Source organism: Commensalibacter sp. A3DC, from assembly GCF_047307945.1.
GTDB classification, from domain to species: Bacteria; Pseudomonadota; Alphaproteobacteria; order Acetobacterales; family Acetobacteraceae; genus Commensalibacter; species Commensalibacter melissae.
The window spans coordinates 1-46,500 of record NZ_JAXOQA010000006.1 but is presented as its reverse complement, the minus strand read 5'-3'; the positions used below and the strand labels follow the sequence as shown (position 1 = coordinate 46,500).

33 protein-coding genes and 2 pseudogenes are annotated in these 46,500 nt (G+C 37.4%); 16 read left to right on the top strand and 19 right to left on the bottom strand.

Going from position 1 to position 46,500, the window contains the following annotated elements:
- From U0839_RS01510 to secA, 9 genes and pseudogenes are all read right to left on the bottom strand, one after another.
- Positions 1–258 (bottom strand): annotated as a pseudogene (locus U0839_RS01510) (energy transducer TonB); the annotation flags it as partial.
- Between the two features lie 25 nt (positions 259–283).
- The gene (tolR, locus tag U0839_RS01505; protein ID WP_110438801.1) at positions 284–739 is read right to left on the bottom strand and encodes a protein TolR; all 456 of its coding nucleotides are present in this window, start codon (positions 737–739) and stop codon (positions 284–286) included.
- Positions 740–744: 5 nt separating this feature from the next.
- A complete protein-coding gene (gene tolQ / locus U0839_RS01500) occupies positions 745–1,470 on the bottom strand; it encodes a protein TolQ (protein ID WP_110439004.1) in 726 nt (241 codons plus the stop codon).
- 152 nt (positions 1,471–1,622) lie between these two features.
- Positions 1,623–2,087: a YbgC/FadM family acyl-CoA thioesterase gene (locus U0839_RS01495; protein WP_196424688.1), complete on the bottom strand. Its 465-nt coding sequence runs from the start codon at positions 2,085–2,087 to the stop codon at positions 1,623–1,625.
- A gap of 5 nt (positions 2,088–2,092) precedes the next feature.
- Entirely contained in the window at positions 2,093–3,151 is a 1,059-nt protein-coding gene (gene ruvB / locus U0839_RS01490; RefSeq protein ID WP_155565239.1) for a Holliday junction branch migration DNA helicase RuvB, read from the bottom strand.
- Positions 3,148–3,774, bottom strand: coding sequence for a Holliday junction branch migration protein RuvA (gene ruvA, locus U0839_RS01485; protein WP_155567929.1), 627 nt, complete (start codon positions 3,772–3,774; stop codon positions 3,148–3,150). Before ruvA ends, ruvB begins: the two co-directional genes overlap by 4 nt.
- A complete protein-coding gene (gene ruvC / locus U0839_RS01480) occupies positions 3,771–4,277 on the bottom strand; it encodes a crossover junction endodeoxyribonuclease RuvC (RefSeq protein ID WP_198193336.1) in 507 nt (168 codons plus the stop codon). Before ruvC ends, ruvA begins: the two co-directional genes overlap by 4 nt.
- A gap of 5 nt (positions 4,278–4,282) precedes the next feature.
- A complete protein-coding gene (locus tag U0839_RS01475; RefSeq protein WP_155565237.1) occupies positions 4,283–5,032 on the bottom strand; it encodes a YebC/PmpR family DNA-binding transcriptional regulator in 750 nt (249 codons plus the stop codon).
- Between the two features lie 63 nt (positions 5,033–5,095).
- On the bottom strand, positions 5,096–7,738 hold the full coding sequence (gene secA / locus U0839_RS01470; RefSeq protein WP_155565236.1) for a preprotein translocase subunit SecA: 2,643 nt from the start codon (positions 7,736–7,738) through the stop codon (positions 5,096–5,098).
- 286 nt (positions 7,739–8,024) lie between these two features.
- On the opposite strand from secA, the gene U0839_RS01465 reads away from it, so the two are divergent.
- The 3 genes from U0839_RS01465 to rlmN all read left to right on the top strand — a co-directional run bounded on the left by U0839_RS01465 (position 8,025) and on the right by rlmN (position 11,703).
- Positions 8,025–8,975, top strand: a complete 951-nt coding sequence (locus U0839_RS01465) for a peptidylprolyl isomerase (RefSeq protein ID WP_155565235.1) — start codon at positions 8,025–8,027, stop codon at positions 8,973–8,975.
- A gap of 251 nt (positions 8,976–9,226) precedes the next feature.
- Complete coding sequence (gene argJ, locus U0839_RS01460; RefSeq protein WP_413549927.1) at positions 9,227–10,462, top strand: bifunctional glutamate N-acetyltransferase/amino-acid acetyltransferase ArgJ; 1,236 nt, start codon at positions 9,227–9,229, stop codon at positions 10,460–10,462.
- A 35-nt stretch (positions 10,463–10,497) separates the two neighbouring features.
- Positions 10,498–11,703, top strand: a complete 1,206-nt coding sequence (gene rlmN, locus U0839_RS01455) for a 23S rRNA (adenine(2503)-C(2))-methyltransferase RlmN (RefSeq protein WP_155565233.1) — start codon at positions 10,498–10,500, stop codon at positions 11,701–11,703.
- Between the two features lie 285 nt (positions 11,704–11,988).
- On the opposite strand, the pseudogene U0839_RS01450 reads toward rlmN, so the two are convergent.
- From U0839_RS01450 to U0839_RS01440, 3 genes and pseudogenes are all read right to left on the bottom strand, one after another.
- Positions 11,989–12,477 (bottom strand): annotated as a pseudogene (locus U0839_RS01450) (aldo/keto reductase).
- Positions 12,465–12,824: an aldo/keto reductase gene (locus U0839_RS01445; protein ID WP_255487941.1), complete on the bottom strand. Its 360-nt coding sequence runs from the start codon at positions 12,822–12,824 to the stop codon at positions 12,465–12,467. Before U0839_RS01445 ends, U0839_RS01450 begins: the two are co-directional and overlap by 13 nt.
- Positions 12,825–12,901: 77 nt before the next feature.
- Positions 12,902–13,927: an aldo/keto reductase gene (locus U0839_RS01440; RefSeq protein ID WP_413549925.1), complete on the bottom strand. Its 1,026-nt coding sequence runs from the start codon at positions 13,925–13,927 to the stop codon at positions 12,902–12,904.
- Between the two features lie 187 nt (positions 13,928–14,114).
- Here U0839_RS01440 and U0839_RS01435 point away from each other — a divergent pair, with 187 nt between their 5' ends.
- A complete protein-coding gene (locus U0839_RS01435) occupies positions 14,115–15,026 on the top strand; it encodes an AraC family transcriptional regulator (RefSeq protein ID WP_413549924.1) in 912 nt (303 codons plus the stop codon).
- A 112-nt stretch (positions 15,027–15,138) separates the two neighbouring features.
- On the top strand, positions 15,139–15,858 hold the full coding sequence (locus tag U0839_RS01430; RefSeq protein ID WP_413549923.1) for a GNAT family N-acetyltransferase: 720 nt from the start codon (positions 15,139–15,141) through the stop codon (positions 15,856–15,858).
- A gap of 94 nt (positions 15,859–15,952) precedes the next feature.
- Here the strand turns inward: U0839_RS01430 and U0839_RS01425 are convergent, their stop codons facing one another.
- Entirely contained in the window at positions 15,953–18,598 is a 2,646-nt protein-coding gene (locus U0839_RS01425; protein ID WP_413549922.1) for a DEAD/DEAH box helicase family protein, read from the bottom strand.
- A gap of 10 nt (positions 18,599–18,608) precedes the next feature.
- Positions 18,609–20,537, bottom strand: a complete 1,929-nt coding sequence (locus U0839_RS01420; protein WP_413549921.1) for a site-specific DNA-methyltransferase — start codon at positions 20,535–20,537, stop codon at positions 18,609–18,611.
- 407 nt (positions 20,538–20,944) lie between these two features.
- On the opposite strand from U0839_RS01420, the gene U0839_RS01415 reads away from it, so the two are divergent.
- The 3 genes from U0839_RS01415 (at position 20,945) to dld (ending at position 24,444) form a co-directional block, all read left to right on the top strand.
- Entirely contained in the window at positions 20,945–21,826 is an 882-nt protein-coding gene (locus tag U0839_RS01415; protein ID WP_413549920.1) for a bestrophin family protein, read from the top strand.
- Between the two features lie 94 nt (positions 21,827–21,920).
- Positions 21,921–22,508 carry a CarD family transcriptional regulator gene (locus U0839_RS01410; protein ID WP_122123352.1) on the top strand — a complete coding sequence of 196 codons (588 nt, stop codon included), beginning with the start codon at positions 21,921–21,923 and terminating at the stop codon, positions 22,506–22,508.
- Positions 22,509–22,713: 205 nt separating this feature from the next.
- A complete protein-coding gene (gene dld, locus U0839_RS01405; RefSeq protein WP_413549918.1) occupies positions 22,714–24,444 on the top strand; it encodes a D-lactate dehydrogenase in 1,731 nt (576 codons plus the stop codon).
- A gap of 146 nt (positions 24,445–24,590) precedes the next feature.
- Here the strand turns inward: dld and U0839_RS01400 are convergent, their stop codons facing one another.
- A complete protein-coding gene (locus tag U0839_RS01400) occupies positions 24,591–28,871 on the bottom strand; it encodes a translocation/assembly module TamB domain-containing protein (protein ID WP_155565224.1) in 4,281 nt (1,426 codons plus the stop codon).
- Positions 28,871–30,781 (bottom strand): autotransporter assembly complex protein TamA, encoded by a 1,911-nt coding sequence (locus tag U0839_RS01395; RefSeq protein ID WP_413549916.1) that lies wholly within the window; start codon positions 30,779–30,781, stop codon positions 28,871–28,873. The genes U0839_RS01400 and U0839_RS01395 overlap by 1 nt, the downstream gene beginning before the upstream one ends.
- 587 nt (positions 30,782–31,368) lie before the next feature.
- On the opposite strand from U0839_RS01395, the gene U0839_RS01390 reads away from it, so the two are divergent.
- The 5 genes from U0839_RS01390 to U0839_RS01370 all read left to right on the top strand — a co-directional run bounded on the left by U0839_RS01390 (position 31,369) and on the right by U0839_RS01370 (position 36,402).
- Positions 31,369–32,148, top strand: coding sequence for a lysophospholipid acyltransferase family protein (locus tag U0839_RS01390; protein WP_196424224.1), 780 nt, complete (start codon positions 31,369–31,371; stop codon positions 32,146–32,148).
- A 275-nt stretch (positions 32,149–32,423) separates the two neighbouring features.
- Entirely contained in the window at positions 32,424–33,806 is a 1,383-nt protein-coding gene (gene miaB / locus U0839_RS01385; RefSeq protein ID WP_155565221.1) for a tRNA (N6-isopentenyl adenosine(37)-C2)-methylthiotransferase MiaB, read from the top strand.
- A gap of 126 nt (positions 33,807–33,932) precedes the next feature.
- Positions 33,933–34,904, top strand: a complete 972-nt coding sequence (locus tag U0839_RS01380) for a PhoH family protein (protein WP_413549931.1) — start codon at positions 33,933–33,935, stop codon at positions 34,902–34,904.
- 14 nt (positions 34,905–34,918) lie between these two features.
- Positions 34,919–35,416 carry an rRNA maturation RNase YbeY gene (gene ybeY, locus U0839_RS01375; RefSeq protein WP_155565220.1) on the top strand — a complete coding sequence of 166 codons (498 nt, stop codon included), beginning with the start codon at positions 34,919–34,921 and terminating at the stop codon, positions 35,414–35,416.
- A gap of 2 nt (positions 35,417–35,418) precedes the next feature.
- The gene (locus U0839_RS01370; protein WP_413549913.1) at positions 35,419–36,402 is read left to right on the top strand and encodes a hemolysin family protein; all 984 of its coding nucleotides are present in this window, start codon (positions 35,419–35,421) and stop codon (positions 36,400–36,402) included.
- 30 nt (positions 36,403–36,432) lie between these two features.
- On the opposite strand, the gene U0839_RS01365 is transcribed toward U0839_RS01370, so the two are convergent.
- The gene (locus U0839_RS01365) at positions 36,433–37,392 is read right to left on the bottom strand and encodes a carbohydrate kinase family protein (RefSeq protein ID WP_413549912.1); all 960 of its coding nucleotides are present in this window, start codon (positions 37,390–37,392) and stop codon (positions 36,433–36,435) included.
- A 260-nt stretch (positions 37,393–37,652) separates the two neighbouring features.
- Between U0839_RS01365 and U0839_RS01360 the strand changes: the two genes are divergently transcribed.
- The 3 genes from U0839_RS01360 (at position 37,653) to U0839_RS01350 (ending at position 43,379) form a co-directional block, all read left to right on the top strand.
- On the top strand, positions 37,653–37,997 hold the full coding sequence (locus U0839_RS01360) for a DMT family protein (protein ID WP_155565218.1): 345 nt from the start codon (positions 37,653–37,655) through the stop codon (positions 37,995–37,997).
- Between the two features lie 153 nt (positions 37,998–38,150).
- Entirely contained in the window at positions 38,151–38,783 is a 633-nt protein-coding gene (locus U0839_RS01355) for a thioredoxin domain-containing protein (protein ID WP_122123344.1), read from the top strand.
- Positions 38,784–38,804: 21 nt separating this feature from the next.
- The gene (locus U0839_RS01350; RefSeq protein ID WP_413549910.1) at positions 38,805–43,379 is read left to right on the top strand and encodes an AAA family ATPase; all 4,575 of its coding nucleotides are present in this window, start codon (positions 38,805–38,807) and stop codon (positions 43,377–43,379) included.
- A gap of 4 nt (positions 43,380–43,383) precedes the next feature.
- Here U0839_RS01350 and U0839_RS01345 read toward each other — a convergent pair whose 3' ends face one another.
- Positions 43,384–44,886, bottom strand: coding sequence for an OprO/OprP family phosphate-selective porin (locus tag U0839_RS01345; RefSeq protein ID WP_155565216.1), 1,503 nt, complete (start codon positions 44,884–44,886; stop codon positions 43,384–43,386).
- A 180-nt stretch (positions 44,887–45,066) separates the two neighbouring features.
- Positions 45,067–46,461 (bottom strand): OprO/OprP family phosphate-selective porin, encoded by a 1,395-nt coding sequence (locus U0839_RS01340; RefSeq protein ID WP_413549908.1) that lies wholly within the window; start codon positions 46,459–46,461, stop codon positions 45,067–45,069.
- Positions 46,462–46,500: the final 39 nt, after the last annotated feature.

Sequence of the window (46,500 nt, the reverse complement as noted above, 5' to 3'; positions counted from 1 at the left end):
TGGCGCAGGTGGAGCATCCAGTTTTTCCAATGCAGGCGCATTCGGGTTCGGGGAATCTTGCTCCGATTTAGCGGGAACTTCTTGTCCTGCATTATCGCTTGTAAATTCAACCTCTACCGGTTTTTCTTCAGGGGGTGGGGGTGGAGGCGCAAAATGAAATAACCATGATAATAGAATCGCCAGAACGATAACCCCAAAATGCGTTCCGATTGATGCCAAAAAAGAGCATCTGAAAATTTTTCTCTCAGAACGGTACATGCCCAGCAAAATACATAATCCTCAATTATGGCGTTTTTGAAGAAGGGTTGGATGTTGTATCAGGCATTTGTGCAAGTAACGCGACATGCGTAAATCCTCCAGCTGTAACACGTCCCATCACTTCCATGACCCTGCCGTAATTGATATGCTGATCTCCCTTAACAAAGATACGATGTTCAGAATCATTCTGAGACATGACTTTCAACTGCTCCACCAATTGATTCATATCTACAACATTGTCTCCCAAATAAACGGATCCATCTTCCCTGACTGTAACAGTAATCGGTTTGGTATCTGCATTTACCGGTTTCGCGGCAGTTTTTGGTAAATCAACATTGATTCCGCTTGTCATCATAGGGGCCGCAACCATGAAAATAATTAACAGAACCAACATGACATCAACCATCGGCGTAACGTTAATATCTGCCTGTGGACGTCTGCCACGCCCCCGTCTGTTTCGACCCTCTAAAGAAAATCCCATTGATTTTATTCCTGATTTTCTTTTGCTTCAGATTGACGAGAAAGAATCGCACTAAATTCAGCCGCAAAACCTTCAAGTCTTTCAGCAAATAAATTAAGCTTGTTATTAACAAAATTATAGGCCACTACAGCGGGAATGGCTGTCAACAAACCCAGTGCCGTCGCGAATAATGCCTCTGAAATACCGGGGGCAACCACTGCCAGACTTGTGTTATTGGATTGTGCGATGGAAGCAAAAGCATGCATGATACCCCACACGGTTCCAAACAATCCGATAAAAGGCGCCACCGGCCCTACTGTTGCCAAAAAGGTCACCCATCTTTCCAGGCGTTCCATTTCACGGGTAATAGTGATTGACATGGCACGATCAATTCGCTGTTTGACTCCCTCACTGCTCATCTCAATTCCATTAATTCTTGCTGATCGTCGCCATTCACCCATACCCGCACTAAACACTGCAGCCATGGGATGGGTTGGTTTCACCCCAATATTTTCATATAATTCATCAAGACTCCCACCTGACCAGAATAAATCCTCGAATTCATCTGCCTGACGTTTAACCTTGCGGAGGGTAAAATATTTATCAAAAATTACAGCCCATACCCAAATACTGGCACAAACTAGGCCGATCATAACAAGTTTAACTACTAGCGCCGCATGAACAAAGAGCGCCCAAGGGGACAAACTGGCCGATGGTGTGGCCAGATTTGCTGCATTAATTGATGGATCCAAAAATGCCTCCTGCACAATTAGTCTCACTCAATTTAATTTTATATATAACTTGAGACTATTTATTATTTTCCAATATCCATTTGATATATTTTTTTTCCAATAAAAACAATCTTGTTTTGATAATGAGTAAAAATTTATTCGAACTGGTTTGCCTATATCATGGCAGCAAAAATTCTTTTCCAATCCGCTGGAAAAGGAGCTGGCATATAGGTTTCCTTCTTCAGACAAACCAGCTGAATTTTTAATTCAGTCACAATTTCTTCATTACGGAAAAAAACTTGTGATAACCAACAACTTGCCCCCAAAGTTGTGATTATATTTGTTTTTACAATAACCAGTTCATCAATATACAAGGGTTTTCGAAATTTAATCTCGGCTTCCCTTACAACCAAAACCAAGCCGAAATCCTTGTACAAATCACTGATTGTTCCACCCAACCGTCGTATACTTTCTGTCCGAGCGCGATCTGCAATTCCGAAATAACGGGCATGATAGACGATACCTGCCGCATCAACATCTTCATAACAAACCCTGAACCGGTAAGTTTTGACTTCCTCTTTCACCAAAGCAGGATTACATATACCTTTGTCAAATGAATTACTAGGGATGATCTCCATAATTTTCATTCCTCCACCACATCGTTATCCAGCAAATCAAATTGTGCATTTAATAATGCTGGGGGTTTCAGATGAAGATGTTGCCAGCCTCTCTCTCCCAATACACGGCCACGACTTGTACGAAGAACCAACCCTTCCTGGATCAGGAAAGGTTCAATAACATCTTCAAGAGTATCCCTTGATTCTGCCAAGGCCGCAGCTAACGTTTCAACACCGACCGGCCCACCCTGATGAAATTCAGCAATACGCAATAAATAGCGACGATCCATTGCATCCAACCCAAGCTGATCAACCTCCAATCTTGATAAGGCTGCATCAGCAATCTCGCGATCAACCGCTTTTTCACTCTTATGCTTGACAAATGCAAAATCACGAACACGACGTAATAACCTGCCCGCTATTCTGGGCGTCCCACGAGATCTTCTGGCAATTTCCGCAGCCCCATCTTCAGTCAATTCAAATCCTAGCTTACAGGCCCCTCTTTCAACAATCAATTTGAGTTCATCTGTTGTATAAAATATCAACCGTAACGGAATGCCAAATCGATCCCGCAAAGGTGTGGCAAGCAAACCTGACCGTGTTGTTGCTGCGACAAGCGTAAAAGGGGGCAAATCTATACGAACCGATCGAGCCGCGGGCCCTTCCCCGATTATTAAATCAAGCTGGAAATCCTCCATTGCCGGATAAAGAATTTCTTCAATTGAAGGATGCAATCGATGAATTTCATCGATAAATAATACATCCCTTGGTTGTAAATTGGTTAAAATTGCCGCCAAATCACCAGCCCTTTGAATTACAGGGCCAGATGTTGCACGAAAACCAACCCCCAACTCCCTGGAAACAATCTGCGCCAAGGTTGTTTTTCCCAGCCCTGGTGGTCCATGTAACAAAACATGATCCAACGCCTCATCTCGCTGTCTTGCCGCCTCTATAAAAATTGAAAGGTTTTCTCGTGATGATTTTTGTCCAATGAATTCAGCCAAAGATTGAGGTCTTAACGCGACCTCCACAGTGTCTTCCTGACGTTTCGTTGCATCTATGGGACGATTTATTTCAGACTTCATCGGGCCAACTCACGTAAAGCTTCTCGAATAATATGATCAAGTTGAAGGGGTTGATTTTTCTCTTTCAAACCTTTAATCACTCGCCCGACGATTGGTTGGGATTCCATTCGACGAAATCCAAGTCCCTCCAGGGCCAGCAACACATCTGCAACAATATTAGTCTCATTATTTTCGGTTATCTGACCTGAAATTGTAATTGAATTAATCACATCTGAACCAGAAGCCACTTTACCATTCAGTTCAGTTAAGATGCGCGTAGCCAATCTTGCCCCTACGCCTGAAGCCCGCATTAAACTTGCCTTGTCAGCTGTCATAATGGCCGAAGTCAATTCATCCGGCGTAAGAACGGATTGAATCGCCAGCGCCATACGAACCCCAACACCTTGTACCGTTGTTAGCAGCCTGAACCATTCCTGTTCCTTTCCATCAGCAAATCCATAAAGTAATATGGCATCCTCTCTGACGATGGTTTCAATCAATACACGGGCAATTTCTGGAGGACGAGGCAATTTTGATAAGGTCCGGCTTGAAACATAGACCACATATCCCACCCCATTCACGTCAATGAGACAACGATCCCTGTCATTTTGGTCAATCAAAAGCCCAGTCAATTGTCCTATCATGCCATTATTGTTCCTTTATTAACACGAATTTGACTTATCCGATGATGGGCATGACAAATCGCTATCGCCAAAGCGTCAGCTGCATCAGCTCTTGGAATTTTGGCTCCCGGCAATAAACGCTGAATCATAACAGATACCTGATCTTTGGTCGCCGCTCCCGTTCCAACCACGGCACGCTTAACTGTTTTAGCACCATATTCATTAACATTAATATATTTTTGCGCGGGCACTAATAATGCCACCCCCCTAGCATATCCCAACTTCAAGGTGGCAGAGCCATTCCGGTTGACATAGGTTTCTTCAACCGCAACCTCTTCAGGTTGATAAAGACCAATCAGTTTTTCCAAACCTGATGCTAATACACAGAGACGTTGAGGAACAAAATGATCACTATTCGTAGACAGGACACCACTTGCCACATAGGTAAGACGGTTGTCACGTGCATCAATTATCCCCCATCCGGTAAACCGTAAACCGGGATCTATCCCAAGAATTCTAACCACAACTCTTAAGCCGATAGCCGTTCAGCAATCTCGTCCGAAAGGTCAAAATTGGCAAAAACATTCTGAACATCATCATGATCTTCCAGAACTTCAATTAATTTTAGCAAGGTGCGAGCATTATCTTCATCTAATGCAACTGTATTGGATGGACGCCATTCAATTTTTGCACTTTCAGGATCTTTAAACCGGGCTTCCAATGCGTCACGGACTGCAAAGAAATTTTCCATCGCACATGTTATTTCATAAACATCATCATTTTCTTCAACATTTTCCGCTTCTGCCTCAATAGCCGCCTCAAATATTGAATCAAAATTTGCAACCGTTTTGGGATAGGTAATAACACCCATACGTTCAAACATGAATGCGACAGAATTCATTTCCCCCAAGGATCCGCCATATTTATTGAATGCGGCCCTAACATCCGAAGCTGTACGATTACGATTATCTGTCAATGCCTCAACGATAATGGCAACTCCGGATGGACCATATCCTTCATAGCGCACTTCTTGATAATTATCTCCATCTGCGCCACCTGCGGCTTTCTTAATCGCACGATCAATATTGTCCTTTGGCATATTGACAGCACGAGCTGCCGCAATGGCTGCACGTAAACGGGGATTGGCGGCTGGATCAGGTAAACCCGATTTTGCTGAAACGGTTATTTCACGAATTATTTTTGAAAATTCTTTTGCCCGACGGGCATCCTGAGCCCCTTTGCGATGCATAATATTTTTAAATTGCGAATGTCCTGCCATTAATTTTTCTCTTAATTCTTACAGTTTGATTTCAATCTTAATCTAATAAACATGTCCCGATTTTTAAACAAACCGACCATGACAATGTTTAAATTTTTTGCCTGAACCACATGGACATGGTGCATTTCTGGGCGTATCTGCCCACTCTTTTGGTGCATCAGATAATGTCTGAGGGGTTTCCCCCTCTATAAGATCCGAAGAAGAATTTTCCCCTTCATCATCAGAGACGTTGACTTCAACCTTGGCCAAAAGTGAGGTAATCCGTTCACGAAGCTCATCCAGCATATAATTGAAAAGAACAAAAGCTTCCTTCTTATATTCATTAAGCGGATCTTTCTGACCATAGGCGCGCAGTCCAATACCCTGACGCATTTGATCTAATCGCAACAAATGTTCTTTCCACACAGCATCAAGCGTTGTTAGCAAAACTTGCTTTTCAACATATCGCATAATTGAAACACCATAATTCGCGACCTTGGTGGCCATCATTTCATTAGCGGTTTTCGTAATGCGCTCTTCAAGTATATCAATTGAAATATCTTTCTCTTCAGACCATTCCTTAATCGGTAGATCAAGATTGAATATCCGTTTTACATCCGCGGTTAATCCGTTAATATGCCATTGTTCTGCAAAGGATTTTTCAGGTATGTATTTTTCGATCAACATATTGATCACATCATGTCTTATAGACGCAATCACTTCTGAAACATCTTCCAGAGCCATATATTCCCGACGCTGAGAATATACCTCCTTACGTTGATCATTGATGACATCATCATATTTCAAAGTGTTTTTACGCATATCGAAATTGCGCGCCTCAACTTTTTTCTGGGCTTTTTCAAGTGCCTTGTTGATCCAGGGGTGAACAATGGCCTCCCCTTTTTTCAAGCCCATTTTTTGAAGCATACCACCCATGCGTTCGGAACCAAATATCCGCATCAAGTCATCCTCGAGGGATAAAAAGAAACGTGAATTTCCCGGATCTCCCTGACGCCCCGAACGTCCTCGCAACTGGTTGTCAATTCGACGACTTTCATGACGTTCCGTACCAATTACAAACAGTCCGCCGCTCTCTTTAACCAGTTCATGATCTTTTTGAACTTTTTCTTTAAGGGCCGTTTCTTGTTTCAAGCGTTCATCTTCATTCTCGATATGGGAAAGCTGCTGATGGATAAGCATATCCACATTCCCACCCAATTTAATGTCAGTACCACGACCCGCCATATTCGTGGCAATTGTAATGGCTCCCGGAACTCCAGCTTGAGCAATTATCTGAGCTTCTTTTTCATGAAAACGCGCATTCAATACATTATGCTTTATGCCCTTTTTATTCAACAAATTTGAAAGATGTTCACTTTTCTCAATCGATGTTGTTCCAACCAAGATAGGCTGTTTCTTTTTATGTACCTCTTCGATAAGCTGGCTAACCGCATCATATTTTTCAGCCGCGGTCAGATAGATTTCATCATGTTCATCCTTACGCTGAACTTTAAGATTGGTTGGAATTGACACAACGTCCAGTTTATAAATCTCGGCAAATTCATCGGCTTCTGTCATTGCCGTTCCCGTCATACCGGCGAGTTTCGGATAAAGACGAAAATAATTTTGAAAAGTGATTGAAGCTAGAGTCTGGTTTTCCTGCTGTATTTCCACATGTTCCTTGGCTTCAAGTGCTTGATGCAATCCATCGGAATATCGACGTCCATCCATCATACGTCCAGTAAATTCATCAATTAGAATGACCTTATTGTTACGGACGATATAATCCACATCCCTGGCAAACAAGGTATGCGCCCGTAATGCCTGCTGCATATGATGCACCAACGCGATATTATGAGTGTCATACAGCCCTCCCTCTTTCAATACACCCTTTTCACGCATTAACTGCTCTATATGTTCGGTTCCCAATTCTGTTGGAATGACATTACGGAATTTTTCATCTTTTTCATAATTGGCAGGATCTTTGACTATCTCTTTTATAATTTCATTAACGGAACGATATAGATCTGAACTGTCATCCGCAACCCCCGAAATAATCAATGGAGTACGAGCCTCATCTATCAAGATCGAATCAACTTCATCCACAATGGCGTAATTAAACGGACGCTGAACCATTTCATCAAGACTGTATTTCATATTGTCACGAAGATAGTCGAAGCCGAATTCATTATTTGTCCCATATGTAATATCGGCGGCATAAGCAGCCTTTCGTTCAATATCACTCAAATCCGCGATAATCGTTCCGACATTCATGCCAAGAAAACTATAGAGCCGGCCCATTTCAGCAGCATCACGTGAGGCAAGATAATCATTCACCGTTACAACATGCACCCCTTTTCCCGATAGTGCATTCAGATATACGGCCAAGGTTGCCACCAATGTTTTACCTTCACCTGTACGCATTTCGGCAACCTTACCATCATGAAGAACCATTCCCCCGATCAGCTGGACATCGAAATGACGCATTCCCAAAACCCTTTTCGAAGCTTCTCTGACTACAGCAAACGCTTCTGGCAATAAATTGTCCAGTGTTTCTCCATCAGCTAACCTTTGACGAAATTCAACCGTTTTATTAGCCAATGCAACATCATCCAGAGCCTGTATTTCAGGTTCCAATTGATTGATTTCAGGTAGTCGCTTTTGATAAGCTTTTAATGAACGCTCATTAGAGGTGCCGAAAAAGACACGGGCAAATTTTGCAAACATCAATGTTTTCCAAATAACGCTTTGTAATCCTGCCTGTCATTACAAAGGGCTAGTTATAAATAAATTAGAACACAATTCAATCCAGACAGAAAAATACATATAGAAATAAGTTCATCGGTATTATAACCAACTTTACTTACACCATAAATATCATTTTAAAATTTTAAAAGTGGTTTAACTTTTTTCAAGAAAGGAACTTTATTAAAATAATGGGACAATTTCACCTTTCCATGATATAAACATATTCAAAATTATCTTTAATCCTCTCAATAAATAAAGGTACTATATGTCTTTTTACAACAAATCATTCAAATTTGCAGCAACCCTTCTTTTTTCCTCAAGCCTTTTGACAACAGCAGTTATTGCCGCTGAACCTGCTGTCACATCTACCCCGTCAGCACCTGCCGCTCAAAATCAGTCAAGTCCTAGCAAAATAGATGAAAATACTGTTTTGGCAACTGTTAATGATAAAAATATTACGTATCATGATGTCCAAAACATGCGCAAGATGTTGCCCGATCAATATAAAAGTCTGCCTGCACCTGTTTTGACAACAATAATCCTTCAGCAATTAATTGTTCAAAATGCAGTGCTACAAGTTGCTGAAAAACAGAATTTACAGAATTCCCCTGAGGTCAAGCAACAAATTGAATTCATGCAAAAGGATATCCTGTTTTCGACATTCCAAAAATCTGAATTGGAAAAGAATTTAAAACAAAATCCAATTGACGATAAAGCCATTCAAACTTTTTACGATCAGCATTTCGCCAACGCAGCCCCTGTTAAAGAGGCGCATATATGTCATATTCTTGTAAAAACACAACCGGAAGCTGTAAAAATCATCAGTCAACTTCATGCAGGCAAAAATTTCGCTAATCTTGCCAAACAATATTCAACCGATAAAGAGAGCGGTAGCGAAAATGGCGGTGATTTGGGATGGGTCAAACAAAATGACCCTCTTGCACCGGAATTCATCAATGCAGCCTTTGCACTGAAAGCAAATACAATTACAACCGCTCCGGTGAAAACCCAATTTGGTTGGCATGTCATCAAGGTTCTTGGTTATAGAAACGCTCCGGTACCACCATTGGATAAGGTAAAAGATGAAATTCGCAAAAACCTGTATCAACAAAGAATGAAAACCATTATTGAAAATGTAATTAAACAAAGTAAAATTACCAAAAATGATGAAGCCATTCATTCTTTAACACAAATGCCTGCCACACAAAAAAAATAACTCTGACAGAACGAATCATTAAAAATTTTTATAAAAGGGAAAATAAATTTTCCCTTTTATAAATTCAGAATGTTTATTGATTAATATCCCTAAAGAATTTAGTTCAAAAAACATATCATTAAATCCTTTTTTCTTATAAAGAAAACTTGTAAAAAACATTTTCAGTAAAATATAAATATTTCATTATAACCGGATATGAATCAATCCTATCGTATCCATTATTTTGCTCCATTGTTGAAAAAGAGTCTACCATGTCGAGTTATCCTGTTTCTCCGCTTGCCGTAACCCTCCCTGAACTTTGCCCCGTTGCCGGTGTAAAACTTGCATCTGTTCAAGCAGGATTACGATATACTGGACGTCTTGATTTATCGTTAATGGAATTCGCTCCGAACACAACCGTCGCAGGAGTATTTACCAAAAACAAATGTCCAGGTGCACCTATCGATTGGTGCAGAAAAATTTTATCTCGCGGTAAAGCCAGGGGATTACTTGTCAATGCCGGTATTGCCAATGTATTTACGGGTCAGGCAGGTTTTGATGCAGTTAAATATTCAACACAGGCAGCCGCAAAAACAATAAACTGCGCACCCGAAGAAATTTTTGTTGCCTCTACAGGGGTTATTGGCGAACAGCTTCCTTATCAAAAAATCATCAATTATCTTCCAGAACTTTATTCGAAATTGGCTTCTGATCAATGGAAGGAAACAGCTCAAGCAATCCTGACTACGGATACATTTGCCAAAGGCTTTTCCCTTAAAACAGATATTGACAATATTCCTGTCACTATTCAGGGAATCGCCAAGGGGAGCGGTATGATCGCACCTGATATGGCCACTATGCTTTGTTTTGTTACAACTGACGCAAAATTGCCCGCTACTGTCTTACAAAAATTATTAAATGAAAAAGTCAAAACAACCTTTAATTCAATAACAGTTGATTCCGATACATCAACCTCTGATACCCTTCTTTTATTTGCCACGGGTCAGACCCCCAATACCGAAATCAATGATATTGATGACCCAAGATTAAGCAATTTTTCAAATGCCTTAGAAAAATTGTTACAAGAATTGGCTCTTTTGGTTATTAGGGATGGTGAAGGCGTAACAAAACTGATTGAAATCAAGGTTGAAGGTGCCGTTAACAATGAATCAGCTTTTAAAATCGGACAATCAATCGGTAACTCCCCTCTTGTGAAAACAGCAATAACAGGTGAGGATGCCAATTGGGGACGTGTTGTAATGGCGGTAGGCAAAGCCGGCGAACCAGCCGACCGTGACCTTTTGTCAGTGGCAATAGATAATATTTGGGTTGCCAAACAAGGTGAGGTTTTATCAGATTATGACCAAGATAAAGTTAACAAGCATATGCAAGAACAAGTCATAAAAATTAAAGTCAACCTGAATCTGGGAGAGGGACACGCAAAAATTTGGAGCTGCAACCTAACACAAGGTTATATTGAAATTAACGGCTCTTATCTGCGTTCCTAATTTCTTTTATTTATTATCAATTGAATCGTTTCTTTATGAATACCCCTATTATCTCCGATTTTTCTGAAGAAGAAAAAAAAAGAATTCTAGCAAAGTCAGCACTTTTCAGTCCTCCGTCCTTGAAATTATCAGATGGAAGACAGGAACTTGTTGGACTTTCACGGGAAGAATTGGAAGAGGTCCTAATGGATATGGGGGAAAAATCCTTCCGCACGAAACAGTTATGGCACTGGATTTATCATAAAGGTGTTACCGATTTCTCTTTGATGAGTTCAATCAGTAAACCCTTGCAAGCCAAATTGGCAAAACATTGTGTGATCAGCCGACCGGAACTGGTTATGCAACAAACCTCAAAAGATGATACCCGCAAGTTTCTTTTTCGCTTCAGGGATAAACAAGAAGCTGAAACAGTTTATATTCCAGATCGTCGAGAAGATCGTGGTGCTGTCTGCATTTCCTCACAGGTCGGATGTACGTTGTCCTGCCGTTTTTGTCATACCGGCACGCAAAATCTGGTTCGAAATCTTGGTGCAACAGAAATCGTAGGTCAATTCATGGCGGCAAGGGATAGTTATAATGAATGGCCAACCCCGACCGCTGGAAGACCCCGTCTTCTATCAACCATAGTTCTGATGGGAATGGGCGAACCTCTTTATAATTATGACAATGTTGCCAAGGCAATGCGTATCGTTATGGATGATGAGGGAATTGGAATCTCTCGTCGCCGGATTACCTTGTCAACGTCCGGTGTAGTTCCCATGATGGATCAATGTGGAAGGGAACTGGCAATTAATCTAGCCATTTCCCTTCATGCTGTCAGGGATGATTTACGAAATGAGCTCGTTCCCTTAAATCGTAAATATCCTATAAAAGACGTTCTGGCAGCCTGCCGTCGATACCCTGCAGCAAGTAATTCACGTCGAATAACGTTTGAATACATTATGTTAAGGGGAATTAATGACAGTGAATCAGATGCACGTGAACTGGTGCATCTATTAAAGGGTATTCATGCCAAGGTTAATCTAATTCCATTTAATCCATGGCCAGGCAGTGATTACAAACCCTCCAAAACTGAACAGGTGCAAAAGTTTGCCGATATCATTATGCAGGCAGGTTATTCCTCGCCCATCCGCACCCCAAGAGGGCGTGATATTCTTGCAGCATGCGGACAATTACGCACTGAAAGCCAAAAAGCCAAAATTTCTAAAAATTTAAAACATAACGAAACAATTTCTGACTGACAACATTGTTTTAAAATCAAATAAAAATTGTGAAAATAATTTATTTAATCTTATTTTCACAATTTTTCGAAATAAATTAATTCACATGATTATATGAATTTATCATCAATAATTATAGACTTGAAAAATTTCTACCAGGCATAGGCTTCAGGTGCCTCACCCCCCATACCGGGCCAAATATCATTTAAAGTATGTATTATTTCATCTGACAATGCAATGGAAAGCCCTTCAATAGCATTATCCAGCTGTGTTTCAGTACGAGGTCCAATAATCGGTGCTGTGACATCAGGTTGATGTCTTAACCAGGCAAGGGCTAATATTTGCAGGAGTTATTTTAAGTTCAGCAGCAAGATTCTCATATTTTTCAAGTTGGTATCTTAATTTATCAATTATTTTCAGTTCCTGTTCTCTAAAACGTCGCTCGCCATTTTTCTGTTTCGAAAGGACACCCCCAAGCAATCCACCTGCCAATGGAGAATAGGGAATAAATCCAAGACCATGATATCGACAGGATGGAAGGACTTACAGCTCAACTGTACGTTCTGTCAGATTATAGGGGCTTTGCTCAGAAACCAGTCCGTAAAAATGACGTTCCTTGGCCAATCCCTGAGCTGTGGCTATTTGCCAACCAGCAAAATTACAACTTCCTATATATAAAACTTTTCCCTGTTGAACCAATAACTCCATTGCCTGCCATATTTCCTCCCATGGAGTTTCTCGATCAATATGATGCATTTGATAAAGATCAATATGATCAGTTTTTAAGCGTCGCAAACTGTCTTCACACGCTTTTCGAATATGATAAGCTGACAAATGCCGGCCTTCGGCCCAAAATCCATAGGCTGGTAAACTTTGGTAGCCAATACAACCTTGTCTCTCTGACCGCTCTTTTTAAGCCATCGTCCAATAATTTCTTCAGAAATGCCATATCCCCTAGGAATTTCTGGCCATTGTAATCCTCCATAAACATCTGCCGTATCAAAAAAATTAATTCCTGCATCAATTGCCTTATCCATAATCATGCAGCTTTCTTTTTCATCCGTGACATCACCAGAATTCATGGTTCCAAGACATAAATCACTTATCTTCAGACCTGTTCTTCCCAAAAATCGATATCTCATGATAGCTCAATCTTTTTGTTTGCAATTTTAAATATTTTTGATTTTGCAGATAATGCAATTCAAATGAATTGGAATATCTAAACCTTGGGCGGTGTAATCGTCATAGGTTCCTTTGACAATGGAGGAATAATTCCATTTACAGGATGCGGTACATAAGGTGCTTCAAGACTGTTTATTTCATTTTCTGTTAAAGAAAAATCAAGCGCCTTTATAGCCGTTGTCAAATGTTCAGCCTTTGTTACCCCAATAATAGGTGCCGTTACGTATTTTTTTGATAATAACCAGCCCAATGCGACATATGCACGAGGGACATGATGCAAGTTGGCAATCTTTGCGACAACCTCCACGACTTTTCGATCCTGCTGTTCTGCATCCTGATACATTTTCAAAGCAAAAGCATCATTTTGAGTACGTCGTGTAACTTCATCAAAATCACGAGTCAATCGTCCCCTTGCCATTGGACTCCAAGGAATGACACCAATACCTTGATCCGCACAAAAAGGCAACATTTCCCGTTCCTCTTCCCGATAAAGCAAATTATATTGAGGCTGCATGGAAACAAAACGTGTCCATCCATTTTGCCTTGCAATATGTTGCATTTTGGCAAAACGCCATGTTTCCATAGAGGATGCTCCAATATAGCGAACCTTTCCTGATTTCACGATGTCATGCAAGGCCTCCATGGTTTCCTCGATCGGGGTTCCATGGTCAAAACGGTGAATTTGGTAAAGATCTACATAATCCATTTTTAATCGTGACAAACTGTCATCAATTGATTGAAAAAGAGCTTTACGCGATAGAAAACCTGTATTAGGCGAATTCCGCCAAGGGAAAAAAGCCTTGGTCGCCACCACAATTTCTTCTCGCCGTGCCATATCATTCAATGCTCGCCCCGTTATTTCCTCTGAACTGCCTCCAGAATAAATATTTGCCGTATCAAAAAAATTAATTCCCGCCTCAATGGCCTGTCTAAAAAAAGGGCGTGCAGCAGTTTCATCAATTGACCAGGCTTGTGGCAACCGGTTGGGTTCACCGAAACTCATGCATCCCAAACATAATCTCGATACTTTAAGACCTGTACGACCTAGATTTATATACTTCATTTTTTTATCTCAAATATGATATGAAAATTATCGAAAATCTTTTTTATTGTTTGATTTTCAAATAAATAATACGATAAAAAAAGCGTTGTATAATATCTTGATATTCCGTAATAATTACCTGATCCTGCAAATAATTTATGTTTAGTTATAAAATCTGAATAATCATCAATTTGTCTAATCCATTATAATGACACTCAATCAGTCTTCAGACAGTCAAACCGAATTATTTTATCAAAAAATAATCAATATTCTTGAACGACATGTAAAAACACCGGGTGCACATACCACCCTGATTAAAGATCTCAAACTTTTTAGAAAAGAGATACCTCGTCAAGCATGTGCCTGTTTTTATCAACCGAGTATCAGTTTGTTATGCCAGGGTACTAAACAGATAATCGTTGATAAAAATATCTTTCCATACGACAAACATCATTTGCTCATTACTTCTCTGGACATCCCTACGAACAGCCAAATAATGGAAGCATCCCCTATTAAACCCTGTTTTGGAATTTCCTTAAATTTGGAACGCAATATTATTGCAGAGTTAAGTACACAAATTGATCTTAGGAATTCAAACAAAACGAAATGTAGCAGTGTATCTATTTGCAGTGTTAATGTATCCTTTTTGGAACCCATGTACAGGCTTCTATCCTTAATGGATGAGCCCGAAACCATTCCAGTTCTTGCCCCGTTAGTCATCAGGGAAATTTACTATCGACTGCTAACCAGCGATGCAGCACCAATTCTTTTACAGATTATAACAACTGGTAATACAGGATCTAATATCAGAAAAGCAATCGAATGGCTTAAACAAAATTATTCTCAACCCTTGAAAATAAGCCATCTTGCCAGTGCTGTTAACATGAGCCCCTCAAGCTTGCATCATCATTTTCGCCAACTAACCGGAAAAAGCCCGTTACAATATCAAAAATGGTTACGCGTTCATGAAGCAAAACGTCTGATGATCAATAATAATCTTAACGCTGCCACTGCTTCCTATCAGGTTGGTTATAAAAGTCCCTCACATTTTAGTCGTGATTACAAAGCCATATTTGGCAAGTCTCCCCAAAAAGATATAAAAAATTTTAATCAAATATAGTTTTTCATTCCAGAATGTCATTCTTTCGTATAGCTCCACTAAAAAATGCTTATTCAATTTCTAACAGTAATTTTGCCTGACTGGAATTATTCCTCTCATAGAAAGGTCCACGATGTCGATCCGTTTTAATGCTTATCAACAACCGATTGGTCAAGCTCTTCCTTCATGGAAAAAAGCAAAGCTTCCCAAAAAAGAAACAATCACGGGACAATATTGCCGGCTTGAACGCATAAATGTCAGACAACATGCTTTGCAACTTTATGATGCCTTTTTTAACGGTACTGATAAAGGGCTATGGACCTATCTTTTATCCGGCCCGTTTAATGATTTTAATGAATATCGGGAATGGCTACTTAAATTAGAAAATATCAAAGATCCATTTCATTATGCCATTCTTGACAAGAATTCCAATCAAGCAATCGGTTCAATTGCTCTCATGCGAATAGATCCAACAAATGGTGTGATAGAAATTGGTAGCGTTATTTTTTCTGGACGATTAAAAAAAACAACAATGGCCACGGAGGCAATCTATCTTTTAATGAAATATGCATTCGAGGAACTTGGTTATCGTCGTCTTGAATGGAAATGTGATACCTTAAATGCACCCTCTCGTGCTGCGGCATTACGCTACGGTTTCACATTCGAGGGAATATTCCGTCAAGCTTTGGTTATTCATGGCCGTAACCGGGATACAGCATGGTATTCAATTCTTGATCTTGAATTTCAAAAACTTTCCAAGGCATTTAATGACTGGCTTGATTCTGACAATTTTGATTCTGAAGGAATTCAGAAGAAATCCTTGCAAAAATTGATGAATTATTATGTTAAGTAAAAACATGTAATCAAATCAATACACAAACATACCGATTGTTAAAAAAAGACGATGAGTTGTAATTACCGTCTAATTACAAGATGTAATAATTATTTTAAATATGACTAAGATCTGAAACTTTCGTTACAACCTCATACCTAACATCATCCATAATTTTAAAATGTGCCTTGCCACATTTAATTTTCAATAGCTCACTTTTAGATAGTTTTGATAAATCAACAACATCATTTCCTGTATTTTTAGTCTCCACAACAAAATATATCTTTGCATCATTTTCAAACACTAACGCCCAATCAGGGTTATAATTTCCAATAGGTGTTTTTATTTTGAACCAATTTGGAAGTTTAAAATAATATTTAACTTGTTCACTAGTCTCACACTCTTTAGCAAACTGATTTTCTGTTTCTGAATCTAAAGGAATTATATTTTCATAAATGGTTTTGCCAGTATTTGTGACCTGAAAAGAATTGTCATTCATATAGATTTCAAGTTCTTTACTATCAAACAGCTTCATTTCATATTCAGTAAGCCCAACTTTTTGATACCGAATACCATCAATCATTAATTCCTGCATTTCTCTAGAAATAACATCGCAAACTTTATCAAGAAAATCTTGAGGATTTTTGGAAATATCACCAATTCGTTCAGATTTTTTCAATATCTCTAAAATTGTTGTTCTCGTCAGTTGAGTTTTATTTTCAATATAAGCAAATATATCAGGAATATTTTTAGCAATTATTTGAGTTTTATTACGCTCACTTGCCAAATAATTAGTCTGGACACCTTCTTCATCAATATTCAAAAATACCTTTTCCGAATAAAGAATAGGTTCTGTTATTTTAGGTAAAATTTTGATAGCTTCGACAACTTTGTCTATTAATTGATTGGTATCATAATGAACACGATAGGTTGTTTTATATTTAATCTTATTCCATATTGCTAAAAATAACGGGTCTGCCTGAAAATCTTTTTTATAAATAACCTTCGTTCTTTGTGCTTTGTCTTTAATCCGACCTTGAAAATTAACGCCACAATCTTCTTCAATCTCACTTTGTAAAGCTTTTGCGAAATCATCATAAGATTCATTGGCAATAACCGTCAGACGATTAATATTTTTACCCCGTATTCTTTTCCCATCTTTATCAACGGCCAATCTCAATCCTCGCCCTATTTCCTGGCGTTTCTTCATTTCAGAGGTTGTTTCATTCAGAGTACATATTTGAAAAACATTAGGATTGTCCCAACCTTCTCTTAATGCAGAATGAGAAAATATAAACCGTAACGGCTCGTTAATATCTAAAAGCTTCTCTTTGTCTTTCATAATCAAACTATAGGTATCATCATCATCTTTTGTATTTCCCTTGGTATCTTTTAATATTCCTTTTTTATCTTGGGAGAAATAACCATTATGCAATCGATCAAGTTCCTCATCTGAAATATCTTTTTTATAACATTCCTTGAATACCTCTCTATAAATTTCCTCAAACCAAAGTGCATACTTACCTTTTACTGCCTGATTCTCTTCATAGTCTCGATAATTAGATACTTTATCTATAAAAAATAAGGATAAGACCTTTATACCATCTTTGCTTAATTTGGCTTCTTTAGCCAAATGCTCTATGATCGTCTTTTTAATTTGGTATTTTTTAATATCATCTTTTGCATCATTGCCGTTTTCCTGCCCCTTATGGAGAGTAATATTGTTAGAAAAAGTAATGTTTTCATCTTGTGCATTTATCTCATTAAGAATGTATCCATCTTTATAAACTTCTCTGTGATTGGATAATTCGAATAAATCATCACCAACCTTTGCAGAAATGGTCTTTTTCTTTACACCAACCTTATCATTCACATGAATAGTAAGTTTAACAGAACAACTGGTTTTGGCTGTCTTAAAATCACCGACAAAAACATAAGCATCATTAAAAGCTGCATCACTGTGAATGGAATCAACTTCAATTTGCTTAACCAACCCCAGATCATAAGCTTTTACCGGATCAAGCTGATAGACACAATTATATTGATGCTTATGGGTTGCGGAATATCGTAGATGACATAAACCGTTTAAGCTTTTAATCGCTTCCTTCCGCTTTTCTGTCTCCATATTCTGAGGTTCATCAATAATCACAACAGGAGAGGTTGCCTGAATATATTCAATAAGCTTATGGCCTGTTTCATTGATTTTATTGATAACATTCTGATCTTTAGCAAATGAATCAATGTTCATAACGATGATTTCTATATTATTTCTTTGGGCAAAATCTTTGATATCAACAGGTCGCTTACTATTATAAATAGTATATCTCAGAGGCTCTCTTGCATAAATATTCTGGAAATGTTCAAATGTTATTTCAAGACTTTTCTGAACCCCTTCACGAATAGCTATAGAAGGTACAACAATAATGAATTTACTAAACCCATAATGGGCATTGAGTTCATATATCGTTCTTAAATAAACATAGGTCTTTCCTGTGCCTGTTTCCATTTCCACAGAAAAGTCCATACTGTCTAACGACCGAGATTTTGCAACACCATTCTTTTCTTGAATTTCCTGTAAATTTTGAAAGATTTGTGCTTGATCAATATCCAAATTATTTTTTACCGGATTAATTGGATCATTATTTCCATTTGAATATAGGTTAAACCCTGCTGTATGCTTAGATTGCCCTTTAAACAACTCAACCACAGCAGATATCGCAGTTTTTTGATACTCTAAATTCGCTTCAAATTCTAACTTCATAACCAAAACCTTAGATTGTTTCGAACTTGATATCTGCATCTTGCATTTGTAATGCGGTATTGGTCTTTAATTGATCGTTATTCTTGAAAAGTTTATCCAGGGCAATAACCTTATTGGGATTTTGTTGAAGAACATTCTCAATAATACCTTCATTCACCTCTTCAAGAAGTAAAATAAGAATGTTTTTATTATGATTTTCTTGGTCTGATATAGAATAGATATTGTTATGATGCTTGATATGACTATTTAAATCCTTACCATTTTTAAGCATTAATTCATAAACCATGTTTTCTGTTGAAGCATCTTCTGCAATGGGATCAACATGAAGATTTAATTGCTGATCAAGCTCTTCACTGGATATATCGGTTCGCCATTCTTTAAAATTGCTATTAGAGACTTTTAAGACTTTAAACCCAATATCAAGTTGATCAATATTTTCTTTGTTTTTATTATCTTCCTTGATCTTTTTACCTGCCCTTCGAATGCGTTCTTTGGCAATATCAGCAATGGTCTTATATCCAGCTTTAAAGGCTTCTGAATTTTCTTCGCAAATTTCTGGTAATTGAATAGAAATACATTTGCGATGACCGTCATCCTCAGCATTCAATTGCATCACAGCATGCGCAGTCGTCCCACTACCAGCAAAAAAATCAAGAATAATCGAATCTTTTGCTGAACCTATTGTCATTATATCTTTAATCAAAGCTAATGGTTTTGGATTGGAAAAAATTTTACCATTAAAAATATCTTTTATTTGTGCAGTACCATTGCCACTACTATATTCAGATTTATAAAATAAACTTTTAGGTTTCTGTCCTAATTTTAAATCATCTTCAAGACGTTGTTTTTTATAAAAAGATATGCCATCTTTAGTCTGTTTTATAATAAATTCATCTAAGCTTTTTCTTAAAGTTTCAGGAGATCTTCTCCAAGACATATCTTCCCCATTTACCGTTTTTGGATAAACCTCCCAATCATCATTTGTTATTTTACTTAAAGACATTCGATCAAATTTTGGAGATACATAAATAGGGTAATAACCTTTTGGTCTATGGTGCCTAGCACCTGCTTCACCAGTACGCATCAATGTGGCACCTTGTTTGTAAAAACCCTTATCATCTTTTAGATTATATTCAGATATTTCTTCTCTACTAAGAGGGAAACTATTTAATCCTTTTAAATCTTTTAATGTAGATAAAAATTTAGCATAAACTATTAAATATTCATGCGTCCCAGAAAAACCAAATTCATCATTATTTCCTTTTAAATTCATAATGGTTGGTAATAACGCAACAAAATTTTCTTCACCGAATATTTCATTCATCAATAGGCGTAGGTTATAAACCTCATTATCATCGATAGAAATAAAGATAACGCCATCATCTCTCAGTAAATTCTTGGCGAGATATACTCGTGGCATCATCATATTGAGCCAATTGCTATGATGTTGCCCGTTTTCTTTCCTGTTTTTCCTAAAAGTAGAATCCTGTATTAAGTATCCTTCATCGTCTTTATCCCCCACATTTTTTTGATAATCTCCAAGATTTTCTTTGAAACGGTCCGGGTAAATAAAAGAGTCATTACCCGTGTTATACGGAGGATCAATATAAATCATCTTAACTTTGCCAAAATAACTTTTTTGAAGTATTTTTAAGGCTTCTAGATTATCGCCCTCAATGAATAAATTCTCTGTCTTATCAAAATCAACGGATTCATTTTTGTCTGGGGAGAGTGTTTTAGAGGTCGGTTCTTGCAATACTTTATAAGCATTACTTTTTCCTGCCCAATTTAGAATATAGCGTTCATTTTTAATATTAATATCTTCTCCCAAAGATAATTTTAGCTTTTCCCAATCAACCCTACCTTCCGTAAAAACCTCTGGCAGTAATTGTTTTAGTTGTTCTAATTTTTCTTGTTGCGGAGACAAAGAATTCTTCATTTAAATAATTAACCCTTTAATAAAAAATCCCCTTATGAATGGAGAATTTTTAAACAAACTTGATTTTATACTAATTTTTTTACTACAATATATATCCGGTTTGAATTCTACATACAAAAGTAGCTTAATTTAGCATCTAAAACACAAATTAAACATGTTTTAGTATTATAATTATACAGATTTAAAATCAGCATAATTTTATAAGATAATTTGAATCAATTCAAAATGTTTATACTCGTTTTTTGTCTAGTTTTTGGTGATTTTATGCGCTTGAAAGTAAATTAGCTATTTTCTTAATCTTATCAATTTTTAAAGAAAAAATACAATCAACAAAAATAAACCATAGTTTTCCATTAATTTATTTAATAAAATCAATAACTATCCATTATAATGATGAAAATTAAACTATGATTGTAAACCCGAAACGTGGACTTCTTTTTCTTATACAGACAAGTTTTAAACCTTTACTCATTTTATTTATTTGGGACATGCTAGTCGTCATTGGATATAAAATTTTTAATCTACACTGGTTTGATCAATCCGCATTACCAACCGCCCTGATTGGATCTGTGCTCGTCCTTTTTATGAATTTCAGAAACAATACGGCATATAATCGATGGTGGGAGGCACGTATACATTGGGGGTCAGTCACAAATAACTGTCGATCATTTGCCAGGCAATGCATGAGTATTCTCGATAGCAAACCCGAGCTTATTTATGCCATGGCCGGATATGCATACAGTCTATCCTATCATTTAAGAGGTAAAAATTCCCTGACCAGCTATAATGTTAAAAAAATATTGCCCCATTTCATTCAAACCTATATTAAAAATCAACGCAACCAGCCTAATGGCATTCTCGTTCAGATCGGCTATATGGTAACCCAGGAAAGCCGCCAAAAAAATATTGACGGTGCCCTTCACTCTCAAATCGACAGAATTTTATCTGACTTGGCCAATGCACAAGGTGCCTTGGAAAGAATTAAAAATACACCCTTATCAATCCAGTTTTCCACCCTGCCCCGTTTACTAAGTGAAGTTATCTGCATCATTCTTCCTTTTTCAATGGTGGATACACTTGGGTGGATCACACCATTAGGGTCCGCACTTGTGGGTTTCTTATTTTTGGCTCTGGACCGAATTGGAAATGATTTGCAAGATCCCTTTGATGAAAGTCCGCATTCCTTGCCCATGTTAACAATGTCACGCAGCATCGAGATCGATTTGCTTGAACAAATCAATCAATCTTCTCAACGCCCTATTCCTTCCATTAACGGAATTCAATGGTAAATTAAAATAAAATACCTATATATACACATTATATAAAATTTTTTTTCTAAAATATCAAATGACAATTTATCCTGAATATGGTATAGTATATTAAATGAGTGTATTGAAAAATTCTTCCAAAGGTGGTGTAACCGACGAAATGGCTCAAGCAGCCGTCGCAGAAACCGCCGCACAACAATCCAATAGTAAAACCTCTTTTCCTTTTCAAGAAGGCGATGCCATTGTCTATGCTGCACATGGTGTAGGCCGAATTGATCGTATTGGCGTGGAAGAGATTGCAGGCACGAAACTGGAAATGATCCAGATCTCTTTTCCAGATAATCAGATGACCCTGCGTATTCCTTTAGATAAAGCAAAAAAAGCTGGATTACGCAAAATTGCTTCCCGTGAAATTGTCGGAAAAGCCATGTCAATTATTAAAAGCAAGCCGCAAACCAGCAAAGGTATGTGGGCAAGACGGGCTTTGGTTTACCAGGAAAAAATCAATTCTGGTGATCTGATGCAGATTGCTGAAGTTTTAAGGGATCTACGCAGAAATGCTGACAGTCTTGATGGCAGTTTTAGCGAAAGAAAACTATTTGAAGCGGCTCAAGACCGTTTTGTAACCGAGGTGGCCGTTTTGGAATCAAAAAAACCAGAAGACGTTCTCAACGAATTAACAAACGTGATGAAAACAGCTTAGAATTTATCAATTGATCATTACAATTACAACGAAAGGAGAGTTGCTCTCCTTTTTTTCATGTCTTTATTTATAATAAATGAATATATAATGACATTTTGTTATCCTTTACAAATGATATTAAACGAGTATGATAAAAGGCTTATTAACTATTTATAAAGGTTATTAGAACCTGAATAATTTTTAGATTGTCAAAAGCGTATACAAAATGTTTTTTCAAAAAAAATCGATTTCTGCCTCTCATAATACATCCAATCAAAATTTGATTGCTCAATTAACAAAAATATCTGGAAGCAGAAACGTTATAACTGACCCATCCAAAATGGGATTATATTGTAATGGTTTTCGATATGGATCTGGGAAAGCAATCGCAATTGTAACGCCAGAGCATATTCTGGATCAGTGGAATGTTGTCAAGGCCTGTATAGAATCAAATATAATAATTATCATGCAGGCCGCCAATACTGGATTGACCGGTGGATCTACCCCCGATGGCAATGATTATGATCGTGACATTGTCATTATTAACACCATGAAAATGAAAAAAATTTATGTGATTAATAATGGTGAGCAGGTAATATGTCTTCCCGGGGCGACTTTAAATGAACTTGAACAAAAATTAAGGCCCTATCATCGTGATCCTCATTCTGTAATCGGATCATCTTGCATCGGTGCTTCAGTTCTTGGAGGAATAAGCAATAATTCTGGTGGAGCATTGGTTCAGCGAGGCCCCGCCTATACCGAGATGGCCCTTTATGCCCAATGTAACAAAGAGGGTAAATTAGAACTTGTTAATCATCTTGGCGTTGAGTTGGGAAACACACCTGAGGAAATTCTGGGACGACTTGATCACGGTAATTTTGATCATGAATTGATAAAACAATCTGATAAATGCTGTTCAGACCATCATTATAGGGATCATGTCTGCGAAGTTGATGCCCCTACACCCGCCCGTTATAATGCCGATCCCAATCATTTATATGAAGCCTCTGGATGTGCTGGTAAACTCTCAATTTTTGCTGTACGCCTTGATACATTTCCACAGGAAAAGGAAACAAGAGTTTTTTATATCGGTACAAACGATCCAAATGATCTTACCAATATTCGATATAATATGCTCAGCAAGAAAATAGTTCCCATATCCGGTGAGTATATCCATCAAGATGCTTACAATATTGCCGCTATTTACGGAAAAGATACATTCATTTTTATAAATTGTCTGGGTACTGCACATATTCCACAATTATTCTCCCTGAAAAACAAATTTGATTTTATTACAAATAAAATCCCGTTTTTCCCAAAACATTTCAGTGACAAGGCAATGCAGTTTTTTAGCAAATTATTTCCCCAGCATTTGCCGGAACGAATGAACGAATATGCAAAAAAATATGAACATCATTTGCTATTGAAAGTGGGCAAAGAAGAAATTGAACCTGTTCGTTCCCATTTAAAATCTTATTTTAAGGAAAAAACATCGGGAAGCTTTTTTGAATGCAATGCCGAAGAAGGTCGCAAAGCATTCCTGCATCGCTTTGCCGTGGCAGGCGCTGCTGTTCGTTACAGGAATGTCCATACGGATACGGTTGAAAATATTCTGGCCATTGATGTTGCCCTACGCCGTAATGATAAAGAATGGGTGGAACATTTGCCTGAAGAAATAGAAGAACCAATTCTCCATAAATTATATTACGGTCATTTCTTTTGTCACGTTTTTCATCAGGATTATATTATTCAAAAAGGATATGATGTATTTGCACTTGAAGAAAAAATGTTGAGAATTCTTGATCAAAGAGGAGCGGAATATCCCGCTGAACATAATGTCGGTCATCTTTACCCAGCCAAAGATCCTTTGAAGAATTTTTACAAAGATCTTGATCCTTGCAATGCTTTCAATCCTGGCATTGGAAAAACTAGCAAATTAAAAAACTGGAAAGAATAACAGCTTTAAGAAAAAAAGACGCTTGAATAATAATACCGTTTCAAAACATATTCAAATCGTCTTCTTTTTAATGTTAAATAAGCGAATTCCTGATTGGTTGTATAAATTATTGATATCAAATTAAAATTTATATTTTCTGATTTGCCTTAATAATCAAATTCATAAAGCAATCCCACGTTACTACCTGGATCATTATCTGGGGTAACAAATCTTGAATTGTCTTTTCCCGTTCCAACCGCTGCAGTAGCTTTCAAGTGTTTGGTGATATCAATCTGCATCTCGGCCTGTGTACCTGCATTGCCTGTAGATTGTTTGGCACCAATATAGACACCTTTTGCCACATACTTCCCTGCAGCAACACTTGCCCCATTATTGGAGCCTCCATTTTCATTGCTACGACTCCCTCCTCCTAAAGAAAGTCGATCCAATCCAAGGCTTTTTCTCACGGTACCCAAGGGATCAATCCCTGCACTTTGTCCTCCCAACGTTGCCAATGCCAATCCTATTTCTGCCATTTGGGTTGCCGAAAGACTTTGTGAATCAACACCAAATAATAGAATGGCTAGAACCCTGTCTTGTGACAATGGAGGAGAAGAGGTTAACGTGATTTTGGGTGAACTTGCAAAACCTGTAATCAATAATCTGGCCGTGTTTCCTTCAACCGTTTTTTTTACCTCAAAATCCAGAGAGGGATCAATCTTGCGATCTACATTACTTCCCTGAAACCCGATCACACCCCTTGTGAAATCCAATGATATTCCTGAAAGATCAATATGACCGTTTTGCATCTTCATTCCCCCCGCAACTGAAGGCGCATCAGCTGTTCCAGTGATATGCAATGCGCCTGCCATATCTGTAAACAGTCCGAAACCTTGAACCAAGATTTGACCGGCAGATTTAATGGTTAAATCCAAACCGATAATGGGTCCTGGAAGATTTGGCCTGCTTTCTGTTTCAATCTTGTCACCTGGACGAATTACTTTTAATGGAACAACAGAACTTGAAATAGAATGCGGTATATTAATCTCGGCATGTTTGATCCGAATTATTCCCTTCATATCAATTTTTGATTTTGCCATTCCACTAACATCGATATCGCCATCAAGAATGGCTGTTAACAAATCACTAACCAATGGACGGGCATTTTTCATATTCATATGCAAGCTTACCGGAATACCCGGTTGAAAAACTCCAATTTGTCCATTGGCATATATATCCCCATGTCCCGCCTTGGCAGTAAGTGATTCAAGGGTTATATGATCTTTTTTCCCAACAAGCTTTGCCTGTATATCCTGAATACTTGTCCCTTGTGCGTAATCTCTAAAACTTCCTTTGAAAAGCTTTACAGTTCCATTAACAATCGGTTCCATAAAACTACCCGCAATTTGCATGGCAAGATTGATATTGCCCTTGACTTGCTGACCATAGGCACCCGCAATCGCATTTCCCAATCCCAAATCAATTTTCCCTTCGAGATTCAAATCCATCTTACCATTTGAATTTAAAGGTATTAAACCATTCATACTCAAATCAAATTTCTTTCCCATTTGTAAATGCGTATGCGTTTGGGCATTTTTACCCATCAAATTTGTCCGAGAAATCAATTGTGCAACAGGTAGAGAGGCGGCTTCTCCTGTAAGCATTTTAATATTCGTTGCATTAATTTGAATTGAACCTGTGGGTTTTTCCAACGTCCCTTTTAACCTGGCCTGGGCATTTAAGATTCCATTCGCCTGTAACTGAGGTAAAAAAGGTTTTAAAATGGCAGGAGTCACATTTTGAATACTAGCATTCAAATTTAATGCTGGCATAATTACTCCAGCCAAATCGATAATGGCCAAGGGCGCATTTGGAGGAGCCAAGGTTAAACGAAAATGATCTATGGCTATTTTCTCCCCAAAATCCACCTTGGCTGGAGCAGTCAGGTGTATATTTTCACCTTTTGCCAATGCATTTAGTTTTTGCAAAAAAACATTTTTTTTCTTCAAATCCAACAGTAGTGCCGTATCAAATGCACCTTTACTTTGCATTAACGAAGGAAAATCAGCATTTGCCATTACTTTCAAGTTATCGATAAAACCATTGGCACTTAACCGGATATTACCTTTTGCCTGTGGAAGCTGAAAATCCGAAATTTGCGCCTTTAAATTGATTAAGGGCTTCTCTAATGGATGATCAATATAACCCGTTAAAAGCAAATTATTGAACCTGTAATTTGGCATATTCACTTTGCTGCTTGCATTAACGAATAATTTTTGGTTTGTATGCGGTGAGGAATGGATTTGTAAGGCAAGATTGCCCTCAATATTCTGTCGAACCAGTTTTTTAAAATCGGCCAGTCGAGTTATTTTTATATCAAGGTTACCATTAGGAATTATATTTTTACCGGAAATACTAAAATCAGCGAGACCATTCAAGGATCGCCAATTCAATTTTCTTAAATTAAAATAATAATTATCAGTATTTTTCTTTTGACTTGCCAACAGTTCCATTTCTATCGGTGAACGGTCAAGATTTCCATTCAAGGATACCAAAAGCGTTGGTAGCGCAAATAAATGATTCAGCTCAGCCTTCATTTTTAAATCGCTTGGCGCTATTACATAATCTCTTTTTGATGATGTTTGAAATTTAGTAGCCATTTCAAATCTCAAACCCAGATCTTCCAGAGATCCATCAGCTTTTAAAACCGCCTTTCCCTGACCCGTCAATAACGGGGAAAGTGCCATAAGATTATCTATATTAAGATTAACAACCGCCCTGACCTGTTGATCCAATAAATGTCCATTACCTTGAATTGATAAATTTTGACCTGATATTGTCAAATTATCCAAATAGATATCAGGTTTTTCTTTATGGAAAATACGTGCATGAATACCAAGATGTCCCTTGGATCCAACCATATTTACCATTGCAGGTAATCCTTGATTAACCTGTATGGGACCATCCAAATCAAATACAATTGGATTATCTGCATGCTCTGGCATTGTAAAAGCAAGATTGAATACTGATTGACCTCCCAACCTAACACCTGTCAATTCGGCTATATCACTTAAATGTGGTAGAGCCAGATCAATCGATCCTTTTAAGACAGGGTGAAAAAAGATATGTCCCACAGCCTTCACAAGGTCATGTTGAACTCGAAAATCAATTGATTGTTCAGGTTCATTTATTCCATATACAGCATCAGCTATAATTGGGACTTTGGCAAACATCATTGGATGTTTTCCGGGAACACGCAACCCCTCTGCAATTAAATGTATATGAGCTCTATCGATTTGCCTTGAATTTATGGCTTGCAAATCATCATTTTGCTCTCCCGAAAAAGAAACAATAAGATTATTCAAAAACGTTTTACCAGCCGCTAGATTGACCAGTTTGAATTTTCCCTGACCGATTGGTTTTGTCAATAATCCAGTCAATCTGGCATCTAGATCCCATCCATCCCAATGAATTTGCGGATTCAAGGTCACTGCTGGAGAATGACCGGATAAATCAACATTCATTTTTGAATGATTAAGGTCAATATGTCCATTTTCCCTTAAATACGTCTGATTTGATTTCAGTTCCATTTTTGTATTCAATGAATCAAACGGTCCATCAAGCGACAAATTAAATGATAAGGGAGTTAATTGATCGGACTTTAATAAACGTTCAAGAATTCCATCTGGATTGGATTTTGCCAAAAAAGTTAACTGTCCTTTTGAAACCTGATGATTTTTAACTGTTAACTTCAAGAAAAGATTTGTTGATTTATTAAGTTCTTCACCATCAAGCTCCAGATTTGTGTCAGGCAATGCATTCAGTTTAAATTCATCTAGAAAGAATAATATATTAGAAGTCGATAGTTTTCCGTTAACCTTTAAATCTAACGTTTTTGAAAAAATTGTCTGAGCAAGATGCAATTTATTAATTTGTAAATGGTTAATCGAGGCAGATAACCATAAAAATGACAAATCGGATGATGTGGAATATGATGCGTCTGGTGATTGTGTGGATTTTGGTAAATCCTCAATATCAATTTCTTCAGCCAAAAGACTTTGAATAAATAATTTTTTATACAGTAATTCAAAAAAAGACCAATCAAGTTTGACTTTTTTTAATATTAACCACGGTTTATCCGTTGATGGCAATTTTTTCAACGTGATTTCTTCAACAATCAGATGATTAGGAAAATTCCCGTGAATTCCCTTAACATTTATGGAATGATCGGTCCAAACATCAATTTTATCTGAAAGAAATTCTTTTCCACTCTGCGTATTAAGATAAATGAATAATGCAAAAACCATAGCTACAAGCAATATGAGTATGCTTGCCAGAAACCATAATATACCCTTGATTATAGAATATTTGACTTTTCTAACCTTTATATTCCTTGATACTTTGTCGATGGATTGCTTCTTTTCAGGTTCCTTACTAGATTGAGACATTAGAAGGTTTCCCCCAAACCTATATAAACTTCGAACCGATCTCCTCGATATGGTCGCTTAACGGGTACTGCGATATCTAAACGTATGGGCCCCATGGGCGTATAATATCGAAATCCACCACCAACACCTACCTGAACCTTCCCCTCAAAAGGCATACTGTCACTGCTGACCTGACCGGCATCAATAAAGGCTTGGGCACCAAATTGTCCAAGTATTCTTTGCCGGAATTCAGCCGTTCCCGTATCCATTGCCTTTCCCCCTTTTGCATATTTACTCCCCTTAAATTGAGGACCGACACCCTGGAAACGGAATCCTCTTACAGTTGAAGTACCTCCTGCGTATAAACGTTGGTCAGGGGGAAGATTCATTCGTGAGGCCCCTTGAATACTGCCAATGTTTCCACGAAATGCAAAAATTGAACGACCAGGTTTCGTTAATCCCAGATGCGTTAAATCAAAATAGGTAGAGGCTGTTCCTTGCATGATTGCAAAAAATATAGTCTTGTCTCCAAAAGATTCCGTCGGCGTTATAGATACAGACGCTTTCATTCCGTGATCTGGAGACATCATTGGATTGACCAAGTCTGTTCCATCATATGCCGCACCCAGTGGAAGGTTGATCATGGTATAATTGTTTCTTTCACCTCGCTGAATAATATGTTCTTGTATTCCACCCAAATAAGCTGACATGCTCCAGCGTTTACCAAATTTTCTTGTCATTCCAACCTTTGCAAGAAACGCTGTTTGATTATACGAGTACAGCTTCTGTTTTACAGCTTCAATACGTGCATTAAAATCCTGGTTACGATGTCCAAAATCAGGTTTGGTAAAATCCGCATACACATCATATCCCAGTCCCCGTTGGGCTGTTCCTGCTATACCCGTCGCTATGGCTGCCAATTTTAACTGTTCGGCATTACCAAATATGTTATGATGCGTCCATTTTGCACCTAACCTTCCCCCAAGATCCGTCGAATATCCCGCTTCAACACTTACGGTTCTTCGTTTAGCCTCTTTAAAGGTTATGGTTAATGGTATTCGACCCGATTGATCAACATGATCTGCAACGTGCATATCAATACTCGAAAAAACACCAGTTGAAGAAAGATCCATGCGTGCGTTTTCAATAGTTGAGGGTTGATATAACTGTCCAGCATGCAATAACAACCGGCGACGAATATATTTCGCGTTGACCTTTTTCAAACCCTTGAAATCGATATCACCTATGTCCACTACAGGACCCATATTCATATCAAAAACAACATTCAAGGTTTTATTGTCTGGATGCAGATAGGCAACGGGCTCTCCCATTTTAGCCAAGGCATGTCCCTCTTCCTGCAACCCCTTGATCAGTTTGTCCCGAGCGGCAACGATATCAGCGGAAACGGCAGGATCACCAATTTTCAATCCGAATTCCCTTTGCTGCCTAGCTGATAACTGGATGATTTCATTTTTTTGTAAGTTCTTGAACTCTAACTGACCTATGCGATATTGGGATCCCTTTTGGATATGAACAATAATGATAACATCCTGCTGGACAGGCACTTTATCAATAAAATTTGGTAAATCCGTACTTGCACCATCAATTATTCCATTGGCAATGATATCTTTTTCATGTTTGAATATATCATCGGATTGCTCTCTTTTATTCAATTTTACATTTTTTTGATTATGTAACGCAGCCGCAGTTCCAACCTTGATACTGATTTTCGCATCATAATATCCGAAACTGTCCATAGCATTTTTAAAACGGACATAATCACTTTTAATTCGACCAGCCAACGCAAACGCATTTACAGCATTTGTTTTTTGTAAAGTAACCAAATTGGATGTGTTTGACAAAACTTTATCAATTGTCTCATTTCCTATTGAATATATTTTCACTCTATAATATTGAGGATCTGCAGCCACTCCCTGCTTAAAACAGCTCAAAATAAATAACACTATAAATATGAAATAATCACGAATGCCTAATTTTCTATTATCACCTTTATATTGTATGGATTTTTCGTTTTCAAACCAAAACCAAAAAGATGACAAAACGCATATTCCCTATAGTATACTGAATAAAAATTGGATTTTATAAAAAGTATTTTCTTTTATAAAAATTAAAGGAACTCTTCAAAAGAAAAATACATTAAAATAAAAAAACGCCAAAAATTTGGTAAATTATTTTAAATTTTTCTTTATGAATAAATCTTGTCGTTACACATATTTTCAGATAACAATTATAAAGCCCGTGATTATTACTTTTATATTACAATACTGAGAAAACTGTATTTTATTTTTTGTTAAAATTATGAATTTTGTTATTTATGTTATCCAAAATTAAGAATATTATTTTTCAGTCAAATAATAAAAAAATTAGAGATAGGTCACGTATAGATTTCAATTCATTATTTGACAATAATGAAAATGCAGTTAATACCTATAATCCTAAATTTCTGAAAAAAATTAGGGCAATTCTCAGAATCTTCACCATTTTGGGATGGACTGGAATGGCTATTCCAGTACAATCAATCTTTGTCAAACTCCCTGGAAAATTAAAAACCAATTTTGCAAGGTATTATTGGTATATTGTGGGAAAATTACTGGGGCTACGCCTTCATACCTTCGGCAAGATTATTGCCCTGGACTCAAAAAAGGGACAGGATCGTCCAATCTTATACATTGCCAATCATTGTTCATGGCTGGATATCGTCACTATAGGCGGATTATTGCCTGGATGTTTTGTTGCAAAAAAGGAGGTCGGAACCTGGCCTCTTATCAGTATTTTATGTAAACTTGGCCGCGTTTCCTTTGTCAGCAGACAACGACACTCAACAGCTAAAGAACAAATTGAACTACAATCAAGATTAAGAAACAATGATAGCCTAATCTTATTTCCAGAAGGCACCTCTTCTGATGGATCGCATTTATACCCTTTTATGTCCTCTTTTTTTGCATTGGCAAAACCCCATGGTAAGAACACCATAACTTATAAAACACCCATTATTCAACCAATTTCAATTACATATGATCGTTTGGACATGTTACCTGTCAACAGGTTCACCCGACCCATTTACTGCTGGTATGGTGATATGGAATTGGCACCACATTTATGGAATCTTAGTCAATATTCCGATATGCATGCATCCGTTATTTTTCATGATCCTTTATATCCAGAAAATTTCAAGACCCGTAAACATCTTGCGCAGGAAACCTGGGATATTATTGCCAAGGGTACTGTTGCATTAAGATCAAATCATTCTAAAGATGAAATAAAGAAAATAATTTAATATTTTTTATCTGATAAAATATGAATTACGATTTATCATACCTATATTAAATTATATAAATGTTAATGAACTAATTCAATTTTTTCTTGCAACATTTCTGGATATACAAAATATTAATTCATATTTAAATAATAAAAACCTTTTACTTATCTTCAATTTGAATATTAATTTTCATATATTAATGGATAAATAGCTTGTATCTATTCCTGTCTTTTTATAAAAAGTGTATTTTATTGTAATTCAAAAATATCCTAATACCAAGGCCAAATCCTGATATGGTTCAACGAGACTTTACTTTGACAAATGCAAATTTAGATAATGAAACATCACGGCGATATCTGCATATAATCACATGGGGATGTCAAATGAATGTTTATGACAGCAACCGAATGGTCGATTTGCTGCGTCCATTAGGATACAAAGTAACGGATAAAGCTGAACAGGCGGATGTTCTCATTCTTAACACTTGCCATATACGCGATAAAGCCACTGAAAAGGTTTTTTCCGAACTAGGACGTTTGAAACAGATAAAGGAATATCGCAATCAGCTGGGGAACCCCACCCTTATAGCAGTGGCTGGATGTGTAGCTCAGGCTGAGGGAAATATCATTCTTCAGAGGGCTCCCTATGTTGATATCGTGTTAGGTCCTCAAACTTATCACCGTCTTCCAAAAATGATTTTGGAAGTGGCCCGGCAATCGGGGAGTATAATCGAAACCGATTTTCCTGTTGAAAGCAAATTTGATTTTTTGCCCATACCTCAGGAAAATACAGGTTACAGTGCTTTCTTAACAATTCAAGAGGGATGTGACAAATTTTGTTCATTCTGTGTTGTTCCCTATACACGTGGTGCCGAAGTCAGTCGTCCTGTACAGGCAATTCTTGATGAAGCTACTCATCTTTGCAGTATTGGCGTAAAGGAAATCACTTTACTTGGTCAAAACGTCAATGCCTATCATGGAGAGGGTCCTGACGGAAACATTTGGAATCTGGCTCGTCTTGCAGAAAAACTTTCATCATTACCAGAATTAAGCCGTATTCGTTACACGACTTCCCATCCAAGGGATATGGATGACAGCCTTATCAACGCACATCGTGATTTACCTGCATTAATGCCATTTCTGCATTTGCCGGTTCAGTCCGGATCAGACCGTATTCTCAAGGCCATGAACCGTGGACATACAGCTGATGAATACCGTAAGATTATTGATAAATTGCGCAAGGCACGTCCTGATATTGCTTTATCTTCAGACTTTATTGTCGGTCATCCTGGTGAAAACCTGAAAGATTTTGAAGATACCATGCAGCTTGTCCGTGACGTTCAGTTTTCACAAACTTTTTCCTTTAAATATTCCCCCCGACCCGGAACGGCTGCCGCTATTTCCATGCATCAGGTTAGGGAAGAAGAAAAAGATGCTCGTCTTCAGGCCTTACAGGCTTTGTTAAGAGAACAGCAAGATCAATTTAACCAGAATACGGTCGGACGTACCATTCCCATCCTTTTTGTTGGTAAAGGTCGAAAACAAGGTCAGATAACGGGAAAGTCCCCCTATTTGCAAGCGGTTCACATTCAGGGTGACACATCGCTAATCGGTCGAGAATGTCAAGTTAGAATTGATAAATCTTTGACAAATTCGCTTTCAGGAACATTAGTTTAAAAAGGAACCATTTTGAATAATAAAGTTTCCCTACAGATTCATCCCATTCTTTTATCAGAAGAAGTAAAAAACGAATCTTTTTTAAAAACAACCCTGCAATTTCCTGACAATTTATTACTGGCTCAAATGTTGGGAGATCATGACCGCTATTTGGTTCAGATTGAAAACGAACTTCAGGTCAACATGGGTTGTCGGGGAAACTATCTGGTCATTGAAGGGGATATCCAACAGGTTGAACTTACCAAAACAGTAGTAAGCAATCTGTATCAACATATATATACTCATAATGAAATTAACTCTACCATCATTAATAATTTCATACGCATGGCCTATAACGGACTCTTATCCATTCTTTATCCATCAAAACAAAATGAACCTCCTGAATCCATGGAACTCAAACAACCAGAATCAATTCCAACAATTTCTGTACGTAAAGGTACCATTTCACCTCGCACAACGGGACAGGCAAACTATTTGAAAATGCTGGCAAGAAATGAAATGGTTTTCGGAATTGGCCCCGCTGGAACAGGAAAAACATTTCTTGCTGTAGCCCAGGCAGTTTCCATGCTTTTATCTGGTCAGATTGATCGTATTATTCTATCTCGTCCCGCTGTAGAGGCTGGCGAGCGATTGGGGTTTCTTCCTGGAGATATGAAAGACAAAATTGACCCATATCTTCGTCCCCTTTACGATGCTCTATACGCCATGATGCCAGGAGATCAAGTTGTCAAAAGACTGACCAGCGGGGAAATTGAAGTGGCTCCTCTTGCCTTTATGCGAGGTAGAACACTTGAACATGCCTATGTCATACTTGATGAAGCCCAAAATACCACTCCTGCTCAGATGAAAATGTTTTTGACACGGTTAGGGGCTGGTTCACGAATGGTCATAACCGGCGATCTTAGCCAAATTGATCTGCCACCCATGATCAAATCAGGATTAAAGGATGCTGTTGATACGTTACAGGGTGTTTCCGGTATTGAGATTCTTCGTTTCAAGGCAGAAGATGTTGTCAGACATCCTCTTGTTAATCGTATTGTAAGGGCTTATGACAAACAGTCAGCAAAATTAAAAATATCTTCCGAGAATAAATCCTAGAAAGAAATTTCCTGATGACGTTCCTCTTCCGGCAATATCGATATCAAATTCTTGATTTTCTTTTTAGTGAAGTAATAATTATACAAGACAAGAGGTGGTATAAACTGATTCCTGATCTCAAGGAATTGATATACCGTATTTATACCCTGCAACCTTTTGCTGAACAAACCACGCTTTGTTTTGCCAATGACCAGACAATACAAAAATTGAATTGCCAATTCAGGAATAAAAATAAACCTACAAATGTTCTTACTTTTGAGCATCCAGATCCCCAATCCTATGGAGGGGACATTATTCTTGCCCTGGAAACCATTCAAAAAGAATCCCGTCGAGCCCGAAAACCAATGCGCCATCATTTGACACACCTTATTTTTCACGGCTTATTGCATTTAGAGGGATATGACCACCTTAAATGTAATGAAACAAAAACCATGGAAATGAAGGAATCCTATCTTTTAGGTAAAATCGGGATCCCGAATCCCTGGAAAAACTCGTCTTTTGGGAGTATATAGCCATGTTTCGTGCGCCAGGTAATAATGCGCCGAATAATACCGCATCAGAACAGTCACAATCAAATACAAAGCCAAACCGTTACAAATCTTTTTTTAAACGTTGGTTCCATCAAAGACATCAGCACAATTTGCGACAATCAATTGTCAACCTTGTAGATGACAGAAACAATCATTTACCTACAATTCCCGATGACAACAAGGAGGAATTCAATCCGCATGAGCGATTACTGATCTCCAATATATTAAGATTGAAAGATAAAACGGCTGATGATGTAATGATACCAAGGGCTGATATATTTGCCATTGATGATTCAATCAGTTTCAAGCAGGCACTGGAAATTATGCAGCATGAAAATCATTCCCGAGTTCCTGTCTATCATCAGGAATTAGACAATATCCAGGGGATGTTGCACGTTAAGGATCTTATTTCCTATATTGGACACAGTGAAGATTTCGATTTTGGTACAGTCATTCGACAGCCCCTTTTTATCGCACCTCAAATACCAGTTCTTGATCTCCTGCTACAAATGCGTGTACACCGGATTCATTTGGGGCTGGTAATTGATGAGCATGGCAGCATTGATGGATTGATAACGATTGAAGATCTGGTGGAAACAATCGTGGGCGATATTGCTGACGAACATGATGAACCTGAGGCCAACATGATTATCGAACGGGGGAACAATACGCTGGATGTGGATGCAAGAGCACATCTTGAAGATCTTGAGGAAAAAATTGGATCATTCTTGACCGAAGAAGAAAAAAATTCAGATATGGATACGTTGGGTGGACTTGTTTTCCATCTGGCTGAACATATTCCGACCAAGGGAGAGGTATTAACTCACCCATCTGGATTGATATTCAGGGTTCTGGAGGCTGACCCGCGACATATACGTCGTCTGCGAATGCATATCCCTCAGAACTGGTCTTTACCCACATCCAACGATTCAGACACCCTATCAGAAACCAATTCAAACAATATATAACCCTGATTATCAAACAGGGTTCATATCACTCTATAATTTTATAGCTTTCCTTTTAATCCGTTCATCAACCTCTTGTTCCCAAGGAGGATTGGCTCCACGCCGTTCACAAATCATTGCCGCAGCAACCGATGCATATTTTAAGGCTTTGGTAATTTCAGCAGGCGTGATAGTCTTAATTTTGTCAAGTGTCAAAAATCCATTTTTTTGTAAATAGGTCAGGGTTGCCGCCATAAAAGTATCCCCTGCCCCGATTGAATCCACTACATTATCAATATAATCAGGTGGAATCTCAATGACTTCATGACCTGGCAGATAACAAAGAACACCCTCGCTTCCACGTGTAATGATAACAATGGAAGTACCCTGATTGATCCAATGTTTGGCAGCATCATCAACTCTGGTGTCAGGCAATAAGAATTCCAGATCAGATTTGGATAATTTAATAATATCCGCCATGGCTGTCAGACGTGCCATACGTGCTCTATAAACAGCTGGATGATGTGTATTGCTGGGTCGACAATTTGGATCAATTGATAAAATTCTTTTTCCTTTTTCCATTCTGAACATCTGCTCACAAGATTCAGAAATAGGAGGTTCAATCAGAGAAGTAGAACCAATATGGATCAAATTGACATCGTCGGAAAATCCGGGGGATTGTGAACGAACCCATAATCTCGATACAGTATTTTCATCATAAAAGGCATAGGCGGGTTCTTCATTGCCCAATTCAACAAAGGCAAGGGTTGTTTGTTGGTTTCCCCTGGCAACATATTTTACATCAACGTTGGATGTCTCGAGAAATTCCATCAATTTCTCACCCCAAAAATCAGTGGAAATTCCTCCCATAAATCCGACAGCGCCACCAAGACGACCTATTGCAACAGATATATTTGCACAAGATCCGCCCGGGGCTGGACAATAGCAATCTGCACCATCTTTTGTTTTATCGGGAATGAAGTCAATTAAAACATCACCACAAACAATAATCATCCAAATCTCCTTTTTGAAAATACTGCATATTTTGATGAATCACCAAGATGTTACCAACATTATATTAGGGAATACAAATTAAAAAACCAGTATTGATATTTTAAAAAATAGAAATCGAGACACAAATAACAATCCCAATTTATTTAAAAATTCATTTTTAAATAAATTATATTGGAAATAATATTACTCTTTACACCTTATTCATTTCAATCATTCCAAGATTGATATCACCAACAAACCTACGAACATAAGGAAAATATATGCCTGTTTGGCTTATTACAGCATTGATGCTTGTCTGCTCAAATTTATTCATGACCTATGCATGGTATGGTCATTTGAAAACATTATCCGGCAAACCCTGGTATATAGCTGCATTAATCAGCTGGGGCATCGCTCTTGGAGAATATCTTATCCAGGTTCCTGCCAACAGGATTGGGTTTACAAAACTATCCCTTGGTGAGTTAAAGATCATGCAGGAAGCAATAACTCTTTCCGTATTTATCCCTTTCAGCATATTTTTCATGCATCAGTCTTTTAAGCTTGATTATTTATGGGCCGGTTTATGCGTTATGGGAGCTGTATACTTTATATTTCGTGGTGGTTGAGAATTTTTTTAACTTGCTTTCCAGAACTGTATGGTTTTTCTTTGTTATAAAAATTATAAATGAGAAATAATTAATAATTTTACCAATCCTTTGGGATATTATCTAAATTGAAATTTATCTCATACTTGAACTTATTTTACTGGAAATAATATCATGTCCATAACACGACGCTCTTTACTAGCCTCAGTTTTGCCTGTTTTGACTATTATGGCAACCAAAATTCCGACTCATGCGGAAATACCTAAAAATTTTTCAACTCCTCGTACACTCGGGAATTCCAATGCAAAAGTTCATGTTGAAGAATGGTTTTCGCTAACCTGTGTGCATTGTGGACGTTTTGCGCATGATATACTTCCCCAAATACAAAAAAAATATATTGATACTGGAAAAGTTTTCTACATTTTTAAAGATTTTCCCCTGGATAAAGTAGCTCTAAAAGCCGCGATTGTGGCACGCTCCCTACCAGTAGATCAATATAAACCGTTTATTACAGCCCTCCTGAGTAATCTTGATCAATGGGCTTTCAATGAAAATGCTGATCCCTTGCAAGAATTGCAAAAATATTCAATTTTGGCTGGTATGTCCAAAGAGCGTTTTCAGCAGGTAACTCATGATGACGCAATTCAAAAAATAATATTGGAAGAAAGCAATTACGCTGAAAAACATTTCAAAATAGACAGTACACCAACCTTTATCTTCAACGGTAAAAAGGTTGTCGGTGAATTAACGCTTGATAAATTTGATCAGGAAGTTAATGATGCGTTGACAAGAACTGTACCTTCATAATTTCATTACCAACAGACTTATATGCCAATATATTTTACCCATTTAAAAATTTCTGGTTTTAAAAGTTTCGCAAATACGACTTCACTTGATATTTTACCTGGATTAACTGGTATAGTTGGTCCCAATGGATGTGGTAAATCAAATATTGTAGAGGCTATTCGCTGGGTTATGGGGGAAAGTTCCGCCCGTTCCCTGCGGGGTACAGGAATGGATGATGTCATATTTGCAGGAACTGCACGACGTGCAGCCTTTAACATTGGCGAAGTTGCAATAACTCTTGAAAATATTAAAAACCAAACCGAAAACGGGTTTGATGAGGTTATTCCAAACTGTTTTCATAACCAAAATCAAATTGAGATTTCCCGCCAAATTGAACGGGAAGGAGGCAGTCAATATCGCCTTAATGGAAAAATACAACGCGCCAGGGACATTCAAACCCTATTTGCTGATCTTGGATCAGGTCCACGTTCAACAGCAATTATAAGTCAAAATCGCATAGCACAACTTATTTCCGCCTCACCAGAGGAAAGAAGACAGGTTCTAGAAGAGGCTGCAGGGATATCTGGGTTATATAACCGTCGACGAGAGGCAGAGCTGAAATTAAAAGCAACTGAAGAAAATCTAGACAGATTAAATGACCTGAAAGAGCAGCTGACAAATCAAACCCAAACACTTAAAGAACAATCTGTACAAGCCACTAGATACCGTGAGATATCTACAGCTGTACGCGATAAAGAAACCAATTTGCAGATACTTTATTACCAACGGGCGCAAAAACAGCTTCTTGATCTTAAAACGCAAATTTCAATTATTCTAAATAGAATTGGGGAAAAAGAAAATTGTATTCTGGATTTGCACAACAATCTGGAAGCTATGGAAAAAGAATCTGCTACCCTGCATCAACAGGAAATTCAGACGCGCGTTCATTGTGATCATCAGCGCCAGCAGATTTCTAGACTTGAAAACGAATTCAATCAGAAAACACAAGAAATAAAGCAATTGAATGACCGGCTGAGAGAAAACAAAACCCAATTGATTGACATACAGTCTCATCTTGAAAATAATCAATCCGATCAGGAAAATATTCTAATCAAAATCAACACAATTAATGAAAAACTTGACCATCATCCAACAAAAATTCTCCAGATTGAACAGGAGGTTAAAACCCTAGAAGAAAAAAGTGCTATCCTGCTTGATTTAATCCATGAAGATGAAAAAAAACTGTCTGAATCTATAAATAAAAATCATGAGATAACACAATATTTTAATCAGGTGAATGATGAAAAAACCAAATTTCAATCCGAATATGAACAGCTTTTATCCGAACAAAAAAGTTGTCTTGAAAAACTTCCTTCAGCTGAAAAACTGCAAAAAAAACGAGAGGAACTAAATATTCTCGAAAAAAAACTAGAGGAGATTGAAGCAAACCGTCAAATTCTTCAGAAAACCATTCAGTCCAAGGAATTTGAAAAGGAAAAACAAACTTATCATGCCCAACAAGTAGAAAAAAATTATAATGATCTCAATCAGACAATAAGACAAATCAAATCACAAGAAAAGCGATTAAATGATGATTATCAAAATACTATAAATCAAATCACTCAACTGCAAAGTCAGTCTTTAGCAACAGAAGAACAACAACAATTTCAGGAAAAGTTAATCAACACACAAATTACTCTTGAAAAAAGTAAAAAAGAAATTGATTTGGCACTCGAGCATCATCAAGCAGCCATAAAAAAACGCCTTGAACAGGAAAATTCTTATAATCAAGCATTACAGATCCATGATCAAAACAAAAAGAATCTTGACATAATTCATACCAACTTGCAACAGGCACAGAATTCATTCGAGACTTTAACCAAACAACAGGAATATCTGGCCAAACAGCTAATTGCTCCTGAATATCTTCAGGAACAACAAACACAATTTGAAAATATTAATTTACAATTAAAAAAACAGCATCAATTAATTGAACAAATTGAAAATGACCTAAAGAAAAATACAGAAGCTTTGGAAAAACAGTCTTCCATTGTCCAACAACATGAAAGTAAAATTCGTAATTTAGAAGCAAGACAGCAAGGATTGGCACAAATCCTTAAACAAACATCAGAGGAAAACATCAATACTGAATTACCAGCCGTTCTTGATCCTTTATCAATACCTCAGAAATGGATAAAAACTATAGCTGCAATTTTTGACGACACTATTGATGCACCAACTGGTCTTGATGCATCCCGGGGCTGGGTTACCCTAAGTAATATCAAGACAACATTAACAGGTGCATTGCCAACCCTGTTTGATGTTATTTCCCCGCCGCCGCCCTTACAAAGAGCATTTCAGCAAATTGGAATTGTAAATTCAGTTGAAGAAGGGAATAAACTTTTTCCCCATCTTTTACCAGGGCAAATGCTGGCTACTCAACAAGGAGATATCTGGCGCTGGGATGGTTATTACCAAACACATGCCATTCAAAACAAATCTGCACAACGATTGGTTCAAAAACACCTTCTGCAAAATATCGAAGAGGATTTAAAACGTCATTTACAAAAATCACCACAGATAGAAAAGTTGTATGAACAATTAAAAAATACACAAATACAATTTAAAAATAAATTATTGCAAATCAAAAGCGAATATAGGGATATTGAAAAACGGGCACAAATAATTACTCAGGATTTTTACGCTTTGCAAAATGAAGCCAGAATGGCCGAGACGCAATTTAACGCCATTGAACCTGCTGTCCAACAGGCTCAAAACGAACTTAAAACAAAAAAATTATATTTTGAACAAGCACAAAAAAAGACCCAGATACCCTTGCCAGATAAAGAGAAAATTTATCAATATTTACGTATAGAAAGAGAAAAAGAACAGATTGTTAAGCAAAAAAAAGAGGATATCAATAGATATGAACATCAATATTCCTTAGTCAAGGAACAATATCAACAACGCTTGAACCAAAATGCACAAAACAAAATCCAGATTGAATCTCTACAGGAAAAACTTGCACATCTTGAAATAGAGATTGATAGAAACAGGAAAAATTTAAATAATTTGGAAAGACAACTTAATCAAGCAGAAAATCCTAAAGAAATGTTTCAATCTGTTCATGTTATTGAAGATACGATCAATACGCTTAGCAAAAAGTTAGATAATGAAAATGAATTTTTTCTAAAAACGGAAACTGAATTAAATCAGGCTCAACTTTCTTATCAATCTCTTAAGGAAATTACTATTCAGCAGCAAAGCCGGCTGGATGCCCTGACTCCACGATGTCAGAAACTTGAAAACGATCTAAAAGAAATTTCCGTTCTTTTTCATCAAGCGGAATATAATCTTAATCATCGCATTAATTGTGAAGAAATGGAAAATAAATTAAAAAAACTGAAAGAGGACTATGGAATTAATGAAACAGAAAAAGAAAAAAAACGGCTTGACTATCATTTAATTCTTCAAGAAAAAGATAATCTGGACATTCAAAAAAAATCCCTTGCTCAGCAATTGGACAAATGGCAAGAACATTTCAGGGAAAGACAAAACGAAAAAGAGCAAATTCTTAAAAAAATACTGAATCTTGAAAATCAACTTAAAGATATAGATAAACTACCTGAGATCTTAAAATCCAAACTTAATGAATTTAAAAATGCAGAACGGCAATCTACTGCAAATTATCAAGAATTGCAAAAAAGAAATATAGAATATGATCAAGCAAAAAAAAATGCCGAACAGAATTTACAAAATATAAAGCTGGAAAAAAATAAAATTCAAGAACAACTTATAAAAGCCGAAACCAAAAAAGAACAAGCCGAGATTGTATTTGCTCAACTTGATAGCGACATTACCGACGAAATCAAAAACCTGTCAAACGAGAGAAATGATCATGATCTGGATGATCAGGCAGAAAAAAAATTAAAAAATTCAATTGCATCATTAAAGGCACAGCGGGAAGCACTTGGAGCTGTCAATTTGCGGGCAGACCTCGAATATCAGGAAAAACTGACAGAACTTAACCATCTTGAAAACGAATTCAATGAATTAACCACAGCAATCCAACAGTTACGTGAATCTATCTGTAAACTTAATAAACAGGGAAGAAGCAAATTAAACGCTATTTTTAAGGAGGTGGATCATCATTTTCAGGAATTATTTACCCGTATGTTTAATGGCGGACAAGCTTATCTTAAGCTTTTACCTCATGAAGATCCATTACAATCCGGTTTGGAAATTTATGCTCAACCTCCAGGAAAAAATCTTTCAACGCTCTCTTTACTTTCTGGTGGTGAGCAAGCGTTGACAACCTTATCACTTGTATTTGCTGTCAGCCGATGTAATCCTGTTCCAATTTGTATTCTTGATGAAGTTGATGCCCCTCTAGATGATCCCAATGTTGAACGTTTCTGTAAATTGTTGTCTGACATGTCACAGGCAGGGACACGTTTTTTAGTTGTAACCCATCATCAACTTACCATGAGTCACATGCAACGCCTCTATGGTGTTACGATGCAGGAACGCGGCATAAGCCAACTGATTTCAATTGATCTTGAAGATGCTGTTAAAATTCAACAAAATAAACAACATGAACAACTGGAACTTTATTAGTTTGTCAAAATGTAAATTGTACCCTGGACATAATCAGATTACTTGTGCGTCCAGTTGAATTATAGTAATTATTTCTAGACCGTGTCGCCATTACATGATTATAATCAAGTGATATCCGCATATGTGACGAGGGATACCAATTCAACCCTGTTGCAAATATATTTTGTTTTCCTCCTTGAACCCCAAGATAATGACCGTTTTCATTCATACGATATTTATAATGATTAAGGTTCATGTTGCTCCATCGGATTGACCATTCCAAAGCTCCCCATTCTCCCGCGACAGGATTGAAAAAGCTCCCGACAGGGGGAGTGAAAACAGCTTTACTTTCATCATAGGATCTTGGTTGTCCAAACAGGACATAATTGACGCTAATGTAACAGCCAGAAAAATGCAAATTGGGCCTATTGCCTGACTTTTCCGCAACCCGTTGCAAAAACATGGAGTAATATTCAGACTGTATCAGAAAACGATTCAATCTTACCGCAAATTCAGGTCCTATTGCCCATATATTATTTACACCCTGAATGGTTCCTGTTCGCAAATAAGGACGGCCCAACCAAACTTGCCCCTCCTGTCCCGTACTTAATGAATATTTTCGGCTATCACCATGTGTCACAAAAGTTGTTGATAAACCCAAATGCATATCATAATGATTGATAGCTAAAGGTCTTACCGCCGCTCTTACAATACCGCCAAGTTCATTTCTTTGAAAATCCTGATAGGTTCCTCCCAACCTTTGTCCGGTAACTGAAGCGCTAAGATAATACCGTTTATTCCAGTGAGTCATCATCAAGGCAAGACGGGCATCTGATCCTGTTAAATTTCTAACCAGATCAACAATCATTGGACGTTCAACCAAAATAAATCCATTTGAGCTTTCAGTATCCAGCATAGTTATGGGAGGTTGTAACAGACCAATAGCGATAATGGTGTTTTCAAATCCGACATATTTTAAATAGGCCTCATAAATGGAATTATTAACCAATGCTGGGCGCCCTGCATCCGGTGTTATATTAATGATGAAATCATCATAGCGGATAGCAACATTAAATCGCCCCCTACGCAAAAATGCCTGTGAACCATCCATTCTGGATCCATTGCGTTTATTATCCGGACCTATAATTCCACCAATATCAAACTGTAAACTTGCCCCAAGAGAGATACTAAATCGACGATCACTGGATACCAGAGTTGGACGTCCCTTGGGAAAATTCAAATTGAAATGACCTATTTGATAAGAAATATCCCTATAAATATCAATGTTTCGAATTTTGTCAGCATTCCACATTGTACAATCCTGTTTATGATCCAAACATAGGTAAATGGATTGTTTGTTTCTGGAATTAGGAAATGCAGAAATCAATGAATTAGAAACACGTTCTGTTTGAGCATAGGCAAAAGAAATAGTAGCTTTTAAAACAATAATATTAAATGAACATGACAAAATAGGTCTTATATTCCTATATAAGGCCTCTACACTATTTATTCGATTTTTTTGAACCATGAAGGATCCTACTGTATTAACAGCCTTAAACTGAAGAAAGATTAAACAGAGCAGCTCTGTTTATAAATTTTGTCTCATTTCAGTAATGAATAATCATTCAAATCCTTTTAAATTTGTATATTCTCAAAAACAGCTTAAAGCCTTACCTCTAAAAATCAAGCCCTTGGGAGAATTAAATTTCTAAAAATTAAATTCGATACGAGAAATGAGAATATTACTTTTACGACCAGCACTATTGTAATAATTATTTCTTGAACGAGTGGCAAAAACATAATTATATTCAAGCGAAAATCGCATCTGATCAGCTGGATACCAATTGAAACCTGTTGCGATAACGTGCTGTTTTCCACCATGTATATTTTTTACTTTGCCGTTATCCCAATCGTATCGATGGCTGTTTAAATTCATGGTGCTCCAGCGTGCTGTCCATTCCAGTGCTCCCCAATCCCCTACCGCTGGATTAAAAAGCACATTTTTTGGTGCGGAAAAATAAGCACGTTCGGAAAAATATTGTCTTGGTTGACCGAACAAGACATAATTTGTACTGACATACCATCCAGCAAACTTTAAATTTGATCGGCGTGAATTATTTTCCGAATTTGTTTGCAAATCAATTGAGTAATATTCTGACTGAATAATAAAACGGTTGAATCTAAAGGCGAATTCAGGACCTATTGCCCAAACATTGTTTACCCCGTTAATTTTTCCGGTACGAATATAGGGACGCCCCGGCCAGATAAAGGCCTCTGGCAGTGCATTCATGGAATATCTCCGATTATCTCCATGAAATGCGACCGTTCCACTCACTCCCATATGCAAATCATAATTTTGAGATCCTATTGGATGGATGACAGCACGAATAATTCCCCCTTTTTGATTCTTTTGAAAATCCTGATAAAATTTACCAAAACGCTGTCCGGTAACTGAAGCGCCAATATAATAATTTTTTCCCCAATGAGAGGCTGTAAATCCTATTCTGGCATTCGCACCAGCTATATTTCTTACAAGATCAATGATCATGGGGCGTTCTACCAGGGTAAATCCTGCAGATGTTTCAGATCCCAGCAAAGTGACTGATGGTTGTATCAAACCAACGGATAAATCTGTATGATAAAACCCGATATAATTAAGATTAATCTCATGAAATGAATCATTAACCAATGCACCACGTCCAACATCAGGAGCAACAATAATTTTAAAGTTATCATAGGCAATTGTTATGATAAATCTTGCACGCCTCAATACAGCCTGTGACCCACCCATATCGGGTTGATTATGTTTTTTATCGGATCCTATGAAACCACCAATATCATATTGAATGGACGTTCCAATTGATAGACTGAAATGATTATTCATTGATTTTAATAAAAATCTACCTTTGGGAAAGCTGATTTTAAAATCACCCATGTCATAAATTATATTTTTATATGGATCCAAATAAGTAACCTGATTTGTTTGGAATAAAGAATCATCATTGGCTTTCGCGGCTGAAACCCAATTCAATAAAAAATATAATGATATTGAATAAATCCCGAATTTTGAAAAAGCCATAGAAGTTTCATAAGATTTTCGCATTTTACAATTTCCATGGATTTTCTTTAATAAAGACCTGTT

What these genes read in the sequence shown, in the direction of transcription:
- tolR (WP_110438801.1), bottom strand. Translation starts at nt 739, where the DNA reads ATGGGATTTTCTTTAGAGGGTCGAAACAGACGGGGGCGTGGCAGACGT.
- U0839_RS01495 (WP_196424688.1), bottom strand. Translation starts at nt 2,087, where the DNA reads ATGGAGATCATCCCTAGTAATTCATTTGACAAAGGTATATGTAATCCT.
- ruvB (WP_155565239.1), bottom strand. Translation starts at nt 3,151, where the DNA reads ATGAAGTCTGAAATAAATCGTCCCATAGATGCAACGAAACGTCAGGAA.
- ruvA (WP_155567929.1), bottom strand. Translation starts at nt 3,774, where the DNA reads ATGATAGGACAATTGACTGGGCTTTTGATTGACCAAAATGACAGGGAT.
- U0839_RS01475 (WP_155565237.1), bottom strand. Translation starts at nt 5,032, where the DNA reads ATGGCAGGACATTCGCAATTTAAAAATATTATGCATCGCAAAGGGGCT.
- secA (WP_155565236.1), bottom strand. Translation starts at nt 7,738, where the DNA reads ATGTTTGCAAAATTTGCCCGTGTCTTTTTCGGCACCTCTAATGAGCGT.
- U0839_RS01465 (WP_155565235.1), top strand. Translation starts at nt 8,025, where the DNA reads ATGTCTTTTTACAACAAATCATTCAAATTTGCAGCAACCCTTCTTTTT.
- argJ (WP_413549927.1), top strand. Translation starts at nt 9,227, where the DNA reads ATGTCGAGTTATCCTGTTTCTCCGCTTGCCGTAACCCTCCCTGAACTT.
- rlmN (WP_155565233.1), top strand. Translation starts at nt 10,498, where the DNA reads ATGAATACCCCTATTATCTCCGATTTTTCTGAAGAAGAAAAAAAAAGA.
- U0839_RS01445 (WP_255487941.1), bottom strand. Translation starts at nt 12,824, where the DNA reads ATGAGATATCGATTTTTGGGAAGAACAGGTCTGAAGATAAGTGATTTA.
- U0839_RS01440 (WP_413549925.1), bottom strand. Translation starts at nt 13,927, where the DNA reads ATGAAGTATATAAATCTAGGTCGTACAGGTCTTAAAGTATCGAGATTA.
- U0839_RS01435 (WP_413549924.1), top strand. Translation starts at nt 14,115, where the DNA reads ATGACACTCAATCAGTCTTCAGACAGTCAAACCGAATTATTTTATCAA.
- U0839_RS01430 (WP_413549923.1), top strand. Translation starts at nt 15,139, where the DNA reads ATGTCGATCCGTTTTAATGCTTATCAACAACCGATTGGTCAAGCTCTT.
- U0839_RS01425 (WP_413549922.1), bottom strand. Translation starts at nt 18,598, where the DNA reads ATGAAGTTAGAATTTGAAGCGAATTTAGAGTATCAAAAAACTGCGATA.
- U0839_RS01420 (WP_413549921.1), bottom strand. Translation starts at nt 20,537, where the DNA reads ATGAAGAATTCTTTGTCTCCGCAACAAGAAAAATTAGAACAACTAAAA.
- U0839_RS01415 (WP_413549920.1), top strand. Translation starts at nt 20,945, where the DNA reads ATGATTGTAAACCCGAAACGTGGACTTCTTTTTCTTATACAGACAAGT.
- U0839_RS01410 (WP_122123352.1), top strand. Translation starts at nt 21,921, where the DNA reads ATGAGTGTATTGAAAAATTCTTCCAAAGGTGGTGTAACCGACGAAATG.
- dld (WP_413549918.1), top strand. Translation starts at nt 22,714, where the DNA reads ATGTTTTTTCAAAAAAAATCGATTTCTGCCTCTCATAATACATCCAAT.
- U0839_RS01400 (WP_155565224.1), bottom strand. Translation starts at nt 28,871, where the DNA reads ATGTCTCAATCTAGTAAGGAACCTGAAAAGAAGCAATCCATCGACAAA.
- U0839_RS01390 (WP_196424224.1), top strand. Translation starts at nt 31,369, where the DNA reads ATGGCTATTCCAGTACAATCAATCTTTGTCAAACTCCCTGGAAAATTA.
- miaB (WP_155565221.1), top strand. Translation starts at nt 32,424, where the DNA reads ATGGTTCAACGAGACTTTACTTTGACAAATGCAAATTTAGATAATGAA.
- U0839_RS01380 (WP_413549931.1), top strand. Translation starts at nt 33,933, where the DNA reads ATGTTGGGAGATCATGACCGCTATTTGGTTCAGATTGAAAACGAACTT.
- ybeY (WP_155565220.1), top strand. Translation starts at nt 34,919, where the DNA reads ATGACGTTCCTCTTCCGGCAATATCGATATCAAATTCTTGATTTTCTT.
- U0839_RS01370 (WP_413549913.1), top strand. Translation starts at nt 35,419, where the DNA reads ATGTTTCGTGCGCCAGGTAATAATGCGCCGAATAATACCGCATCAGAA.
- U0839_RS01365 (WP_413549912.1), bottom strand. Translation starts at nt 37,392, where the DNA reads ATGATTATTGTTTGTGGTGATGTTTTAATTGACTTCATTCCCGATAAA.
- U0839_RS01360 (WP_155565218.1), top strand. Translation starts at nt 37,653, where the DNA reads ATGCCTGTTTGGCTTATTACAGCATTGATGCTTGTCTGCTCAAATTTA.
- U0839_RS01355 (WP_122123344.1), top strand. Translation starts at nt 38,151, where the DNA reads ATGTCCATAACACGACGCTCTTTACTAGCCTCAGTTTTGCCTGTTTTG.
- U0839_RS01350 (WP_413549910.1), top strand. Translation starts at nt 38,805, where the DNA reads ATGCCAATATATTTTACCCATTTAAAAATTTCTGGTTTTAAAAGTTTC.
- U0839_RS01345 (WP_155565216.1), bottom strand. Translation starts at nt 44,886, where the DNA reads ATGGTTCAAAAAAATCGAATAAATAGTGTAGAGGCCTTATATAGGAAT.
- U0839_RS01340 (WP_413549908.1), bottom strand. Translation starts at nt 46,461, where the DNA reads ATGCGAAAATCTTATGAAACTTCTATGGCTTTTTCAAAATTCGGGATT.